The organism is Pseudoalteromonas rubra (assembly GCF_005887115.1).
GTDB classification, from domain to species: domain Bacteria; phylum Pseudomonadota; class Gammaproteobacteria; order Enterobacterales; family Alteromonadaceae; genus Pseudoalteromonas; species Pseudoalteromonas rubra_F.
On the sequence record NZ_PNCJ01000006.1, the window covers coordinates 1 to 40,546 of the forward strand.

Annotated in this window: 36 protein-coding genes; 11 read left to right on the forward strand and 25 right to left on the reverse strand. The window is 46.5% G+C overall.

Going from position 1 to position 40,546, the window contains the following annotated elements; all coding sequences use genetic code 11:
* Positions 1-167: 167 nt before the first annotated feature.
* A complete protein-coding gene (locus CWB98_RS03745; RefSeq protein ID WP_138543641.1) occupies positions 168-1,295 on the reverse strand; it encodes a serine hydrolase domain-containing protein in 1,128 nt (375 codons plus the stop codon).
* Between the two features lie 231 nt (positions 1,296-1,526).
* On the opposite strand from CWB98_RS03745, the gene CWB98_RS03750 reads away from it, so the two are divergent.
* Together CWB98_RS03750 and CWB98_RS03755 are read left to right on the forward strand one after the other, a co-directional pair.
* A complete protein-coding gene (locus CWB98_RS03750) occupies positions 1,527-2,498 on the forward strand; it encodes a transposase (RefSeq protein WP_138543642.1) in 972 nt (323 codons plus the stop codon).
* Positions 2,499-3,093: 595 nt separating this feature from the next.
* A complete protein-coding gene (locus CWB98_RS03755) occupies positions 3,094-4,050 on the forward strand; it encodes an IS110 family transposase (RefSeq protein ID WP_138543643.1) in 957 nt (318 codons plus the stop codon).
* A gap of 28 nt (positions 4,051-4,078) precedes the next feature.
* Here the strand turns inward: CWB98_RS03755 and CWB98_RS03760 are convergent, their stop codons facing one another.
* The 5 genes from CWB98_RS03760 to CWB98_RS03780 form a co-directional block, all read right to left on the reverse strand.
* Positions 4,079-4,576: a hypothetical protein gene (locus CWB98_RS03760; RefSeq protein ID WP_138543644.1), complete on the reverse strand. Its 498-nt coding sequence runs from the start codon at positions 4,574-4,576 to the stop codon at positions 4,079-4,081.
* Positions 4,577-4,919: 343 nt separating this feature from the next.
* Complete coding sequence (locus CWB98_RS03765) at positions 4,920-7,730, reverse strand: bifunctional aconitate hydratase 2/2-methylisocitrate dehydratase (protein ID WP_138543645.1); 2,811 nt, start codon at positions 7,728-7,730, stop codon at positions 4,920-4,922.
* 322 nt (positions 7,731-8,052) lie between these two features.
* Positions 8,053-9,108, reverse strand: coding sequence for a succinylglutamate desuccinylase/aspartoacylase family protein (locus tag CWB98_RS03770; protein ID WP_138543646.1), 1,056 nt, complete (start codon positions 9,106-9,108; stop codon positions 8,053-8,055).
* Positions 9,095-10,000, reverse strand: a complete 906-nt coding sequence (gene rimK / locus CWB98_RS03775; protein WP_138543647.1) for a 30S ribosomal protein S6--L-glutamate ligase — start codon at positions 9,998-10,000, stop codon at positions 9,095-9,097. Before rimK ends, CWB98_RS03770 begins: the two co-directional genes overlap by 14 nt.
* A 1-nt stretch (position 10,001) precedes the next feature.
* Positions 10,002-10,448, reverse strand: coding sequence for an ATP-dependent zinc protease family protein (locus CWB98_RS03780; RefSeq protein WP_125780073.1), 447 nt, complete (start codon positions 10,446-10,448; stop codon positions 10,002-10,004).
* 344 nt (positions 10,449-10,792) lie between these two features.
* Here CWB98_RS03780 and CWB98_RS03785 point away from each other — a divergent pair, with 344 nt between their 5' ends.
* Entirely contained in the window at positions 10,793-13,312 is a 2,520-nt protein-coding gene (locus tag CWB98_RS03785; RefSeq protein ID WP_432765876.1) for a TonB-dependent receptor plug domain-containing protein, read from the forward strand.
* A 226-nt stretch (positions 13,313-13,538) separates the two neighbouring features.
* On the forward strand, positions 13,539-14,057 hold the full coding sequence (locus tag CWB98_RS03790; protein WP_138543649.1) for a flagellar protein FlhE: 519 nt from the start codon (positions 13,539-13,541) through the stop codon (positions 14,055-14,057).
* A gap of 38 nt (positions 14,058-14,095) precedes the next feature.
* On the opposite strand, the gene CWB98_RS03795 is transcribed toward CWB98_RS03790, so the two are convergent.
* From CWB98_RS03795 to CWB98_RS03815, 5 genes are all read right to left on the reverse strand, one after another.
* Positions 14,096-14,563: a hypothetical protein gene (locus tag CWB98_RS03795; RefSeq protein ID WP_138543650.1), complete on the reverse strand. Its 468-nt coding sequence runs from the start codon at positions 14,561-14,563 to the stop codon at positions 14,096-14,098.
* Between the two features lie 265 nt (positions 14,564-14,828).
* Positions 14,829-16,181 carry a M24 family metallopeptidase gene (locus CWB98_RS03800; protein WP_138543651.1) on the reverse strand — a complete coding sequence of 451 codons (1,353 nt, stop codon included), beginning with the start codon at positions 16,179-16,181 and terminating at the stop codon, positions 14,829-14,831.
* A gap of 340 nt (positions 16,182-16,521) precedes the next feature.
* Entirely contained in the window at positions 16,522-17,229 is a 708-nt protein-coding gene (locus tag CWB98_RS03805; protein WP_138543652.1) for a hypothetical protein, read from the reverse strand.
* 278 nt (positions 17,230-17,507) lie between these two features.
* The gene (locus tag CWB98_RS03810) at positions 17,508-18,002 is read right to left on the reverse strand and encodes a hypothetical protein (RefSeq protein ID WP_138543653.1); all 495 of its coding nucleotides are present in this window, start codon (positions 18,000-18,002) and stop codon (positions 17,508-17,510) included.
* A gap of 167 nt (positions 18,003-18,169) precedes the next feature.
* Positions 18,170-19,171 (reverse strand): FHA domain-containing protein, encoded by a 1,002-nt coding sequence (locus CWB98_RS03815; RefSeq protein WP_138543654.1) that lies wholly within the window; start codon positions 19,169-19,171, stop codon positions 18,170-18,172.
* A gap of 303 nt (positions 19,172-19,474) precedes the next feature.
* On the opposite strand from CWB98_RS03815, the gene CWB98_RS03820 reads away from it, so the two are divergent.
* The gene (locus CWB98_RS03820; protein ID WP_138543655.1) at positions 19,475-22,096 is read left to right on the forward strand and encodes a serine/threonine-protein kinase; all 2,622 of its coding nucleotides are present in this window, start codon (positions 19,475-19,477) and stop codon (positions 22,094-22,096) included.
* 25 nt (positions 22,097-22,121) lie between these two features.
* On the opposite strand, the gene CWB98_RS03825 is transcribed toward CWB98_RS03820, so the two are convergent.
* Positions 22,122-22,652, reverse strand: a complete 531-nt coding sequence (locus CWB98_RS03825) for a hypothetical protein (RefSeq protein ID WP_138543656.1) — start codon at positions 22,650-22,652, stop codon at positions 22,122-22,124.
* A gap of 208 nt (positions 22,653-22,860) precedes the next feature.
* Here CWB98_RS03825 and CWB98_RS03830 point away from each other — a divergent pair, with 208 nt between their 5' ends.
* Positions 22,861-23,577, forward strand: coding sequence for a glycosyl hydrolase family 18 protein (locus CWB98_RS03830; RefSeq protein WP_138543657.1), 717 nt, complete (start codon positions 22,861-22,863; stop codon positions 23,575-23,577).
* Between the two features lie 37 nt (positions 23,578-23,614).
* On the opposite strand, the gene CWB98_RS03835 is transcribed toward CWB98_RS03830, so the two are convergent.
* The 6 genes from CWB98_RS03835 to CWB98_RS03860 all read right to left on the reverse strand — a co-directional run bounded on the left by CWB98_RS03835 (position 23,615) and on the right by CWB98_RS03860 (position 27,934).
* Positions 23,615-24,016 carry an ACT domain-containing protein gene (locus CWB98_RS03835; RefSeq protein WP_138543658.1) on the reverse strand — a complete coding sequence of 134 codons (402 nt, stop codon included), beginning with the start codon at positions 24,014-24,016 and terminating at the stop codon, positions 23,615-23,617.
* 37 nt (positions 24,017-24,053) lie between these two features.
* On the reverse strand, positions 24,054-24,857 hold the full coding sequence (locus CWB98_RS03840; RefSeq protein ID WP_138543659.1) for a hypothetical protein: 804 nt from the start codon (positions 24,855-24,857) through the stop codon (positions 24,054-24,056).
* Positions 24,850-25,887 carry an MlaD family protein gene (locus tag CWB98_RS03845; protein WP_138543660.1) on the reverse strand — a complete coding sequence of 346 codons (1,038 nt, stop codon included), beginning with the start codon at positions 25,885-25,887 and terminating at the stop codon, positions 24,850-24,852. The genes CWB98_RS03840 and CWB98_RS03845 overlap by 8 nt, the downstream gene beginning before the upstream one ends.
* Positions 25,859-26,557, reverse strand: a complete 699-nt coding sequence (locus tag CWB98_RS03850) for an ATP-binding cassette domain-containing protein (RefSeq protein ID WP_138543661.1) — start codon at positions 26,555-26,557, stop codon at positions 25,859-25,861. The genes CWB98_RS03845 and CWB98_RS03850 overlap by 29 nt, the downstream gene beginning before the upstream one ends.
* Positions 26,557-27,309: an ABC transporter permease gene (locus CWB98_RS03855; protein ID WP_138543662.1), complete on the reverse strand. Its 753-nt coding sequence runs from the start codon at positions 27,307-27,309 to the stop codon at positions 26,557-26,559. The genes CWB98_RS03850 and CWB98_RS03855 overlap by 1 nt, the downstream gene beginning before the upstream one ends.
* Positions 27,310-27,472: 163 nt before the next feature.
* Positions 27,473-27,934, reverse strand: a complete 462-nt coding sequence (locus CWB98_RS03860) for a GNAT family N-acetyltransferase (RefSeq protein ID WP_138543663.1) — start codon at positions 27,932-27,934, stop codon at positions 27,473-27,475.
* A gap of 196 nt (positions 27,935-28,130) precedes the next feature.
* On the opposite strand from CWB98_RS03860, the gene CWB98_RS03865 reads away from it, so the two are divergent.
* Entirely contained in the window at positions 28,131-29,474 is a 1,344-nt protein-coding gene (locus CWB98_RS03865; protein ID WP_138543664.1) for a dicarboxylate/amino acid:cation symporter, read from the forward strand.
* Positions 29,475-29,580: 106 nt separating this feature from the next.
* Here CWB98_RS03865 and CWB98_RS03870 read toward each other — a convergent pair whose 3' ends face one another.
* The gene (locus CWB98_RS03870; RefSeq protein WP_138543665.1) at positions 29,581-29,751 is read right to left on the reverse strand and encodes a DUF6435 family protein; all 171 of its coding nucleotides are present in this window, start codon (positions 29,749-29,751) and stop codon (positions 29,581-29,583) included.
* A gap of 250 nt (positions 29,752-30,001) precedes the next feature.
* On the opposite strand from CWB98_RS03870, the gene CWB98_RS03875 reads away from it, so the two are divergent.
* Positions 30,002-31,261 carry a phosphatidylserine decarboxylase gene (locus CWB98_RS03875; RefSeq protein ID WP_171045578.1) on the forward strand — a complete coding sequence of 420 codons (1,260 nt, stop codon included), beginning with the start codon at positions 30,002-30,004 and terminating at the stop codon, positions 31,259-31,261.
* A gap of 140 nt (positions 31,262-31,401) precedes the next feature.
* On the opposite strand, the gene CWB98_RS03880 is transcribed toward CWB98_RS03875, so the two are convergent.
* Positions 31,402-32,277 carry an SDR family oxidoreductase gene (locus CWB98_RS03880; RefSeq protein WP_138543667.1) on the reverse strand — a complete coding sequence of 292 codons (876 nt, stop codon included), beginning with the start codon at positions 32,275-32,277 and terminating at the stop codon, positions 31,402-31,404.
* A gap of 98 nt (positions 32,278-32,375) precedes the next feature.
* Positions 32,376-33,218, reverse strand: a complete 843-nt coding sequence (locus tag CWB98_RS03885) for a type 1 glutamine amidotransferase domain-containing protein (RefSeq protein WP_138543668.1) — start codon at positions 33,216-33,218, stop codon at positions 32,376-32,378.
* 126 nt (positions 33,219-33,344) lie between these two features.
* On the opposite strand from CWB98_RS03885, the gene CWB98_RS03890 reads away from it, so the two are divergent.
* A complete protein-coding gene (locus CWB98_RS03890; RefSeq protein WP_138543669.1) occupies positions 33,345-34,259 on the forward strand; it encodes a LysR family transcriptional regulator in 915 nt (304 codons plus the stop codon).
* A 505-nt stretch (positions 34,260-34,764) separates the two neighbouring features.
* Here the strand turns inward: CWB98_RS03890 and CWB98_RS03895 are convergent.
* Positions 34,765-35,334: a hypothetical protein gene (locus tag CWB98_RS03895; RefSeq protein WP_138543670.1), complete on the reverse strand. Its 570-nt coding sequence runs from the start codon at positions 35,332-35,334 to the stop codon at positions 34,765-34,767.
* Positions 35,335-35,653: 319 nt separating this feature from the next.
* Here CWB98_RS03895 and CWB98_RS03900 point away from each other — a divergent pair, with 319 nt between their 5' ends.
* Positions 35,654-36,400, forward strand: a complete 747-nt coding sequence (locus CWB98_RS03900; protein ID WP_138543671.1) for a hypothetical protein — start codon at positions 35,654-35,656, stop codon at positions 36,398-36,400.
* Between the two features lie 93 nt (positions 36,401-36,493).
* Here the strand turns inward: CWB98_RS03900 and CWB98_RS03905 are convergent, their stop codons facing one another.
* The 3 genes from CWB98_RS03905 to CWB98_RS03915 all read right to left on the reverse strand — a co-directional run bounded on the left by CWB98_RS03905 (position 36,494) and on the right by CWB98_RS03915 (position 39,623).
* Positions 36,494-37,603 carry a nuclear transport factor 2 family protein gene (locus tag CWB98_RS03905; RefSeq protein ID WP_138543672.1) on the reverse strand — a complete coding sequence of 370 codons (1,110 nt, stop codon included), beginning with the start codon at positions 37,601-37,603 and terminating at the stop codon, positions 36,494-36,496.
* 82 nt (positions 37,604-37,685) lie between these two features.
* Positions 37,686-38,711, reverse strand: coding sequence for a helix-turn-helix domain-containing protein (locus tag CWB98_RS03910; protein ID WP_138543673.1), 1,026 nt, complete (start codon positions 38,709-38,711; stop codon positions 37,686-37,688).
* Between the two features lie 108 nt (positions 38,712-38,819).
* Positions 38,820-39,623, reverse strand: coding sequence for an MBL fold metallo-hydrolase (locus CWB98_RS03915; RefSeq protein ID WP_249364605.1), 804 nt, complete (start codon positions 39,621-39,623; stop codon positions 38,820-38,822).
* A 119-nt stretch (positions 39,624-39,742) separates the two neighbouring features.
* Between CWB98_RS03915 and CWB98_RS03920 the strand changes: the two genes are divergently transcribed.
* Positions 39,743-40,546, forward strand: an 804-nt coding sequence (locus tag CWB98_RS03920; protein ID WP_138543674.1) for an alpha/beta hydrolase, incomplete at its 3' end; no start/stop codon positions are given.

A 40,546-nucleotide genomic window follows, 5' to 3' on the forward strand; every position in this document is an offset into this window, starting at 1 on the left:
CCATTCCTAAAGCCAGCTTCCAAATGTGGCAGGTGCACTTTCAATTGAACCTGCCGCACCATGAAAGGAACAGATAACAATGGATGTTTGTGTTTTTTGGGGTGGCCAAAATCACTAAGCCACGACACTTCCTCCAAGTATGCAGCGGAGCGGAACTATGCCTACTGTTACGCATCCGACTTTGAGGCTTTGTTATATGCCATCAAATAGTCAAAAACCTTATCTGAAATAACTTCTAACTTTGGTTGAGTATTGTCCCCTGCTACATTTGTTACGATGAAAATACCAACATTTTTACTTGGATAAATGGCCAGCCAACTAGATGTGCCCATTGAGCCGCCACTTTGATAGAGCATTATTTCATTTGAATCATCTTTAGTTGTGTACCAATAAAATGCCGAGCCATGACCCGTCCAACTCTCACCCAAAATTTGATGAGAAATGGCCACCTCTGGCTCTGAGGATAATTGGTGTTGCATATAACGCGTGACAGAGTCAACGTCTGAAGTTAATCCTCCACTAGCAAACCAATATGCACTAGCCAAAGGCATTTGATTGCCATTTCCATCTGTACCTACAGTAACTTCACTTACCTCGAAATTTGTACGTCTGAATTTCGTGCCTCGCTCTCCAGACTTACTCGTGATCTTTTCAGAAACCAGCAATTCAAAAGGTTTTTGGTAAACTGATTCCAGAATATATCCAACTAAATTAGTACCAACGCTTGAATATAGATAGTCCTCACCAGGAGTAGAGCCAAGCTTCACTTTTTTAAGATCATCAAAGTAGTCGTCTGTGGAGTATTTTGATATTTTTTCAAAATATCTGCCTTGCTCAATATCTTCGCGACTGACAGCAAAATCTCTTGGGAGCCCACTAGTATGAGTCAAGAGGTGTTGTAATGTTATATATTGGTTAGACAGCTCCAAATTTTTGTATTCGTTACCTTTAAGGTAATGGCGAATATCTTTGTCTAGCTCAACTTTCCCTTCAAGAATAGCCTCAGCAACCACTAGCCCCGTATAAGTTTTGGTTAAAGAGCCAAGTTCATATATTGTTTGGTTGTTAGGCGTATCGCCATTACTTAACGTCCCAAAATGATACTGGTAAGTATTTTCTGCGTTTACAACAGAAATTGATACGGCCTGCCCTACATTTCCATCAATAAATTCTATGAGTTCATGTTTCGTATTTGATTCAAAATTAGTTGCGTCATGATTTTTACAAGAGGCCAGAGCTGCCATTAATGAAATGGCCAATATTATTGATATAGTTTGGGTTATTGATCGGTTCATCGTTTTCCTTTTTAGATCATTGAAATTCTTTTTTAGACGATAAAATTCAATAAAAGGTTTAAATGGAAAATTAACCTAGGCATCAAACGCCTTGCTATTAGGAATTTTTAGTATGAGTCTGGTAGACACCCACTCCAATGGTAGAGTTTGGTAGACACCCACTCCAAAATTTGTCAGCCATACTTCCACCATCTATGCTTGAAATCTGCTCCAAGGATAAGGACGAAGCAAATGCCAGCGGCACGGAAAAGCCAGGTCAGCTTAGTTGACACAAAATACTACCATTGCATCTCGCGCTGTGTAAGGCGTGCCTTTTTATGCGGTGAAGACCCATCAACAGGCCAATCTTATGAACATCGTCGTGAATGGGTTGAAGAAAAATTACTTCTGCTGGCAAGTATTTTCTGCATTGATATTTGCGCTTACGCTGTGATGAGCAATCATACTCACATCGTTCTGTATGTGGACGATAAAAAAGCCAGTCGATTGCATGACAAAGCCATCGTCATACGCTGGCATAAACTGTTTAAGGGAAGCTGGCTAACTCACAAGTTCATTGAAGGTAACGAGCTCACTCCGTCCGAACGCATTCTACTCGACGATATTATCGAGAAATATAGGGAGAGACTTGCGAGCATCAGCTGGTTTATGCGCGTACTGAACGAAGATATAGCCCGCCGTGCGAATAAAGAAGATGGCTGTACAGGTCGGTTCTGGGAAGGTAGGTTTAAGTCCCAGGCATTACTCGATGAAGCGGCACTTGCCGCCTGCATGGCCTACGTTGACCTGAACCCTATCCGGGCTAAAATGGCCACCACACCAGAAACCTCCGAGTTCACCAGTATCAAAAAACGCATTGAACACGCACAGAACGGCAAACAACCAAAGAGCCTTCTACGCTTTGCCGGAAACCCCAGACAAAACATGCCCAAAGGTCTGCCCTTTGAGCTTAAATATTATATTGAACTGGTTGAACTAACAGGCCGATGCATTCGTGCAGACAAGCGAGGTCATATCTGCAATACCCACCCTATCCTCACCAGATTGCAAATAGAGCCTGAAAACTGGCTCAAACTCACCACACGATTCACCAAAGTATTCAACGGTGCAGTTGGCAGGCGCCATGCCTTGACTGAGTTTTGTGGCCACCTGCAAAAAAAGCGACGCCCTAATCTGGCTAATTGTGAGCGATTATTAGGGTAGTATTCTTAATCCTGAGCTCAAGTTATGACTGTCGCACTCTGGCAGCGCTTATCTGTGCCCAAAATACCAAATAACTACTGTTCGAGCTGAAATTCCTCACCCGTGAGTTCCAGCGCTTGTGGTTTATCACTTCTTTACTCAACATAGCACTCGCATTCATTTACTAAGACCCCACAAAAGGAACGCATAACGCTGGGTGTCCGCTTATTTTTGTTGGCGCATTGACGCCGATTTAGGAGCGTACATCTCAACCACCCTCTCCCAAACTCAGACCCCAAATTTAGGACAGCTTTTGATTGGGTGTCCGTGTTATTTTATTAGCAACGAAGGAGCGCAAGTCAAGCGTTTTGCGTCCTTTTGAGTAACTTGTATGGATAATAGACCCATCAAATTTATCTATTTTACCGATTTAGGGTAAAGTGAGGCCCAGGCTTTAGCTGCAACTAAAGCCTTCTTTTACAGTAGTTCGATTGAATGTTGGCTCCTCGATTGAGAGACCGGTAACAAGAATGAACGCTGTAAAAGACTCCAAGCACCACACTCGAATAGTCTACTGGGCCTCGAGCCCGCATTTTGCAAGCATGAGTTAGCTTATATGAATACCAAAACAAATCAAAGCATCAACATTGGTGTCGATACAGGCAAGTTTCAGCTCGATATTTATATACGACCTTTAGATATTCACTTCACGGTCAAAAATGACGAGCAAGGGATCCGTGACGCGATTCAAAAGATAAAGCCATACAAACCTGAACGTATCGTTATTGTGGCCACTGGCAGGCTCGAGATGCCATTCATTCTTGCATGCTCCAAAGCAAGTTTACCGTTCGTTATTGCCAACCCCATTCATGTGAAACGCTTCGCCGGTGCAATCGGCCAACGAGCTAAAACCGATAAACTAGACGCCAAGCTGATTGCACACTACGGCGCAGCAATCAAGCCGCCCCTATCTAAGCTAAAGCCCGAATCTATGCAGCTTATGAGCGATTTGGTCTCAAGAAGAAACCAATTGCTTGTCATGCAGACCATGGAGAAAAACAGGCTACACATTTTGCCCAAAGAGCTGGCGATGACAATAAAACCGATCCTAACCGCCTTCAAAAATCAGATCCAAAAAATTGAAAATAAAATCATCAAACTGATCGAATCATGCCCTGAGTATCAGGCAAAGAACTCTCTATTACAAAGTATGAAAGGGATCGGGAAAATCGCCGCAGCCTCTATCATCAGTAACTTGCCTGAACTCGGTTACATGACCAACAAACAAGCCTCTGCATTGGTTGGTGTCGCGCCAGTTAATCGCGAAAGCGGCCGCTTCAAAGGGATGCGAAAAATACAAGGTGGCCGCCACCAGGTTAGGACTGTTTTATATATGGCTATGATGTCAGCCATCCAATCCAACCCTGTTTTCAAGACGCAATATCAAAAGCTGGTCACATCAGGAAAACCGAAAAAAGTGGCCTTAATTGCCTGTGTTAGAAAGATGGTCGTTACCTTGAACTCGATGCTCAGAGACGGAACAATGTGGGAAGCGCCAATTGCTGAAATTTAGTTATTGACGCCATAGTCTCTTGTTAGTTTTATTTTTCTAATTCTTTCAGTCTTTGCTTATCATCAACTCGTTGAATCATAAAATACCAAAGAATAAAGCCTAATAAAGAAATAAACACCCCACCAAATACTCCATAACTTTGGATCGCGTCTAACTTTATTAGTTTAGAATAATAATATTTAATTTCTTCAGTTTTAGCCTCATGTTTTATGCGAGCAATTTGAAGATCTTTTGTGAACTTGATAATATCAGTAAGTTTGGATTCAAGATGATCCGTTTTAGCCTTTTCATTATTATTCATTTTATTTTCTTCGGCGGCTATCAAGTCTTTAAGAGCTCTTTGCTGTTCTTCAATTCCCTCTAATTCAAGAAATATAATAGATGACTCAATTTTAATCTCCCTCACTTTTTCATATGTTATATGTAGAAGATATTGAGGGATGAACAAGAAGATTAAAAATATCCAAATGCCTGAGATAGATAAAAACTTATATAAATTATCTGTTGGTATACTAGGAAGTTGCATAAATACTCGATATAAAACTGACAGGTTATTAGCGTGAACACCGCTTAAACCCAGTTCCAAAAACCGTACAGATCCACAACTAAATTAATTTATTCATAAATAGAACAATAACCTACCACCTTTATTCCCATCGTTCAAGCCAAAACGGCTCTGTTAAGGGCTAAAGCCGAGCCTCGTTCATAGCGAAACTTAAAAACGCAAACAAAACAAGAAACTTAACCTAATAAACAACCATATTCACTTATACCTGTACAAGCGAACAATACTTAGAAACAACCCCAATCTCCACCCAACAAAAAAGCGCGTATAAACGCGCTTTTTTCAGCCTTCTAATCTGTGAAGATTAAAGTACTTTAACAGGTACCGCTTGCTCTGAACCGAACTTAGTTGTCAGTTCTTCTTCAAGTGGAGTGAACGCAGTCAGGTCGATGCCTTCAACAGCAGCCTGGTACTCGTCCATAGTTGGGAAACGACCCAGAATCGTTGAAAGTACTACCAGTGGCGTAGAGCCAAGTAGTGATTCACCTTTCTTCTCGTTAGAATCCGCTACAACACGGCCCTGGAACAGACGCGTAGAAGTTGCGATAACGGTGTCACCTGGTTCAGCTTTTTCCTGGTTACCCATACACAGGTTACATCCAGGACGTTCAAGATACAGGATGTTTTCGTACTTAGTACGTGCAGCCGTCTTCGGATTTTCATCGTCAAACTCAAAGCCTGCGTACTTAGCCAGTACTTCCCAGTCACCTTCTGCTTTTAGCTCATCAACAATGTTGTATGTTGGTGGCGCAACAACCAGTGGTGCTTTGAACTCGATTGAACCGTTTTGCTTCTCAAGGTTGCGTAGCATCTGTGCGATGATCTGCATGTCGCCTTTGTGCACCATACAAGAACCAACAAAGCCCAGGTCAACTGGCTTACCATCGTAGAAAGACACAGGACGGATCACGTCGTGCGTGTAACGTCTTGATACGTCTTCGTTGTTTACATCCGGGTCGGCAATCATTGGCTCAACGATTTCGTCCAGGTTCACCACAACTTCAGCGTAGTACTTAGCGTTGTCATCTGGTGCCAGTGCTGGTTGCTCACCAGACTTGATACCCGCGATACGCTCGTCCGCAAGATCAATCAGACCCTGAAGCGTTTTCGCTTCGTTGTCCATGCCCTTGTTGATCATGATCTGGATACGGCTCTTAGCCAGCTCGATAGACTTGATCAGCGTTTCGTCGTTAGAGATACAGATTGACGCTTTCGCTTTCATCTCTGCAGTCCAGTCAGTGAAAGTGAACGCCTGGTCAGCCATCAGAGTACCAATGTGTACTTCGATGATACGGCCCTGGAATACGTTTTCACCGCCGAATTGCTTCAGCATTTGTGCCTGAGTAGCGTGTACCACATCACGGAAGTCCATGTGCTTCGCCATTGCGCCTTTGAAGGTTACCTTCACAGACTCTGGAATTGGCATTGCAGATTCACCGGTCGCCAGTGCCAGCGCCACAGTACCTGAGTCGGCACCGAATGCCACACCTTTAGACATACGCGTGTGTGAGTCACCACCGATGATGATTGCGCGGTCATCCACAGTAATGTCGTTCAGTACTTTGTGGATTACGTCGGTCATTGAGTGGTAAATGCCTTTCGGATCACGTGCTGTGATCAGGCCGAACTTGTTCATGAACGCCATCAGCTTAGGAATGTTTGCCTGTGCTTTTGCATCCCAAACAGACGCAGTGTGACAGCCAGACTGATACGCACCGTCAACCAGCGGAGAAATCGTAGAAGCAGCCATAGCTTCCAGTTCCTGCGCAGTCATAGGGCCCGTTGTATCCTGAGAACCAACGATGTTTACTTTAACACGAACGTTTGAACCTGCGTGCAGCGGCGTCTCAGACGCAACACCGATTGCGTTACGGTTAAAGATTTTCTCAACCGCAGTCAGGCCCTGGCCTTCATGCGATACTTCTTTAGAAGGTGCATATACTTCTGGTGCTTCAACACCTAAAGTTTCAGCGGCAAACGTCTGTAGTTTCTTACCGAATACTACCGCGTAAGAACCACCCGCCTTCATGAACTCCACTTTTTGTGGTGTGAATGAAGATGATACGTCAACCAGCTCTTTGTCGCCGTTGTATAGTTTCTTCGCTTTGGTGTCGATTGTCAGCAGCGTGCCAGTCGCAACAGAGTATGCTTCTTCCAGTACCGGGTCGCCATTTGCATCGGTAACCACTTTGCCGTTTTCGTCGGTTTTCTTCACCCAGTTTTTCAGGTCAAGACCAATACCACCGGTTACATCAACAGTCGTCAGGAAGATAGGCGCGATACCATTAGTACCCGCTACAACCGGAGCAATGTTGATGAATGGAACATAAGGGCTTGCCTGGGTACCAGCCCAAAGTGCCACGTTGTTCACACCAGACATACGAGATGAACCCACACCCATTGTGCCTTTTTCAGCAATCAGCATCACTTTTGCATTTGGGTGCTTCTTCTGTAGCTCAACAATCTCTTGCTGCGCTTCAGGGGTGATCATGCATTTACCGTGCAGTTCACGGTCGGCACGTGAGTGTGCCTGGTTACCCGGAGAAAGCAGGTCAGTTGAAATATCACCTTCACCGGCAATATAGGTTACAACTTCAATTTTTTCGTCAATATCAGGCAGCTTAGTAAAGAATTCCGCGTTCGCGTAGCTTTCTAAGATGTCTTTTGCAACGGCATTGCCCGCTTTGAACGCGTCTTCTAAACGTGACGTGTCTTCATCGTACAGGAAAACCTGAGTTTTCAATACGTCGGCCGCTTGCTTAGCAATGGCTTCGTCGTTGCCCAGCGCAAGGTCAAGTAGTACCGCGATAGAAGGACCGCCTTTCATGTGCGAAAGCAGTTCGAATGCAAAGTCAGCCGTGATTTCAGCTACAGTCTCTTCGCCCAGGATAATTTCTTTTAGGAATTGTGCTTTCACACCAGCAGCGCTGGTTGTGCCCGGAAGCGTGTTGTAGATGAAGAAGTTCAGTGAATCTTCACGGTGCTCATGCCCTGTGTCTTTGATTTGGGCAATAATTTCAGATAGCAAGTCAGCGCTATCGATTGGTTTTGGACTCAATCCAAGTTCCGTTTTACGGGTTTGGATTTCTTCCATGTACTCATTATACAAACTCATATAAACCTCGTCAGGCAGTAATACGTGTAGATAGAACCGACCCATTCTACCCTACTTTGCCCTTGCACGTAATCTTTTAACGAAAAAAGCCTGTTTTCGCTCAATTTTTACGCCAATTTAACCACATAGGGCCGCGTCAGGAAGGGTGAAAATTCCGGTGTCACTTAGCCTCAGGGGAAAGGCTTTAAACTCAGGTTGAAAGTGTTAACTTTTAAGATAAAAAAGATGAACAAAATACAGCCAGCTAGGCAGCCTGCTTGCTCCAGGAAGTACAAGCAGCTGGCCGGGCGCAATGAAAGCGCCCGAGACCCGCTGCGATGGATCAGTTGTTGAGCTCAGTGTCGACCGGCTGCTCTTCTAAATCCAGCTCGTCGATGAACTCACCCAGCTGTTGCTCCACTATGGTATTGGCATGGGCAAAGTAGGCAATATGGAACACCGCATCGCCTTCATTGACCAAAGGTAAAGACTGTTGACCGATAATAATGCCGCTGCGTGGTGCCTGGATAGCCACTTCATTGCCACCCAGCGGATTACTGATATAGCCCAGCACCTGCTCTTTATTAACCCGCTCTCCCAGACCCACCATAGCGCGGACAATACCGTCTGTATGGGCACGTACCCAGCTGGTGGAATCCGCAATCACAGGTTCTGGAAGCTTTTTCGAGCGCCTACCTTTAAGTACCTTAAGCCGTCTGAGCACATTTTCAACGCCCTTTAACCCGGCAGCAATTGCCAGCGGGTCAAAGCGCAGTGCCTCACCCGCTTCGTAGGTGATAACGGGGATCCCAAGATTGCTGGCCTCGCTGCGTAACGAGCCGTTGCGCAGCGTTGCGTCGATCACCACGGGTGTACCAAAGGCTTTGGCAATGTCTGCGGTTGCTTCGCACTTCAGATTGGCCCGGATCTGAGGCAAATTTGAGCGATGGATAGCACCCGTATGTAAATCAATGATATGCGTACATTTGCTGGCAACCCGTTTAAAGAACACATTGGCAACACGCGCTGCCAATGAGCCCCGCTCTGAACCCGGAAAGCAGCGGTTCAGATCTCGTCTGTCGGGCAAATAGCGTGACTTATGAATAAAACCAAATACATTCACTACCGGTACAGCAATCAGGGTTCCCCGCAGCGCTTTTGGATCAACTTTCGCTAAAAGCTGGCGCACTATCTCTACGCCATTCAGCTCATCACCATGAATGGCGGCGCAAACCATCACCACAGGGCCTGCCTCTGCGCCATTGACCACTTCAATAGGAATGGTTAATGGAGAATGGGTATAGAGCTTGGCCACTTCCAGCGACAGGGTTTTGCGCTCAGCCACCTCAATGGGTGTATTTAGTAGTGTAAATACCTGGTTTTTTTTAGCCTTTGCCACGCGTTGCGGTCCTCTTACTGGCTGCATTCTTTTCCATAAACTCAATGATCATACCGGCAATGTCCTTTCCGGTTGCTTTTTCTATGCCTTCAAGGCCAGGCGACGAGTTTACTTCCATCACCAGTGGCCCACGTTCTGAGCGCAGCAGGTCAACACCGGCTACATTCAGGCCCATTGCTTTAGCCGCAGCAACAGCAGTTTTGCGCTCTTCCGGGGTAATGCGGATCAGGCTGGCACTGCCGCCGCGATGTAGGTTAGAGCGAAACTCACCTTCCTGCGCCTGGCGTTTCATCGCAGCTATCACCTTATCCCCAATCACAAAGCAGCGAATGTCCGCGCCGCCGGCTTCTTTAATGTATTCCTGCACCATGATGTTGGCTTTCAGGCCCATAAAGGCCTCAATCACACTTTCTGCCGCTTTACGTGTTTCCGCAAGGACTACACCAATGCCCTGGGTGCCTTCGAGCAGTTTGATCACCACAGGTGCTCCGCCAACCATATCTAGCAAGTCTTTCACATCATCAGGTTTGTTAGCAAAGCCAGTGATTGGCATGCCAACCCCTTTGCGGGATAACAGCTGCAATGAGCGCAGCTTGTCACGCGAGCGGGTAATGGCCACCGACTCGTTTAACGGATAAATGCCCATCATTTCAAACTGACGTAACACGGCACAACCATAAAACGTGACCGAGGCACCAATTCTTGGCACCACGGCATCAACATCCACTATTTTATCGCCTTTAAAGTGAATTTCTGGCTCATTAGAGTTGATGTTCATATAGCAGCGCAGCACATCCAGCACCACAGGCTCATGGCCGCGCTCCTTTGCCGCTTCTATCAAACGACGGGTCGAGTAAAGGTTTTTGTTCCGGGATAGAATGGCGATTTTCATGTTAATTCCTTGCTTCAATTCTTTTTTTAGTCAAATAAGAGGCTGCGGGGTCTACACAGATCCGCCCCTCCATGGCTGTACGCCCCAGTAACATTCTAAATTTCATGTTATCCCGGTTGGTCAGCGTGATCTCAATGGGCCAGCGCTCAGTGCCAATATGCAATGTCGATTGGATCACATAGCGAGATTCCTGATGGCCGCCCGAGTCTGTTACCGTGCGCACGTCGAGCACTGGCGCTTCACAGACCACTTCATAGTCGGTGTCTTTTTGTTTGGGATGCATCCAAAAACGGACCCAGGATGCGCCTTCTTTTTCAAACTCTTCTACTTTGAAGGCATGCAAACAAGAAGTTCGGGCGCCGGTATCCACCTTAGCTTTGATCCTGTCTATACCCAGCTCAGGCAACGACAGCCATTCGCGCCATCCAACCTGTATTAAAGTCGACATTTTTGTGCTCCTTAAAAAAGCGCTTTATACCTTGCTCTTAAACAATAGACTAACAAAATTTATTTATCCAAAGCAGCAAAGCTATTGATTGAAAAAATAAAATTTTGATCCACTGTAGCGAAGGCGTGGTGACTAAGCCAGCAAGCCCGACTCTGATTGATACTTTGTAATCTTTTGACTGTCATTTAATACAATGTTACTAAATAAACATAAAAATTTGAGCTGTTATAATTTATAACGAATTCGAATTTCGGATAGAATTATCCACCTTTAGTATTGCCATCCTTTTCGTGGGCCAGACAAAAAAAGCCCGTACAGAAATCAACATATAATCAGGAATGACCATGTTAAGACCGAGTACTCTGGCAGCCAGCATCAGCTTGGTGCTGGGCGCCGCCGCTTCGTTTCACACTAGCGCAGAACAAAGCCAGGCACCTAAGGCCAGTAACACCACAGAAGTGATTGAAATCACAGGTACCCGACGCAGCCTGCGCAGCGTTGCTGAAAGCACGGTACCGGTCGATGTTATCAGCCTGGACGAAATCACCAGTTCAGGTCAGCTTGAACTCAGCCAGGTTTTGACAACGCTGGTACCAAGCTTCAACTTTCCGAACTCGCAGCTGGCCGACGGCACCGATCATGCACGCCCGGCAGTATTGCGCGGACTGGCGCCCGACCATACTTTAGTGCTTATCAATGGTAAGCGCCGCCATGCCAGTGCCCTGCTGAACCTGAATGGCACGGTTGGTCGTGGCTCAACAGCGGTTGACTTGAACACCATCCCGACCGCGGCTATCAAGCGCATAGAAGTATTACGTGATGGCGCGGCAGCGCAATACGGCTCAGACGCCATTGCCGGTGTGATCAACATTGTGCTGAACGATGCCGATGAAGGCGGCAACCTGTCGGTCACTTATGGTGAGTACGACACGCAAATGGCGGGTTCTGCACAGCTGTTGCGTACCTATGAAGATGCCGAGGGTAACCTGGCGTTTGACAAAGGCGCAGATCGCGAACTGAACGATGGCGGCACCACGACTGTTAGCGGCAATATCGGCTTTGAGCTTGGCGACAAGGGCTTTATCAACGTGGCTGCTGAGCTGCGTAACAAGCAACCGACCAACCGCTCAGGCATCGATGAGCGCGAGCAGTATGCCCGTGATGAAAACGGCAAGCTGGACCCTCGTGAGTTTACCGCAGAGCGTTATAATCACAGATTTGGTAAGGCCGACATTGAAGACTTTGCGCTGTTTTACAACGCAGGCTACGCACTGGCCTCAGACTTAGATTTGTACTCATTCGGCAGCTTCTCAAGCCGCGACGGCAACTCAGGCGGTTTCTTCCGTCGTCCTCAGGATGGCCGTAATATCCCCGAAGTTTACCCGGATGGCTTTTTACCGCAAATAGACACCGAAGTGCGCGACTACAGCTTTGCTGTGGGTGCCAAAGGGGATGCCGGTGACTGGCAGTACGATGTCAGCACCAATTATGGCCTGAACGACTTTGGTTTTGGTGTATCGAACAGTCTGAATACCTCTATGGGTGCAAGCAGCCCGACTGAGTTCGATAACGGCGCTCTGGTTTACAGTCAGTTGCTGGTCAATGCAGAAGCCAAAACAGAACTGGACTTAGGACTGTACGACAGCGTGTTTGTTACGCTGGGCAGTGAATACCGCCGCGAGACTTATGAAATCCAGGCGGGCGAACTGGCGTCTTATCAGACGGTATTAGATGCGAACGGTCAGCCAGTTGCTGCCGGTGGCGCGCAGGTATTAGCTGGATTCTCGCCGGAAAGCGCGGTGGATGAGTCGCGCCACAATGTCGCGTTGTTTGCTGAGTTTGATACTTACCTGAACACCGACTGGAACCTGGTATTGGCGGCCCGCTATGAAGATTACAGCGATTTTGGTTCAACCCTGACCGGTAAGCTTGCAACCCGCTATGTAGTGAACGACCAGCTGTCGCTGCGCGGTGCACTGAGCACAGGCTTCCGCGCGCCTTCTCTGGCTCAGACTTCATATAAGTCGATTGCTACCGTATTTGAAGACGGCGTGCCGAATGAAGTTGGTCTGTATCCGGTCGACACCCCTGCGGCAGCGGCACTGGGTGCCAAGCCACTGGAAGCCGAAGAGTCTGTTAACCTGACAGCCGGATTCATTTATACGCAAGATGCTTTCAGCCTGACACTGGATGCGTATCGCATTGATATTGACGACCGCATTGTGATGTCTGAAAACCTCAGCGGCGACGCGGTTGAGCAGATCCTGCAACAGGCCGGCGAATTTAATGTACAGCGTGTTCGTTACTTTACCAATGCGATTGACTCGCGCACTCAGGGTGTAGACATTGTTGCAACCTATCGCTTTGATTTGGCGGACTATGGCGACTTAAACCTCAGTGCTGCCCTGAACCTCAACGATACCGAGGTGACAAATGTCAAAGCCAATCCGGCTGAGCTGGCTGCGCTTGGCGAAAGCTACCAGTACTTTGCTCGTCGTGAAATTGAACGCTTTGAGTCAGGTACACCGGATAACAAATGGAACCTGGTGGCAAATTGGCAACGTGAACAATGGCAGGTCATGGTCAAAGCAACCCGCTACGGTGAAGTAACCGATCCTTCCAGCACGGTAGAGAAAGACGAAGTACTGGCAGCCAAATGGATCACCGACCTGGAAGTGGCTTACAAAGTGAATGAACAATGGCGTATCGCGCTTGGCGCGAATAACCTGTTTGATCAGTATCCTCAGGATACCGTCAGCAACATTGGTTTCAGTAATTTTAACCAGATCTTCCCTTACTCTGCGTTTTCTGCTTACAGCACAGATGGCCGCTTTGTGTACGGTAAGGTGTCGTTTAACTTCTAATTTCGTACCGAACTCCTCAGCAGCTGCAAGCTCAGCTGCTGGGGTATACACTTGTCAATTTAACCCCTCATTGTCCTTCTCTGCATGTTATACCCTGAGAATTTAACAGTTCATACCTGCGTTAGGCTCCACTCAAAAAGTTGCTCTTTAACCTGAAGATTACTTGATTGACACAACCAAGAAAAAAACAAAATACTAACATCTTTAACACAAAAGGAGTTAGTACATGTTTACAAAAAAACACATATCTTCATTGTGCCTGGTATCTGCGTCTGTCTTATGGACGAGTGCTTCGGCAGCCAATACTCAACCTGATAACCTGCTATACCCTACCATCTCGGTATCTACCGAAGAAATTTCACCTAGCAACGTTGAAGGCCCGATTACAGTCAATGGCGGTGCCTGGGCAAGCAGTGGGTATGGACCAACATTAAGGAATACGGGCCTATATTACACGCTGGACCTTCCCGTTGTTGGTTCTGTGCCTTTTGGCTCAAAGATTACGTCTGTGAATTATTCGTGGAGCTATTCATATGTACCACCAGGTATGTTGGTATACCTGTGCCTTAATTCAACGAATAACTGTGTCAACGTCAGTGCCAGCAAATCAGGCCGACTCACTAACTTCAATGATCAGGCTGCTAATAAGAAATTTATCTTCGCATTTGGTGTCCGTGGCAATGGCAGCGTGCTGTCACCAGCTGCTTACGGTCAGCGTAGTCAAGTTATCGTCAATTATAATTAGCAATAAGCGATAGGCCTTCGAAAGAAGGCCTATAAACATCACGCATACTCATTAACACTTAACATGCCGGCTTTTGCCTGATAGTCCATAGGCAGCGTTTTATTAAACGCAATCATTTCGTTATAAATATCAGCATCAGAGGCGCCCTCACCTTTCATTCGATTGAACAATGCAATACGTTGCTCTGTTACTTTCGCAGCAATTCGGTCAAACTCGACAGACTGATCGGCCCACTTTTTGTGTGCAACGGGATCAGTCAATGGTGGCGCCTCGTCGAGGTTTACCGTCATTTTGTTAGGGATAAAAGTGATTGCTTCTGCCATTTCTCTTGCAAATACAGGGTCAGATTCAACGTCATCCCGAAAAGAATCCCATGTATGCTTCACGCCCGTGGAGCTGGCTTGTATAGATTGGTTACTTACATCAGCTACCGTGTTGGTAGTCTTTACGGAAGCATACTGCGAGACTGGGCTCACTGCGCTCTGGACCGAGGTGTTTAAAATCATAATTCGTCTCCTTGTGAATGTTTTGTTACTTAAGCAAAACCTACGCCACTTCTAAATACCCTTTAAATTTAGAGAATTACCCAGACACATTGCCCGTAGTTGCAATGAGATGCCGCATTATGGCGTCAAATTGCCGCACTAAACCTATCACTGATTGCCTTTGCGCAATATGTACAATACTCGTGTTTGTTGTAACAACCTCCTTACACGCTCTGATAAAGCAAAAAGCCCACGACTGCGGGCTTTTTGCTTCACCAATAGAACTTTATCTGATCACGTGCCATTGTGTCTGACGACCTGCCAGATACCAGACCTGCTTACCATCAAATACCGCATCTTGCTCCAGCTTGATTTGGATCCATTGGTTATCCCACTCCGGAAGCTGCGTCTTTATGTTGCCCTCAATGGCATAGACTGTATTTGGGTGCAGCTTCCAGTCTCCCTGTACCGGTGTGGGCCCCTGATTGTCCCACATACCTATGGTTGGCCCTGGCGCATGGCCGACAAAGCCTAGTGGGTGGGTATAAGTGCTACTGACAATCCCGGCGGCTTTACTTTGTTTAATGGTATTGGCCAGGATCTCATTGCCCGTTAACCCTGATTTAAAGTTACTGGTTAAGATATCCTGCCAGCGATTTCCGGTCACCATAGCCTGTTTGAGGCCTTCAGGTACATCCTCCTCATGTAGCTTGAGCACGTACCCCATTTCTTGTGTATCCGTGCACTGATTCAGATAACAAATCCCTACATCTGTATGAATAATATCTCCGGGCAAAATAGTGCGATTGTATTCACCTATAAAGACGTCTTCTTTGCTGGTTTTATCACCCTGGCGTTGAATATTCACGTACGGCTGAAACCAGGGTCTGAGTTGTAGTTCTTCAAAGCGTTCACGTAAATACCATTCAACATCTTTAGTGGTGGTCACCCCTGGTGTGATCACCTTATTGGAAAATGCTTCTGCAATCACACGACGTGCCAGAGTCACCACTTGAGGATATACGTTCAGTTCTTTTTGGCTGCGCGTTTCCAGCCATCGGATCACCAGATCCTCAGCGCTCACCAGTCGCTCCTGGTATTTCCTCGGTAATACACTCAAAAGTTGCTTATGTAATCCAACACTCAGGCCATCGGCCAGTGCCCAATTTTCACTCACATTGATGCCGATCCGCTTCGGGTCTCGCTCAGCAATCACCTCAGCCAGGCGCTGCCACTGCTGAGCTTTTGTGCCCCCTTTCCATACCGTGGGATATAGGTCGCCAATGGGATAACGACTCACGCTAAAGCGTTCGATACTGCCATCAGATTGCTTTGAGAACACCAGCAAGGTAGTGCGACGTGCCGCAAAAGTAGGCTGCGGAACCAGTGTATAAAACAGCTTGTCTTCGCCATATTCGCGGTTGATGACCAGCCACATATCCAGGTCCGCCTCACGCATCAGCTCCGGCAGCAAATTATCCAGTCTGTCTAATACCATGTCATTTATCGGCTGAACACGTTCTCTGAATGACAGCACATCGGGTAAGGCTGTTATTTGCCTGCCTTGTGAATATTCCTTCGCTAATGATTGTGCACTGATCCCACACAAAATCAGTAATAAACCAAAAAGTCTTTGCATAATTGCCCTGCTATTTATTGAGTTTCTATTAAGTTATGTTCGGCTACGCCGGGTCAAAACCTGTTCATTAGTCAGCGATTAACAATCATATTGCAGAGCTTATAGGTCAGCAATCCATTCGGGATGAGTGTCATATCGAAAGAAAACGACACAATGACTGGTATTTAGGCAGACGCAAAAATTCACAGGAAAATTGACAAGACAATGGGAGAAATTACCAGCAAGTTTGCCATACTGGTTGTGTATCTGTCTGTACACAAAGCAATAGTTAGTATATTACGCATGTACTGAGCCCAAATATCATGACAAAAAACAAGATATTCAGGCTCAGTGCGCTCAGTTAATTGGTCTCGCGCAATATTTGTAGGTTGTCAGTCACTCCCCTGGCCATAGGGACCAGAAAGATTTGTGCTTCTTTTAGGCGCTGAGTTGGCACACCAAGAATGTACTGATCGCCAAATTGATACATTTTCTCTGACTCATAGCGCGTTGTCTGACGCCAGAACACCTCGCCTTTCTCATTATAACCATCAATTTGTAAGATTATCTCAGGTCTTAGCTCAATATAATTGGCGCTAACCGATTGTGCACCAACCGCTAAGTCTGAGCGCTCGGTATAGTAGATGGTCACGAACAGGTTAAGGTAAGGCCCTTCGAGCAGCGGATAGTCATATTCAACACTGACCAGCTCGTTATTATCGCCGTATTGCATGCTCACCTCTGACTCTGTGACTGGATTCAACGGCAACGCAGCACGTTGGCGAATACCATTCACTAAGGTCGTCTCAAACGTATGCAATTGCTCTGTCAATGCCTGCCTCTGAACCGGATCAAACACGTCCAGAATTTCCTGAACCCCTTTAATCACTTTGGTAAACTCGGCATACTCACCTGACAAGTTTTGTTCCGGATCTCTGATAGGCGCAAACTCGACCTGCAGTGTACGTATATTGATTTTTCCCTGATAGTCATGTGTCAACGGTTTACTGGCGCAGCCCGCAACCAGAATCACAAAACCAAGCAAGAGGTGATGTGCTAGTGATTTCATATTGCTCTCATTATTTTTTGCTCCCTATTGTGGGCGTTTTCATATCTTCGGCGCCTCAGTAATTGGAGGTCGCCTGCGTTTTTCAAGGACTTATTCGAACCTGAAAGGCCATATTTGGCAATAATAACCTAATGGCAACAACCAACACTAGCGTATCATTGAATAACACTAGGGATACTACACTTAAGCAGCAGTAATATGTCAGCAGTCAATTCAGGCGACCTGCGACGTTTAATATGACAGGAAAACGACAAGACAGAGATCAAGTGACATTGACTTTATTGCCTCCGGGCAACAAAAATATCACCGTACTCACTGTGTTCAATATGCATATATACCCTACGATTGTCACCCATATGGACGATGATGTAGATATGGTGCTCTTTGTCCCCACTCTCTTGATGAAAGGTGTTTACGAGGAGGGAATTTTCACATGTCCAGGTCCCGGTTCTGCGCTCAACTTCACCGCCTCCCTCATACACCAGCTTAGTTGAGAAAGTGTTGTCAGGCATGTACTGAGAGTCCCAGTAGTAACCATCTTCATCAGCACGGGCACGAAAATTCCCGGTCCAGTTGCCCACCATTCCCTCGCACAAATCTGTGGTTTTTTCAGGCATATTTCTGAGCATAGTGTTAAGCTCCAAAAGAAATTCATCTCTTGATTCTCTTATCTTGTTTTCCTCGAGCGTGAAAACAAAATACACCATAGAAACAAAAGCAATGGCAAAGCCTACTCCAAACCCGACTCCCCAATATAAAACCTTTTTAATCATCTAAGACCTCAATAAAGCTAAACAGTAATATGCGCGCAGAGCAAACATAACATACTCAACATCAGGGTGTGATGTTAGATAACACTTTATGCTTTTTGGTCCTATATAAACGACGAAGCCCGCTTAAACGCGGGCCACGTGTCGCCACTCACAAAACTGAGCACTTATTAACTTACCAGTAACTCATCATGCTGATTAAAGAGAGTTGAAGCCTCAAGTTGCTGTCCTTTGACGATACTGAAATGCCTGCCACCAAAACGCACCCGGCCTCGCTTACGCTCAATAAGCGACTCTGCCATTGACTTGTCTTTCATCCGGTCGACAAACTGCTTACGGGCGCGATGGATTTGAATATTAATGTGGCTTTCGGTCAGGCCCAAGTCACGCGACAACTGCTTCACAGAGACCCAGCCTTGTGATGCATCATCGACCTGATGCTGCATATCTTTTACTTTGTACCTCGCCAACAGTGCGGTCAGGTAATGGTGTGTCCGGGTTTCAAAATCGACTTCTTCCTGAGCCTGCTTCACCTGTAACTCGGCGTATTCCTCATCCTGGCTCAATGTAAAATGATACTCAAGATCGCCGGGATCTGTATCTGTGACCTCTGCCGTGCACTCCTGCTGACTTGCCCGCGTCTGGATCAGGCTCCATACCTGTTGCGCAAAACGCAGTTGCTCACCATCAGTGATACTCACCGGATGTTCAGAGCCAACTTCCTCGTAACACCAGGTTTGTTCAGCATTATTAAAATACACTATTAGCTCAGGGTCCGATTCACTTGGCAACAGGTGATAATTTTCCAACTGGATCACAGGTACCTGCCCATCGACAAGTTCATCGTGACTATAAGGCACCAGTAAGTCCTCTGGTGGAGCCAGATCCGTTACACTAAAGCTATGACTGCTTGAATCTGAAAAGCGAATTTCATCATTCACATTTAAAGCAACATCCTGGTTATAGGGTACTCGTGCGTCATTCAGCCAGGTGCCGTTACGGCTCAAATCACGTAAATACCAGTACCCTTGTTGCCATTCAATAACGGCATGAATACGGGAAATGGCCAGTTCGTCAAAGCAACTGTCCACTGAGTGCTTCAGTCGCCCAAATCGATGGAAAGACTTTAAATACAAATATTTAGATTGCTGTTTATGTTTTAACGTGGCCATGTTCGCTCCTCGATAACTGCTTCGGGTTGTCGCGATAACACATCAATCGCTCTGACCCGGAAAACTGTTCCTCAATAATCTTAACACCGTTTCGCGAAAACACCGATTTCACCACATTACACCAAAATATTGCTTTAACTGAAACAATCTCATCCGACCAACTCGTCTGATAGACTGGCATTTGATTTGCTTAACCGTTACTATTGCTATTCGGTACATGTCGTTCTTTTTGCACGTCATTTATCCGGCGATACATATGCCTTCAAGGCGTTGCAACTCGTAAGGTACAAGATAAAAAATAACATGGATAAATCGCAGCCGTCAGCTAACTCAGCGCAGCCTAATGGGGGATCCCCCACTTCTCAGCAGATGAATTTGCCTGAACACTATCATGTTATAAAAGTGTTAGGTGAAGGCGGAATGGGCGAAGTTCTGTTGGCACAAGATATCCGGCTAAATCGAAAAGTGGCAATAAAGCGCCTCAAAACACAGGCTGCAGGCACCGACGTCTCTCTCGCGGTCGCTGAGGCTCAAATTCTTGCCAGATTAAATCACACACACATAGTTCAGCTTTACGACATAATAACAACCCCAGATCAGGTTTATCTGGTCATGGAATATGTCGATGGCACCACGTTGTTTTATCACCAAAAAACTCAGATACTGAGCCTGGAGCAAACACTAACCTTGCTGATCCAGGTTGCTAATGGCATTGCAGCCGCTCATCAGTGTGGCGTGATACATTGTGACCTAAAACCCGCCAATATCTTGCTGGATAAGGATCAGCAGATAAAAATTACCGACTTTGGTATCGCCCGCATCACACACACATCCGAGACTGCAACTCACGCTGACACAACACAAAGTCACGCCAGTATGACCGCCACCTCGCCCGAGCAGCTTAAAGGCGAAGCTCTTTCACCTCAGTCGGATCTATTTGCTTTTGGTGTCCTTGCTTACGAATTGATAAGCGCTCGTCACCCTTTTGGTAAGACTCAGTTGCGTGAGCGTATATTACAAGGTAAACATGACGATGCCGCGGAGATCTTGCCCGCTTTACCTGAACCACTGATTCACCTGTTAAACCAGCTGCTGTCGGTTGACCCTGAAAAACGCCCGGCCAATGCCAGACAAGTGGCGAAACGACTTGAGCAAATTCTGATAGCTATCACGCAAAACGCTATCCTGGATCAGGAAACCGTGCCTTTTGAACCTGATGTGTCTGCACCAGATACCCCACAGCCACGTCATACGCGCCCAAAGAACCGCGCTAAATACCTCGCTATAATCGCTTGTTCCCTGGTGTTTATAACCGTATTTGTCGCCTGGCTGTTTCACCAGCCCCCGCAAGAAAAGCGATATGTGTTGGTCCTTAAGCCTCAACTCACTCTGACAAAACAGCTCAGTGACGAGCAAACTAAGAGCACCCTTGCCAGCGTCGATCACGCGCTGCGTCAGCTTATCATTGACGGAAAGCATACTGAATTGATTGCTCACCGCCCGGAGGCGGAACACTCTTTGCGCCAGCTGGCAACAACGACGGGGGCAACAGACATAATCAGTACTGAGCTTACCTGCAGTGAACATAGCTGTGAAACGGTCGTAAAAAGGCTGGGAGGCGAGAAGTGGACCGTTCAGCAGCAGATCAGCTGGCCGATGGCCCTCACCAGTGAAATAGAGAACTTTTATTCCACCCAAGTGCAGGCTGTCAAACTGTTTCCAGATCTAACGCCAAACAGTTTGCCTCTCGAAACCGTCAGGCAACAAGATTACCTGAGTTATCTGCAAATTTACCAGGATGTGTCTAACCAGGGTGCTTATAACCTGAGTAATCTGGACAAGTTGCGGCAGGTGCTGACAAATTCCCCTTACCTGTTTGCGGCCTATGGACTATATAGTGACATAAGCTTAACGGTATACGATCAGACCAAAAGAGAAGAATTACTAACACAACTGCGCGCTACTTTGAGAAATGCACCCGCACGTTACAAGCAAAAAGCCATTTTTAACAAAGAGATGATGTTACTTGCTCTGACCAGCCATGATGAGGCCCTGTTCGAAACACACCTCGCGCTCGCCCGGGCACGACATTTCAGTGTTTACGACATAGAAGTCATCCTGTCAAAACGAGCCAAACAGCAAGGTGATCTTAAAGCGGCAATTACACACCTTCATGAAGCTATGGCACTCAGAAAAAACACTTCTATCATGTTCAACCTTGCGAATACCTACTATCAGAATGGTCAATTTGAGCAGGCATGGCATTACCTTGATGAAGTACTCAGGCTGGATCCAGATGATTACTTAGCAAATCAGCTACTCGCAGACATTCACCTTACTGAGGGTAGAGTTTCAGCTGCCATTGAACGCTACAAAAAGGTAATCTCTGTAGATGCTCAACCATTCGATATAAACGCACTCGTGCTGTCTTATATGCTTGACGGGCAATTCTCAGAGGCATTATCCGCGGCTAAACCTCTCACGCAAATAGAGAACAATTCTTTGTTTTTGCTTAATCTGGCTGACATTGAAAAGCTCAACGGCAATATGGAAAAAGCAGCATATTTTTATGAGCAGGTGATAGAGAAAAACAAAGCATCTGATGATTTTTATGACCTACTTGATGTTGCTCAGGCTCATGCCCAGCTCAGCAACCATGAGCAGGCCGTGACCGTGCTCAACCAGGCCATAAAACAGTCACCCGACAATCGTGAGTACGCATTTACAGCAGCCCTTGTATACACGCAGGTGGGTGAACTTACTTCCGCAATGGTGAACGTAAAATCGGCACTGGAACTTGGCTATGGCGCGGTCTGGTTTAATTTGCCGTGGTTTGAAGCGCTTTGCCAGCGAGATGAGTTTAAGCAGATTATATCAAGCTACCAAAAAGCCACGCTTTGTCAGAAGCGTCAACCCAAAAGCTGACGCTCTGTTATCATACAACTGGTGATTATGCTGGCTTATCACGTCGTACACCAAGACGCGGGTCTTGAGAGTAGAAAATTTCGTTAAGCGCGCCTGCTGAATTGTTTAGTCTGACAGCAACAAATCTGAAGTCGATTTCGTCAAATTTGCCTGCTGTTGATGCCACACCACTTAGCACATTCTTGATGGTCAAGACCAGTGTTTTACCTTGATTCTCAATATCAGTTGTCAGCTGATAATCCTGCGAATCCTGCTCACACGATAAAGAAATACCGCTTTGCCAGAAGCGCCAGTCACTATCTGCACAATCTTCCATCTCTACAATGAACACGGCCTGCTGCTTCGAGATTAGGGCACGACGCGCATTTTCAGAAATGCCCGGTATATCGCCCAGATTAAACACAACATTAAGTTGAGCACCTTGAGGGACCGGCGTGTATTCGCCACTTGCTCTATCGTAATACTGCAATCCCCAATCATCACTTGTTGTTGTCGGGCTGAGTCGGAATAAATAGTTTTCGCTACTTAGGTCAAAGCTTAGAACATCATTTTGCATTTTAGTCACTCCTTATTGGTTATTGCGCTCAACAAGCTTACTCTGAGTCTTTCAAAAACACCAATAAAATCCGACAATTATTAGTGCAAATGACGCAATTGTTATTCTCTGCCATACAGCAAGTGTCATGTAATGTCGGTGTAATGGTTACCAGCAGCAAATCTCTTCATAGTATCGGTCAGTCCAGTTGAAAGATTAAGTTGTCACAATGGCTTTTGAACATAAAAAATGCTCTGGTGTTTCTCAAAAAGCAATCTATATTACGGGTGCCCAGGTAAGACCTGATGGCTTGGATGGCGCTAAACTCACCGCCATTGGTGGTGTACAAGCCTTTCAGGCACATCTGGATACGACACGGAAAAATTACCCTGAAACAAAGCTGTTATTAAGCCTGTCTCCCGATGACAGCGGCCTGCGCTGTCTAAGTCAGGATATCAATGGTAGACAGGTATTCTGTCAAAGCGTGGTTGACTTTTTGCAACAATACCAACTTGACGGGCTGAATCTGGATGGCGCGTTTTACCAAGCTCAACTTGAAACTCAAGCGATCAGTGGGAGTGCCCATTTTCAAAATATTGTCGCCATCTCACCTCACGATTTTGATGCACTCTTTTTGGGTTTAAAATACCAGTTTGACCAAGCAGCAAAACATAACGGGCAAACCTACTTGCTGACGCAAATCTCAAATAGCACCGGGCCCTTGCTAAATCACAGTTACCCGGGGGAACTGGCACCGAGCAGCAACATGACAGGAGAGATGCTTGCATCAACAGAACGTTCATCAGACCTTACCTGCCTGAGCGATGAGGAAGCTGCATCCTTGAGTGGTGGCTCAGCCGTAAATGGTCTGCGCGGTATCGTAAAGTATCACGACACACCACTGACCAGCGAGCAGGAACGTGATTACTTCAGATACAGTCGATAATTAGAAGGTAGATAATTGCCTGTGCAGGTGTAGGTTGTTAGCTTGACTCTGCAAGCGCGCACAACGCATTCAAAGCAGCCTGTGCATGTTCGTTTTTGACAAAAAGATGGTCATGATAAAAAGCGGCGACCACATTTGCACTAATCCCCTGCTCGGTCAGGCACTGGGCTACAGCTGCCGTCAGCCCAACCGCATCCAGGCTGGAATGTACACTTAAAGTTATCTGACAAAAAGGCCCTTCAAATTCGAGCCCATAAGACTGTGCAGCCGCTTTTTCGACTATCAGGGTAAGCCCTTCTTGCTCCTGAAACGTTGCAAGCGGATGAAGTGGTGCATACTCTTCAAGACTCCCTGATACGCTACAAAAGACATATTCTTCTGGGTTTAGAACGGGCTCCATCGTTTTCAGCAGCGCAGTCAAATTAACAATGCCTGACATTATTTTGTTCCCTTTATTATTAGCTTAGAGAAAGGTACTAGTTCATAAAGCGACGCAATTGCGTGAATCGCGCCTGATAATACAGAGCTCTGTCTAAATCACCAGCATCATTATAGTATTTTGCGGCAATTTCGAAACACTCAATCAATCGATTGGTCAACTCAAGCGAAGCAAAATGCGTAATGGCAATATCAAGCGCAGTCGGTACCTTGCTCTGCTCCGTAGCGATACGCCAAACCAGATTGTGATAAACAACAAAAGACAGCACTTCTATGTTGTTCAACGCTTTGTCGGCTTTGAGCTTGAGAAGCGCCTGAATGTCTTGTTCAGCCTGTAACCAGTTAATCCTGAGTTGTGCATATTGCCAGCCGACCCAGCGATAATAAATGCGTCTTTCCACATCGTCGGCAAATTGGATTTGCAATTGCTCGACCAATGCCAGCGCCTGAGCTTGCTGCCCTCTGGCAAAGGCCAGCTTACTGTGCATAAAATCTATCGCCGGTTTCAGATCTGTGCGCTCATTTTTGTCAAACATGGCTGCTTCGGCAATTTTATTCTCCGCTTGTGTTGTTTGTCCCTGGCTAATATATACCGCAGCCTGTTTGAGTCGGGCTAGCCCCATTTGTTGCGCATCATGTCTTCTGCTGGCATAGCGATAGGCATTATCGTAATAACGCAGTGCCAACTGATACTTACCCTGTTGACGCTGATTGTCTCCTTGCGCCAGCCAGGCTGCAGCTTGGCGTTTGAGCCGGGTAACCTGATAGTCTCGCTCCGGTGCCGAAGAGCATCCTGACAGCCAGAGTATGCAGATCAGAGATAGCCAAATCACTTTAATCATGCATTTCTATCTCCCCATTTTTAACCGGTGTACTGATCCCGTCTCTAAAGACCGGATGGTTATTCAATGCCTCCAGAGTTTTTTCCATCTGTTCAAGTACCTGCTGCACACTATGAACAGTCAGCGCAAACTGTTCACGCTCACCGTGAACATCTTTAAGCATTTGCTGCATTACTGTCAGATTGGCATTGAGGTTGTGAAGCACCAGGGGTAATTGACTGTCGGTGATCTCTTTGACAAGTTCGGTGGGCTGACCATAAGTTGTTAACGTGCTTTGTGCCTGCGTGAGCATACCATCGGTCTTTACCAGTGTCTGGTTTAACTGAGCCAGTAATTGCGGCATCTGGGCAAGCCATACCTGGCTTTGTTTCAGTGTTTTTTCAGCTTCGGGCAATAACTCACTTTCACGCAGCTCTTCGCTGACAATCATGATATGGTCACTGATTTTTGCCACCCTGTCGAGCGCTCTGAACAATGACCCAGCTTCCGGGTTATCCTCTTTTTGCAGGTTCTGTAGCAACTCCTGAATACTGGATAAGATAGATTCCACATCGTCTTTTGAGCGAGACACGTAACCCGCAGTCAGATACTGTTTTCCCAGCGCACTGTTAATATGGGGTACCAATGCTCCGGCAGGCAATGCCACAAAAGGGCCGACTTTATCCGCTTCAGGTAAAATCAAATCTAAGGTCGTAACTTCATCAAAAATGGGGTGTTGCTCACCGGTCAGCAGTGCATACTTGACCACCTTAGCGCTGTATTCCTGAAAAACCCAAAACTCCACGTCAATTTCGTTGCTTTGCAAATTTAACTGGTAATCATCTATACGTCCTATTTCCATACCTTTGAAGTATATCGCCGGTAAGGCACTCAGTCCTCGGGCATTATCTAACACGGTTTTGTAGTACACCTTATCCGCGAAGGTATGGTTATTCACCAAGATCATGATACAAAACATGGCTAGCAACAGCACGCCGGTAAGGCTAAATGCAATCACTATCCTATTGGCATTTTTGGGCTTGTGCTGCATGCGCTCCCCCCAAAGTTAACTCTTCCGGTAACCCAAGCTGAAGCTGCTGGTCAGCTAAGCTCACAATCAACTCCTGACGATTAGAACAGAGAATTAAAGTTGTCCCTTTTTCTTTAAGGTGCTTGAGTAACGCCAGTTCATGACGGCACCAGTGTCTGTCGACCTGTGCCATAGGCGCGTCCCAGATCAACGCCTTTGGCTCCATTATCAAGGCTCTCGCTAACCCTGCCAGAGATGCAAGCCCGGAGGAGAGTCGATCGGTGCGTTGATCCAAGTACTGACTCAGACCAAACTCTTCACAGATCCCACGTACCTTTTGCAGCTTTTCATCATGACTTAATCGACTATGGTGACGATTCAATGGCAGTAGCAGGTTTTCTTCCAAAGTCAGATTAGATATCAACGCAGAGACCTGAAAAATGACCCCCAGATCACGACGAAAACGCGCGTATTGCAGCGCAGTCATTGCCGGCATTTCAATGTCATCAATTAATACAGTTCCTTGCTGAGGTCGGGTAATATCACAAATGATACTGAAGAGCAGCGACTTGCCACTGCCAGAGCGACCAGTGACAAGCAGGCATTGTCCACTCTCAACAATGATACTGATATTGGCCAGTATTGGTTGTTCAGCCAGGCTGTGACTAATATTTCTAAGTTCTATTTTCATCACCAGTCACTCATCAGCGCAAAGTACAACAAAGTGAACAGTACATGGATAATACATAAGGCAATCAATCCACGGCCAACGGCTTTAATGTTTCGTTGTGGTACCTCAGTAATGGCACTTTTGACGGTCAGGCCGTGATAACTGGCGATCAGACTTATCATCAACCCGGAAAACGCGACTTTGGCCAGCATAATCACCATATCCAGCCAATGCAGTTGTGCCATCAATTTCACAAAGAAAGTACTCACTGGAATTGATGCAAACGCATTGCTCACCAGATAACCACCGAAAATGCCGCAGGCAACAAAGTAACTCATCAACAGGATCAAAGACGCGACCATACCCAAAACCCTGGGGGCAACCAGATACGAAATTGGTGACACCCCCATTGCTATCAGGGCGTCAATTTCCTTGCGCACCACCATGTTGCCCAATTCGGTGGTAATTGCTGTACCCGAACGTGCTAACACCACAAAACACACAATAAAAGGGCCAAGATCTCTCACAATTGTTGATATTAAAATGGCGTAAATCCACTTGACCTGTCCAATAGAAGACAGCAAAGGATAGCCCTGAACAATGATCAAAGCCCCAATTAACAAAGCAATCAACATGACAAGCCCAAGCGCCTCAACCCCTGTGAAGCGGATCTGTCTTAATAAGATTTCCAGGCTAATAGAACGGTGGCGGTGAAAGACTAAAAAGTCTGAAACCACATAAGCCGAAAAAGGTAAAAATCCATAGTTAATCATTACTGCTCCCTATTGTATTGGTACAACAGACACAGCATGTTCTGGCCCTAATTGATTCAGTTAACTTTAAGCGTAGCAGTAATTTGGTGTATTACAGTGAACAAAAAGTGATTACTTAGTGAACTGTGCCTGATGTTGATAATTGGCACGCTAGTTGGGGGGCTCAGAGGTATTTTTCCATCGTATAATTAATCAAAGTGACGCCCTGCCTCACAATTTCGTTGCGTTTTACCATTGCAAAGCCACGCGTGGCAAAAAAAGGTCGTGCAGGTATAGATGCTTCAACATACAGACGTGTCAGCCCCCGGGTTTTCGCCTGCGCTTCTAACTTACGGTAGAGCGCGCTTGCAATGCCCTGCCCCTGAAACTCTGGGTGCGTGTAAGCGCAGTCGATATGCCCATCATCATCCAGCTCAACAAAGCCTGCAACACGTCCGTTTAGCACGGCAACCCAGGGACGCTTGTTTGCCAAGCGCTTTGACCAAAATGCATAGTCGGGCGGTGTTGGCGCCCACAAGGCCTTTTGCGCCTGGGTGTAGTCTTCCTCAGCAATGGCGTGCACTGCACTGTGAAATAAGTCTGTAATTTCTCTGGCCCAGCTACTTTGATAACGCCTGATATCCATACCATTCTCCATACTTAAAGCGTCAGTGTACCTCAGGTTTACACGAGGTTTAAAGTGATAGCAGACAAAACCTGACGCCTGTCAATGCTTGCGCTAACCGGGTGAATTCTTCTCGTTTGATGCGGGTCAATGTAGCATCAAATGACTATGCTAGGATAATCACTCTAATCGTGCTCATCCAGTCAGGGATATTGTTATGACAGACATTCAAACTCAAAGTGCACCAGCAAACCTGCTGCAAAAAAAGCGGCTCTGGCTGCAAATAGTGGTTGCGCTGATTCTCGGCATCACCATAGGTTTACTACTTTCACCTCAGGGTATGGCGCTGGTCAGTCAATCGGCAGCGATGGACATTGCTCAATGGGTTGCGCTACCCGGGCGGGTGTTTCTGGCCCTGATCCAGATGGTTGTTATCCCGCTGGTACTTTCCTCGATCATTCTTGGTATCGCAGGTAATAAAGATACCGCGTTTTTAAAAAAAGTTGGGGTCCGCATCTTACCTTACTTTGTTACAACCACTTTCGTCGCGGTCATTCTGGGCCTTGCTGTGGTCTACCTTATTGAACCGGGTAACTATGTCGACAGCGCTCTGTTTAGCGCAATTGCCGATCAGCCAGCGCAAGTCGTGGCGACTCAAGTAACGCAGACCTCGCTGCCAGATAAAGTGGCGGCCATTATCCCTGCGAACCCAACTCAGTCCACATTGGATAAAGACATGTTCGCCATCGTCATTTATGCCAGCTTTATTGGGATGGCGTTGACGACATTAGCCGCACAGCGCAAGGCATTGATGATAGATTTTATGGACGGGATCCAGTCTGTTTCATTACAAATTGTGAACTGGGCCATGTTACTGGCTCCCCTTGCAGTGTTTGGTCTGCTGTGTGATATTACGATCCGCATTGGCGTAGATGCGTTGATTGGCGTATCTGCTTATGTTGCCACGGTATTGTTGGGACTCACCGGGTTATTACTCATTTATACCCTGGTCGCTTCGTTTGTTGCCAAAGTGCACCCCATGGCCTTTCTAAAAGCCATCCGAAGCGCACAATTGCTCGCATTCTCAACCTCCAGTTCTGCTGCCGTTATGCCCTTATCAATGCGCACAGCTCAGGAGCAACTGGGGGTAAAAAAACCGATAGTGCAATTTATTATACCACTTGGTGCCACCATCAACATGGATGGAACAGCACTTTACCAGGTGGTTGCGGCTATTTTCCTCACTCAGGTTTTCGGTGTGGATTTATCTGTGAATCAGGTGATACTGCTTATTCTCACCACGGTAGGCGCATCCATCGGCTCGCCCAGTACACCTGGGGTCGGCATCGTCATCCTGGCTTCTGTACTTGCGACGTTTGGCATACCAGCAACTGGCATTGCGCTTATTCTGGGTGTCGACCGTATTCTGGATATGTGTCGCACGGTTATCAACGTCAGTGGTGATCTGACAGCCTGTGTGGTGATGAACCGCTGGTTAAGACATGAAACATCTTTGGTTGAACAGGTGCAAATAAGCGACAATAAAGTTGTAACCAGTTAACGTTCAGGGCGCGAAGTTCAGGTCATTGCTTATGCGTCCATATCTGCTGCAAGTGAGGTACACATGCTTTATCCTCACTTGTGAAAAAAACCCACTTATCAACGCACTACTTTCCTTGCAAATTTTCAATCTCCTGCCAAATTGACTCTGCCTCTGCAGTAAGCATCGCATAACCACGAATATCACCATTGCGCTGTGCATGCATGGCTTGTTCTAGTTTGGCATCGTAGGCCCTGCGCAGCTTTTTGACTGGATCACGTTTTAAGAACTGAAACATTGTTAGATTTTCCTGATGGCAAATTTAACCTGTTAAACGAGCCACACACCTCTGAGGATCATCGCATTGTTGGAACTATACCTGCTCAAAGAATTGATAAGCGCCGATAACGACCCCCTTTCGCAAACTGTAATCTGCTGTAATTGCCCAGATGAATGGCATGACCTATAAAATTCCAGATAATACCTGTTCAGGCACTCATTACGGCTCAACTTCTGACCAATATTCACGAAGCAAAAGGACCAATATCATGACTGAGATTTCGACTATGCCTTTACCTGCGCCTATTAACTGGGACGAAAAAAGTTCGGAAGCGGAACTACATATACTGGGCCTGGATGGCGTGTTTTTAGAAAATCAGCTCAATTTGCTGTGGTATCTTGAGGCACTGGCCGAGGTATGTTCTGAGGTAAACCTTGTCAGACGTAAAGACATCGCAACGTTCTGGCAGCCCTATTTATACAGAGAGCCCGGTTTTACGCTGCAAAGCTTTTTTTCTCAATGGTTAACTTATACTCCAACACCAGACAACCCGGGTTTATACATTGAATACTGGGACTATCTGGTCAATACCGAGTCCGGTTTAAAGCTGGCTAATGACGGCTATTTCAGAGGCTGGTTTCGGCAGTTTCTGAACTTTCATGGTGACTGGATTAACAGTACATCGTCAACGGACACATTAAGTGCCTGGATGACATACACCGGTACAGAAGAGCACCCGTTTAATATTGATCATTATGAGCGCCCGGATCCACATAGCCCACAAGGGGGATTTCAGTCTTTTAATCAGTTCTTTTTACGTAACCTCAAACCCGGACAGCGGCCTTTGTGCAACTGTGCAAGTGACAGTGGTGTTGTGATCTCTCCCTGTGACGGTGGCGTGTTTTATTTAGAGCGCGGCAGCAGTGAGCGCAACGATAGCCAGGCAAGCAATCGCTACTTGCTACCCGGTAAATCGGGAGATCATTTTAATCTGATTGAAGCTATCCCTGGTTATGGCCGCTGCTTTGTCGGTGGTCCTCTACTTGACATCCTGCTCTGGTTTACCGATTACCACCATTTCCATGCCCCCGTATCCGGCACCGTCATAGAGCAAGGTTTGTATGAGGGCGCTTATAATTATGACTTTGACAATTTTAACCCGAGACACCCCTATGATCCGCTACCACCAAAAAACAGCGACAAAGTTGGTTGGTACCAGAAACTGGGTAAACATCAGCGTTATGTCTGGGTGATTAAAACGCCTGATCTGGGGTTAGTCGCTATGGTTGCGATTGGTTTTTGGGGTGTGGGCAGCATAGTCAATGCCATTGAAACCGGTGCAGACATTGAAAAAGGCCAGTTTATGGGCCACTTTGGCTATGGCGGCTCTTCTATCGTGCTGGCTTTTGAACCGGGCAGGAACTATCAATTTAAAGTAGGCGATCAGCCTGTGCGCGGACCGAATGAACCGACCCTAATGAAGGTAAGAGAATGCCTGGGTCGCACTGTGCCGCCACTTGAGTGGTAATGGCCAGGGATCAAGATAGATACAAACCCGGGGACTGGATTTGCCTGTTAAGATAAAACCAACAGTCCCCGGCATCCATGCGACAGATATTGTACTCCACTGGCGTCCTTGCGAGACAGAGACACGCAATAGATGCAATATTAACCTTGTTTGACCTCTAACATTGCGTCCATACCATAAGCGCCGTAGATATGTTGCATCGCCTTTTCTCTGGCTTCATTGACAGCTTCAATAACCGGATTCAGGCCGGTGCCATCTACCGTTGTTCTGAACGGACGTGCTGAAACTTGCGTCTGCAATAGCTGTAATACAGCGTCAGCAACCATTTGCGGGCTGGGTGCATTTTCAGCATCATGACCCTGCTCTGTACCCGCCCACATTTGTTCTGGTGCATCAGCATGTTCGCCATAACTTTCAGTTACAGCTTTATCACTGGATCTCAGCAAATTCGCACCAAAGTCTGTGCCAAAACCGCCAGGCTGTACGATGAGTGACTGAATACCAAACTGAGACAACTCAACCCGATAGTTTTCCGCCAGACCTTCTACCGCATGTTTGGTCGCGTTGTACGAACCCAGAAATGGCAACACGAACTGGCCCAAGATACTGGAAATCTGGATTAAAGTGCCCTGCCCACGCTGTTTCATATGCGGTAATAAAGCCCGCGTCATACGCTGTACACCAAACACATTGATATCAAACACACGCTTGAAGTCTTCAATGTTAAAACTCTCTTGCCAGCCAAGCGTACCAACGCCTGCATTGTTAATCAAAACATCGATATGTCCTGCCTGCTCAAGTGCAGCATTCACACCCATTGCAACGCTATCATCGTCGGTAACATCAATATCAATAACATGAACCCCTTTACCTCTGAGCTCGTTGGCAACCGATGCATTGCGCCCTTGTGGGTCGCGCATAGTACCTGTAACCGTAAAGCCGTGGTCTGCCAGTGTATTCGCAATAAGATAGCCAAATCCGCTGTTTGATCCGGTCACTAAAACTGATTGTGTCATGGTATTCTCCAGAATTTTTAAATTTTGTCTGTCTGGCGTACAGCTTGAGACAAGGCAGCTGTACGCATTTTGGGCTACACCTGAATGTAGCTTTATTATTAGTCCAACTGCTTAAGTAACGCCTGCGCTACTCCAACTGACGACTTGTTGTTCTGCCCGGTGATCAGCTCACGGTCGATCACAATATGCGGATGCCAGTCTTTTTCACCCCGTGAATACTCTCCGCCGGCTTTGGTCAGCGCGTCTTGAGGCCAGTAATACAATTCGTCACCCCCCAGATAATATTGGGTTGCAACGGCTTCCTCAGAGTTACTGAATGTAGTCATGCGATATCCCTCATAAACCCAGCCCTCTGCGGGTTTGGCATTTTTACCTGACTTCATTGCTACTTCGAATTCAGCGGCATTTGGCAGAGCTGAAAGCAAGGCAACCGGGCCATGGCAGACCAAACCGGTGGGTTTTTTCTGCGCATTAAAGTGGCGCAAGAACTCTCCCAGCTGTGGGTTCGCAACCAGATCACCCAGTGGTGCGTGGCCACCCGGCACAAAGACCGCATCAAATTTATCAATACCAATTTGTTCTATGCGGGCAAAACTGACAACCGGACTGTCGGTCTTATCATCAATCTTGAGTTGGTTGAACAAGGCCTTATGAGCCTGATAATTCGACTTGCTGACGTCCAGAAAATGGTCTGGCGTATCAGATACCGGGTCTAGCCTCGGTGCCATACCTTTAGGTGAAGCAAAGGTCAGTGTGTGACCTGCATCCAGAAATAACTTAACTGGTTCCATTAATTCGTTCAGATAAACGCCTGTCTTGTAGTCGTAACCGTTTTTCAATGTCATTTGTGCAGTGTCCGACATCACTACCAAAATCTCATCGGCCAGACTCAATGGGCTTGCAATCAATGCAGTCAGTGCTGCGAGTGTTTTTAATTTCATGTTCATCTCCTGAAGTTTGATGACGTGTGTTCTTAACTTGGGTCTAGAATAAGCCGCCCCACTTCATTAATGAAATTAATTGCTTTAATATGGCCATGAATACAAATAATAACCCTGAAGGTAGGCATGAGTAATATTTCGGATATCGAGCTCAATCAGCTGCGTCTGTTACAGTTAATATTTGAGACTAAAAATCTCACACGAGCCGGTGAGCGTGCCGGTCTGACGCAATCAGCAGTCAGCCATACGCTGAAAAAGCTTCGCCACAGCTTTAATGATTCGTTGGTTATTCGACAGGGCAATAAATTGATCCTGACCCCACGTGCAGAATACCTGCAATCTCAGCTCAATCGCTGGTTAAATGACTTTGAACGCCATATTCTTACTCAGGAGCAATTTGACCCTGCTCACTCCAGTCGTACTTTTTTTATTGCCACCAGCGATCTGGTAGAGCAATCACTGGCTCCGGTTTTGATCCCACATCTAAGCAAAGTGGCCCCCAACATTCAGGTGGTATTTGCCAAGCTCGATAAACGGGGGTTTGCAAGTCAAATTGAAAGTGGTGAGGTTGACTTTTCTATCAGTGTCATCGAGTCGAGTCACCCCGCTCTGATGGTCACCACCTTGTATAAAGACGACTATGTGTCCGTGGTAAGGCAAGATCACCCCTGTCTGAGTTCTGTACTCGACCTGGCCAGTTACTGCCGCTATCCACATATTCTGGCGGGCACTGGTAAAGATATTCGGGGAACCGTGGACGACGCATTGGACAAACTGGGACATACCCGCAAAGTTCAATATAAAGTGGCTAACTTCTCAAGTGCCCCATACATTGTCGAAACCAGTGATGCCATATTCACAGCACCACGCAAATTCATTGAGGCAGTGAGTGCCAAGTTCAATATTGCAGTGTTTGAGCCGCCGCTCTCTGTCCCGAAGTTCTCAATGAAAATGTACTGGGATATTCGTAACAAAGACGATCAGGCAAGCCGATGGTTCAGACAAGAAATCATCTCTGTCGCGCGTCAAGCTGGAACCTGAATCATGTCATGATTCAGCGCTACTGTTACGTGCGCCATTGCATGTGGCTGAAACAAATTGAACTGGAAAATGAAAAAGAGATAGATCGGTTCTAGTACGAGCAAATAGTGAACCTCGAAGTTATGTTTGATGTCAGTGGTGAAACCGCTCAGTAGCCGCATATTCAGATCAACACATTGAGACGCCTGGCAGATATCCCTGAGGAAGTCGATATGACGCTATCGAGTTGTCTGAAGAGGACAGACGACGACCCCGTTATCAAGCCTAAAGCCCCAGCCCATCACATAAACTATAAAGCGAAATAAGGTAACCAGGCCAAGTGCGATTTCTGTCAGAGCGAGAGCTTGCAGTACTTGCACTTATTTAATCCTGGTCGCTTTTGATGCTGCTCAAACATAATGCAGGCAGCACAAGCTGCGATAAGAGCCGATGTACAGCCACTAATAACAGAGACTTTTTAAAAATACGCGCGGAAATAAGAAGCCGGCGCGATGTTTTTCGTGGCTCATAGGCTGATGCCGATCCAGTTGAGAAGATCCCAAGGTGCGTTTTCAGCGCAATGCGATTGTTTTTCCTGCCAATCTTGGTTCATTGTTTTCCTGGAGCGCCCAACAAGCTCTCCGCCAGAAAAAGCATACACCATCGCATCATACGTATACCCCGTTTGAAGTGGTTCACCGTCTTTGGTCTTGCAATATGTGGGCACTATATCACCCAGTCGCACCTCTATCTTTTCACTAAACCAACTTGCTTTGACTGGATAAGCGCTTTGAGCAAAAAATGGCACGGGGTCAATTAAAGGTGGGGTCTGAGAACATGAATCCTGGACCAGCGAGGTTAACCAAAGCTTACCTTCCTTTAATTCCCAGGTCCCTTTGTAGCCTCGCCAGTTCGCTGTACACCACCCTCTGCCAACCAGCCTGGACTGAATGTCATCGTAGTTGTAAAGTGACTCGAGGGGAAACAGATCTATGCCATGCGCTTGCCCCTCGACAACAAAGACTTCCCTGACTTGGTGTGTTGCCAGGCACACCCCGCTATATAACAGCAACGCAGGTAAAAGGTAGTTATACATACAGCCTCACTATGCCCCTAATCGGGCGCACATTTATCAGATGCGAGGTATTTAAACGATTTACACATGCATAAACAAGTGCTTTCATTTCCATGTCTGTCACCTCATCGGGTTGAGTATGGTAAAGTCCGATACCATTTTCACACCTGCAAAATTACAACTATTCGACGATACAAACAAAACAAACAAGTAAAAAAGGACCACATTGGCACGTATACTGCTTATGATTGGCGGCTGACTAATCTGACAGCACTAAACCAAGTCTGTGGTCTTTAACACAAACGCAGACAATTCATTTTTTCCTAAGGAGTAGAGTAAAATGAAACAACTTATGATTTCCACCGCCCTTTTGATTTGTGGCACTTTTGGTTTTTCGTCTCAAGCGAGTAGTTTAGACCCTCAGCTTCAGGCAAAACTGGACGAAGCTTATTATCTTTACGATTCCGGACACTACCAGGAGGCATTGGACAATGTTCACTGGTTGGTCGAAAAAGGCGTGGCGCTGGATCACAATTTTTATGGCTACCGGCTGGGTATCGTTTTTCCACTTTGGCGTAATCTGGCGCAGGATTTTGAGCCAGCTCGCATCAGTTTCAATCAGCTACTTGAGTCCAGTGTCGAAGACGCCGTTAACTCGCCACAAAACTGTGCAGCTTTTGACGATGCTCGCTCGCTGCTGAGGCTTCAGCATCGTGTTACCGATATCATCTCTGTGCTGGAGGAAAAAGAAGTGACATATCCTCAGGTGTGGTCTCGTTGCTGGGATGACACGGCCACACTTGATGCCGTTGAGTTGACGTCTAAGCCGCTAATTGATGCCTATGTTGGCGATTTATCTGATCACTTTGCTGCACACTATATTCCTAGAATTGAGCAATATTACAGCCAATGTTCTAACGATAAGGATTATCGCGAGGCATGTCAGGAGGGAGTAAAAGAACACCTGAACGCTGTCTCATACGCATTTCGACACGCGGCCATGACGCATTATGGCCTGAATGAGGCGGGTCAGGTCGGTGCTCTGACTCTTGCACTTTTATTGAAGTGGCAAGAACAAGGCAACTAAACCCGCTCTTCTTTCCTATAGGAGGCAATTAATTGCCTCTTTTTACAAGCATTTTTCGAGCTGTCAGATTTATCCTACTCTTGTATCTCCATCTCACCGCTTTTCTAACACCTCTATCATCGCCTCAGCCACTGCCACCGAGGATAAATAGTTCTGTCCGGTGATCAGCCGTCCATCTATTTCCACAAAGGGTTTGTTACGCTCACCATAGCGAAAATCCCCACCTCGCGTCTCAATCCGCTCGCCAATCATAAATGGAAATTCTTTCAGATACTCAGCCCCGGCACGTTCAAAAGAGTCGGGGTAGCCACTGACACGTCTGTTGGCGACCAGATATTCTCCGTTGCTCAACTTCAGATTGACAATACCGGCTGTACCATGACAGACCGAAGAAACAATGCCATTATTCTGCTCATAAACCGTCATCGCAATAGCCTGAACTCCGGGATGTTCTGCAACCTCATACATAGCATTGCTGCCGCCAAGGTAATGGACCGCTTGATATTCAGAGGCAATCACCTCCTCTGGTGCAAAGCTGTTGCCTATCGCGTACATAAATTCGGGGTCGTAAAGATACCGCTTATGAATTGGAATTGACGTATTCACATAAGCCAGGCTTAACGCTCCACCTCGGGTACTCATAAAATCTACTTCATACCCGGCTTTGATGAATGTGTCGTAGGCATAGACAAGCTCAGAAAAACTGGTCCCGGCTGGTAAGTCACTGTCACCATGAAAGCTGGCACTGGATGCAATGAAGAGAATTTTTTCATTTTTATACTGAGCACTTTGGTCCGTTGCTGTCTTACTCACAATCTGCCATTTCCCTGCAATCTGTTTAAGCAAGACATGATCTATGTATGCCTGGTAAGGAGGTGCTACCGTAATTTTCAGCCGAGCCATGGCGATATCACCATCGATTTTCACAGAGAGTATCTTGCCCCGACGGTTGCGATTGTTCAGCGGCTTAAACCAGCTACTGTATTGCTCCATCGATACCGTCCAAAAGGGTTTGGTGTCATGAGACAACAGTAGCTGAGCCTGCGGATGAAAGGCATTTTTGATTTGGGCAGGCTGCCCCATTTCAGTTCCCTTTAAGTAGTCATTTAACGCACGTAAAACGCCTGCCTCATCATCAGCCAGGCTAAAGCCACAAAATAGCAGGCATAGCAAGATTAGCAGGTGTCTTAAAAGAGTTTTCATGGTGTTTCTCCGGTTAACTTAATGTCACCTCACCATAAAACATAACCTTAAAAAACAAGCTCCTGAATTATAATCTAAGTGTTCAGAATGATAATTTGACAGACTTTGCACGAAACTGATTGGGAGTTTGACCACATTGCTTTTTAAACGCCGTATAAAATGTCGAGCTGGCGTTAAAGCCACACTGTTCAGCAACTTGCTCAACTGTCATGTTCTGCTCCTGTATTAACAGTTTCTGGGCGTGCTTTACTCGATAGCCATTAAGATACTGATTAAAGTTACAGCCGTGTTGTTGATTCAAATGTTGAGACAATTTTGTATGGCTAACACCCAAACGTTTGGCTAACCTGGGTAAGGACATAGCAGGGTCCGTGAATAGCTGCTGCTCATTCATCAAGCTCTCTAGCATCGCAGAAATTTCCGCACTCTGTTGTGGTGAAATAACCTGTGCCGCGTATTTTTCTTTGCCTCTGCTCTGCCCAGAAAAAACCACAATGCTCAGATACAACACCATAGAAAATGATAAAGCGCCCACAATGTAAGACGTATAGGCAGAGGTAAAATAGGCAAACCAGATAAGTGCGCTGCCACTAAGCGCGATAAAAGGCAAGTCGCGCCATACAGGGAGGTCCGGATGCGATTTTAACTCGGTCAGTTTGTGCCGGTACACCCAAGCCGACACCAAAAGGTAACCAAGCCAGACATAACTTGAGCCGCGATACACCCAGGTTTGCCACAATTCAGGATAACTATGATACGGGTATATCACGCCAACGAGGGCAACCAAAACAAGCCACAATGCAAAATGCCCGCGCAATAGCCAGCGAGCTTTGTTTGGGTTAAGGCTACGAAAACAAAACGAAAAAAGGCTCGGTCCAATCAAACAGCAGGCACTCAGCCCCAGCTGCAAAAAGTCTTTGCTCAGCCCGGGACTAAAGTAAAACGCAACCGATTTGCCAATCCGAATACTCAGCATAATCAACAGCAAAGACAGCCAGGGCGCTGCGGCAATTTCCCTGCGTTTATGATAAACCCAGGCAGCCAGTAAAACGCCATTAAATGCCCCAAGTGAGGCGAAGAAAAACAGAAAGTAGCGCGAAAATTCCATTACGATATTGTGTTAATCACAGACCCCTGCACTATCGCATATCAACATGGCTGAGCCAAGCGCGAAAGGGCCTCAGCGTACCCGATACCGTCAGACGCTTCGAGCTCCTTACTCACCCCCCTTGTTCTCTTCCTGCTCTATCACCTGGATGGTTCTTTCTACAAACCTTTTATAGGCTGTGTCTGGTAAAAATGGCACCTTGCCTTGCACATTAAATCTGGCGACAATTTTCTTACTCTCATTCTCTGCCATAATTTTCTCAACACTGTAGCTTTTTTTTCTGAACGCACGTACGGTATCCACCCACAGGAGCGTATTGGCTCTGAATTCACGCAGTGACGCTTTATTTGACACGGCGCCATGCCCGGGAATGATCACACTCTGCTCGTCCCCGATTTGTAAAATGATCTCTATGGCATCTTTAAAGCCCTCCACTCCACCCGCATAAAAGGTAGGATGCCAGCTGGTATCAAACACATCTCCGACAAAAATCGTGTTACTCGGCTTGTGATAAAAAATATTGTCTACCGAGGTATGAGACTTAACCATAACACGGCTGAACCCGGCCAGTTTAACGTCGCCTTCGACAAGCTGAGCTCCACGTTCCATGAAATAAGCATTGCCTCCCGAGTGGTCTTCGTGATTATGCGTATTTAAAATATGGGTAACGGGTTTGTGGTGAATTTCACTAACAGTCTTAGATAACTGGGCCAAGTTAGTTTTTCCTGGCATAGGGTCGATTAGTACCACGCCGTCGGGGGATTTAAACACTCCGATATTTGTGCCGTAGTCTTGCGCCGTAAGAATATGCAGGTGTTGCGATACAGCCTGAACCTGAATAGTGGCTGCAAGCGCTCCAAAACTCGCAGCAAGTACCGGCGTTATCAACAATGCTTTTAACATGGTCAACATGACTCCCTTTCTTATTATTATGAGGCACAAGCGGTCTGTACCGGTTTACCGTGTTACTATGATTAAGCAAAAATTAGAGTTAACATCTAGCTTCTATTTGACCAAAGGAATGAAGCCTGATGAACAGCGTACTCTTGCTTTTAATTAGCGCACTGAGCTGCTCGCTCGCCTATGCAAAAGATGAGGTTCACTCTGCACCGTTAGAGTTTGCCCACACTTTGACATTTAACTCTCAGATACTAAAACAGAATCGCTCAGTAAACGTCTATTTACCAGCAGAATATCAAAAAAATACACAACAAACATACCCGGTTATTTACCTGCTGGACGGTTCAAAAGATGAAGACTTTATTCATATTGCCGGATTGGTGCAATTTGCCAACTTTCCCTGGCTAAACTTTCTCCCACCCAGCATTGTTGTGGGTATTAGTAACCAAGACAGAAAACGGGATTTCACCACCCAAAGTAACAATGCACTGGATAAACGTGACCTGCCGACCCACGGTGGCGCTAAATCATTTATTGCATTTCTGGAGAATGAACTCCGCCCAATGATAGATAAGCGTTACCGCACCAACCAATCAGATACCCTGATCGGTCAATCGTTAGGGGGCTTACTCGCCAGTGAAATTCTGTTTCATCACACGTCACTGTTTGATCACTATGTCATTGTCAGTCCCAGTCTGTGGTGGAACAACGAGTCTTTACTCGCCAGTAAATTCGCCCCCACTAGTCTGCCAAAGTCTGTTTACATTGCGGTAGGTAAAGAAGGTGACGTAATGGAACGTGTTGCGAAACAGCTATACGATAAAATAGCCACGCAACTTAAGGGCAAAAGCCAGTTGCACTTTCGTTATTTTGAAGACCTGGATCATGGAGATACCCTACACCTGGCGGTATATGACGCATTTAAAAAAGTTGAG

Coding starts and splice junctions, on each gene's coding strand:
- CWB98_RS03745 (WP_138543641.1), bottom strand. CDS start 1,295: ATGAACCGATCAATAACCCAAACTATATCAATAATATTGGCCATTTCA.
- CWB98_RS03750 (WP_138543642.1), top strand. CDS start 1,527: ATGCCAGCGGCACGGAAAAGCCAGGTCAGCTTAGTTGACACAAAATAC.
- CWB98_RS03755 (WP_138543643.1), top strand. CDS start 3,094: ATGAATACCAAAACAAATCAAAGCATCAACATTGGTGTCGATACAGGC.
- CWB98_RS03760 (WP_138543644.1), bottom strand. CDS start 4,576: ATGCAACTTCCTAGTATACCAACAGATAATTTATATAAGTTTTTATCT.
- CWB98_RS03765 (WP_138543645.1), bottom strand. CDS start 7,730: ATGAGTTTGTATAATGAGTACATGGAAGAAATCCAAACCCGTAAAACG.
- rimK (WP_138543647.1), bottom strand. CDS start 10,000: ATGAAAATCGCCATTCTATCCCGGAACAAAAACCTTTACTCGACCCGT.
- CWB98_RS03780 (WP_125780073.1), bottom strand. CDS start 10,448: ATGTCGACTTTAATACAGGTTGGATGGCGCGAATGGCTGTCGTTGCCT.
- CWB98_RS03785 (WP_432765876.1), top strand. CDS start 10,793: ATGTTAAGACCGAGTACTCTGGCAGCCAGCATCAGCTTGGTGCTGGGC.
- CWB98_RS03790 (WP_138543649.1), top strand. CDS start 13,539: ATGTTTACAAAAAAACACATATCTTCATTGTGCCTGGTATCTGCGTCT.
- CWB98_RS03795 (WP_138543650.1), bottom strand. CDS start 14,563: ATGATTTTAAACACCTCGGTCCAGAGCGCAGTGAGCCCAGTCTCGCAG.
- CWB98_RS03800 (WP_138543651.1), bottom strand. CDS start 16,181: ATGCAAAGACTTTTTGGTTTATTACTGATTTTGTGTGGGATCAGTGCA.
- CWB98_RS03805 (WP_138543652.1), bottom strand. CDS start 17,229: ATGAAATCACTAGCACATCACCTCTTGCTTGGTTTTGTGATTCTGGTT.
- CWB98_RS03810 (WP_138543653.1), bottom strand. CDS start 18,002: ATGATTAAAAAGGTTTTATATTGGGGAGTCGGGTTTGGAGTAGGCTTT.
- CWB98_RS03815 (WP_138543654.1), bottom strand. CDS start 19,171: ATGGCCACGTTAAAACATAAACAGCAATCTAAATATTTGTATTTAAAG.
- CWB98_RS03820 (WP_138543655.1), top strand. CDS start 19,475: ATGGATAAATCGCAGCCGTCAGCTAACTCAGCGCAGCCTAATGGGGGA.
- CWB98_RS03825 (WP_138543656.1), bottom strand. CDS start 22,652: ATGCAAAATGATGTTCTAAGCTTTGACCTAAGTAGCGAAAACTATTTA.
- CWB98_RS03830 (WP_138543657.1), top strand. CDS start 22,861: ATGGCTTTTGAACATAAAAAATGCTCTGGTGTTTCTCAAAAAGCAATC.
- CWB98_RS03835 (WP_138543658.1), bottom strand. CDS start 24,016: ATGTCAGGCATTGTTAATTTGACTGCGCTGCTGAAAACGATGGAGCCC.
- CWB98_RS03840 (WP_138543659.1), bottom strand. CDS start 24,857: ATGATTAAAGTGATTTGGCTATCTCTGATCTGCATACTCTGGCTGTCA.
- CWB98_RS03845 (WP_138543660.1), bottom strand. CDS start 25,887: ATGCAGCACAAGCCCAAAAATGCCAATAGGATAGTGATTGCATTTAGC.
- CWB98_RS03850 (WP_138543661.1), bottom strand. CDS start 26,557: ATGAAAATAGAACTTAGAAATATTAGTCACAGCCTGGCTGAACAACCA.
- CWB98_RS03855 (WP_138543662.1), bottom strand. CDS start 27,309: ATGATTAACTATGGATTTTTACCTTTTTCGGCTTATGTGGTTTCAGAC.
- CWB98_RS03860 (WP_138543663.1), bottom strand. CDS start 27,934: ATGGATATCAGGCGTTATCAAAGTAGCTGGGCCAGAGAAATTACAGAC.
- CWB98_RS03865 (WP_138543664.1), top strand. CDS start 28,131: ATGACAGACATTCAAACTCAAAGTGCACCAGCAAACCTGCTGCAAAAA.
- CWB98_RS03870 (WP_138543665.1), bottom strand. CDS start 29,751: ATGTTTCAGTTCTTAAAACGTGATCCAGTCAAAAAGCTGCGCAGGGCC.
- CWB98_RS03875 (WP_171045578.1), top strand. CDS start 30,002: ATGACTGAGATTTCGACTATGCCTTTACCTGCGCCTATTAACTGGGAC.
- CWB98_RS03880 (WP_138543667.1), bottom strand. CDS start 32,277: ATGACACAATCAGTTTTAGTGACCGGATCAAACAGCGGATTTGGCTAT.
- CWB98_RS03885 (WP_138543668.1), bottom strand. CDS start 33,218: ATGAAATTAAAAACACTCGCAGCACTGACTGCATTGATTGCAAGCCCA.
- CWB98_RS03890 (WP_138543669.1), top strand. CDS start 33,345: ATGAGTAATATTTCGGATATCGAGCTCAATCAGCTGCGTCTGTTACAG.
- CWB98_RS03895 (WP_138543670.1), bottom strand. CDS start 35,334: ATGTATAACTACCTTTTACCTGCGTTGCTGTTATATAGCGGGGTGTGC.
- CWB98_RS03900 (WP_138543671.1), top strand. CDS start 35,654: ATGAAACAACTTATGATTTCCACCGCCCTTTTGATTTGTGGCACTTTT.
- CWB98_RS03905 (WP_138543672.1), bottom strand. CDS start 37,603: ATGAAAACTCTTTTAAGACACCTGCTAATCTTGCTATGCCTGCTATTT.
- CWB98_RS03910 (WP_138543673.1), bottom strand. CDS start 38,711: ATGGAATTTTCGCGCTACTTTCTGTTTTTCTTCGCCTCACTTGGGGCA.
- CWB98_RS03915 (WP_249364605.1), bottom strand. CDS start 39,623: ATGTTGACCATGTTAAAAGCATTGTTGATAACGCCGGTACTTGCTGCG.